At 34.8% G+C, this 57671-nt stretch carries 50 protein-coding genes and 1 other RNA gene; 32 read left to right on the top strand and 19 right to left on the bottom strand.

The window, feature by feature from the left end; translation table 11 throughout:
* Positions 1-213 precede the first annotated feature (213 nt).
* Positions 214-657, top strand: coding sequence for a DUF3597 domain-containing protein (locus ACGH46_RS00255; RefSeq protein ID WP_411603388.1), 444 nt, complete (start codon positions 214-216; stop codon positions 655-657).
* 91 nt (positions 658-748) lie between these two features.
* On the opposite strand, the gene pth is transcribed toward ACGH46_RS00255, so the two are convergent.
* Complete coding sequence (gene pth, locus ACGH46_RS00250; protein ID WP_324100926.1) at positions 749-1333, bottom strand: aminoacyl-tRNA hydrolase; 585 nt, start codon at positions 1331-1333, stop codon at positions 749-751.
* A gap of 86 nt (positions 1334-1419) precedes the next feature.
* Entirely contained in the window at positions 1420-2367 is a 948-nt protein-coding gene (locus ACGH46_RS00245) for a ribose-phosphate pyrophosphokinase (RefSeq protein ID WP_065558808.1), read from the bottom strand.
* Positions 2368-2638: 271 nt separating this feature from the next.
* Between ACGH46_RS00245 and trmB the strand changes: the two genes are divergently transcribed.
* The 11 genes from trmB (at position 2639) to relA (ending at position 15713) form a co-directional block, all read left to right on the top strand.
* Positions 2639-3340: a tRNA (guanosine(46)-N7)-methyltransferase TrmB gene (gene trmB / locus ACGH46_RS00240; protein WP_411599005.1), complete on the top strand. Its 702-nt coding sequence runs from the start codon at positions 2639-2641 to the stop codon at positions 3338-3340.
* Positions 3341-3358: 18 nt separating this feature from the next.
* Positions 3359-4084 carry an oxygen-insensitive NADPH nitroreductase gene (gene nfsA, locus ACGH46_RS00235; RefSeq protein WP_220215615.1) on the top strand — a complete coding sequence of 242 codons (726 nt, stop codon included), beginning with the start codon at positions 3359-3361 and terminating at the stop codon, positions 4082-4084.
* Complete coding sequence (locus ACGH46_RS00230; protein ID WP_411590294.1) at positions 4084-5244, top strand: histidine-type phosphatase; 1161 nt, start codon at positions 4084-4086, stop codon at positions 5242-5244. The genes nfsA and ACGH46_RS00230 overlap by 1 nt, the downstream gene beginning before the upstream one ends.
* A 538-nt stretch (positions 5245-5782) precedes the next feature.
* Positions 5783-7063, top strand: coding sequence for an MFS transporter (locus ACGH46_RS00225; protein WP_267349776.1), 1281 nt, complete (start codon positions 5783-5785; stop codon positions 7061-7063).
* A gap of 39 nt (positions 7064-7102) precedes the next feature.
* On the top strand, positions 7103-8122 hold the full coding sequence (gene galE, locus ACGH46_RS00220) for a UDP-glucose 4-epimerase GalE (RefSeq protein WP_411590292.1): 1020 nt from the start codon (positions 7103-7105) through the stop codon (positions 8120-8122).
* Positions 8123-8163: 41 nt separating this feature from the next.
* The gene (galT, locus tag ACGH46_RS00215) at positions 8164-9213 is read left to right on the top strand and encodes a galactose-1-phosphate uridylyltransferase (protein ID WP_411603385.1); all 1050 of its coding nucleotides are present in this window, start codon (positions 8164-8166) and stop codon (positions 9211-9213) included.
* Positions 9214-10371, top strand: a complete 1158-nt coding sequence (gene galK / locus ACGH46_RS00210; RefSeq protein WP_267349780.1) for a galactokinase — start codon at positions 9214-9216, stop codon at positions 10369-10371.
* A complete protein-coding gene (galM, locus tag ACGH46_RS00205; RefSeq protein WP_411603382.1) occupies positions 10362-11360 on the top strand; it encodes a galactose-1-epimerase in 999 nt (332 codons plus the stop codon). Before galK ends, galM begins: the two co-directional genes overlap by 10 nt.
* Before the next feature lie 253 nt (positions 11361-11613).
* A complete protein-coding gene (coaD, locus tag ACGH46_RS00200) occupies positions 11614-12102 on the top strand; it encodes a pantetheine-phosphate adenylyltransferase (RefSeq protein ID WP_267359378.1) in 489 nt (162 codons plus the stop codon).
* Between the two features lie 12 nt (positions 12103-12114).
* Positions 12115-13452 carry a 23S rRNA (uracil(1939)-C(5))-methyltransferase RlmD gene (gene rlmD, locus ACGH46_RS00195; protein WP_411603380.1) on the top strand — a complete coding sequence of 446 codons (1338 nt, stop codon included), beginning with the start codon at positions 12115-12117 and terminating at the stop codon, positions 13450-13452.
* A gap of 2 nt (positions 13453-13454) precedes the next feature.
* Positions 13455-15713, top strand: a complete 2259-nt coding sequence (relA, locus tag ACGH46_RS00190; RefSeq protein WP_411603377.1) for a GTP diphosphokinase — start codon at positions 13455-13457, stop codon at positions 15711-15713.
* Between the two features lie 63 nt (positions 15714-15776).
* Here relA and folA read toward each other — a convergent pair whose 3' ends face one another.
* Together folA and ACGH46_RS00180 are read right to left on the bottom strand one after the other, a co-directional pair.
* Positions 15777-16283 (bottom strand): type 3 dihydrofolate reductase, encoded by a 507-nt coding sequence (folA, locus tag ACGH46_RS00185; protein WP_411603778.1) that lies wholly within the window; start codon positions 16281-16283, stop codon positions 15777-15779.
* 10 nt (positions 16284-16293) lie between these two features.
* Complete coding sequence (locus tag ACGH46_RS00180; protein ID WP_411596516.1) at positions 16294-17358, bottom strand: MJ1255/VC2487 family glycosyltransferase; 1065 nt, start codon at positions 17356-17358, stop codon at positions 16294-16296.
* 319 nt (positions 17359-17677) lie between these two features.
* On the opposite strand from ACGH46_RS00180, the gene ACGH46_RS00175 reads away from it, so the two are divergent.
* From ACGH46_RS00175 to mutT, 5 genes are all read left to right on the top strand, one after another.
* Positions 17678-18040, top strand: coding sequence for a hypothetical protein (locus tag ACGH46_RS00175; RefSeq protein WP_411603374.1), 363 nt, complete (start codon positions 17678-17680; stop codon positions 18038-18040).
* 130 nt (positions 18041-18170) lie between these two features.
* Positions 18171-19721, top strand: a complete 1551-nt coding sequence (locus tag ACGH46_RS00170; RefSeq protein WP_267359368.1) for a multicopper oxidase family protein — start codon at positions 18171-18173, stop codon at positions 19719-19721.
* A 147-nt stretch (positions 19722-19868) separates the two neighbouring features.
* Complete coding sequence (locus tag ACGH46_RS00165) at positions 19869-20207, top strand: hypothetical protein (RefSeq protein WP_411603372.1); 339 nt, start codon at positions 19869-19871, stop codon at positions 20205-20207.
* 83 nt (positions 20208-20290) lie between these two features.
* The gene (gene secA / locus ACGH46_RS00160; RefSeq protein ID WP_411603370.1) at positions 20291-23017 is read left to right on the top strand and encodes a preprotein translocase subunit SecA; all 2727 of its coding nucleotides are present in this window, start codon (positions 20291-20293) and stop codon (positions 23015-23017) included.
* Positions 23018-23134: 117 nt separating this feature from the next.
* Positions 23135-23539, top strand: coding sequence for an 8-oxo-dGTP diphosphatase MutT (gene mutT, locus ACGH46_RS00155; RefSeq protein ID WP_267349800.1), 405 nt, complete (start codon positions 23135-23137; stop codon positions 23537-23539).
* Between the two features lie 42 nt (positions 23540-23581).
* Here the strand turns inward: mutT and ACGH46_RS00150 are convergent, their stop codons facing one another.
* The 5 genes from ACGH46_RS00150 to ACGH46_RS00130 are packed head-to-tail and all read right to left on the bottom strand — an operon-like array spanning position 23582 to position 25484.
* Complete coding sequence (locus ACGH46_RS00150) at positions 23582-23980, bottom strand: EamA family transporter (RefSeq protein ID WP_267349802.1); 399 nt, start codon at positions 23978-23980, stop codon at positions 23582-23584.
* A complete protein-coding gene (locus ACGH46_RS00145) occupies positions 23977-24336 on the bottom strand; it encodes an EamA family transporter (RefSeq protein WP_267349804.1) in 360 nt (119 codons plus the stop codon). Before ACGH46_RS00145 ends, ACGH46_RS00150 begins: the two co-directional genes overlap by 4 nt.
* Positions 24324-24758: a zinc uptake transcriptional repressor Zur gene (gene zur, locus ACGH46_RS00140; protein ID WP_065558826.1), complete on the bottom strand. Its 435-nt coding sequence runs from the start codon at positions 24756-24758 to the stop codon at positions 24324-24326. Before zur ends, ACGH46_RS00145 begins: the two co-directional genes overlap by 13 nt.
* A gap of 23 nt (positions 24759-24781) precedes the next feature.
* Positions 24782-25054, bottom strand: a complete 273-nt coding sequence (locus tag ACGH46_RS00135; RefSeq protein ID WP_267349808.1) for an RnfH family protein — start codon at positions 25052-25054, stop codon at positions 24782-24784.
* A gap of 1 nt (position 25055) precedes the next feature.
* Positions 25056-25484 carry a type II toxin-antitoxin system RatA family toxin gene (locus ACGH46_RS00130; protein WP_267349810.1) on the bottom strand — a complete coding sequence of 143 codons (429 nt, stop codon included), beginning with the start codon at positions 25482-25484 and terminating at the stop codon, positions 25056-25058.
* 67 nt (positions 25485-25551) lie between these two features.
* On the opposite strand from ACGH46_RS00130, the gene smpB reads away from it, so the two are divergent.
* The gene (gene smpB / locus ACGH46_RS00125) at positions 25552-26034 is read left to right on the top strand and encodes an SsrA-binding protein SmpB (protein WP_065558829.1); all 483 of its coding nucleotides are present in this window, start codon (positions 25552-25554) and stop codon (positions 26032-26034) included.
* Between the two features lie 36 nt (positions 26035-26070).
* Here smpB and ACGH46_RS00120 read toward each other — a convergent pair whose 3' ends face one another.
* The 3 genes from ACGH46_RS00120 to ACGH46_RS00110 all read right to left on the bottom strand — a co-directional run bounded on the left by ACGH46_RS00120 (position 26071) and on the right by ACGH46_RS00110 (position 29505).
* Positions 26071-27069 (bottom strand): substrate-binding domain-containing protein, encoded by a 999-nt coding sequence (locus ACGH46_RS00120; RefSeq protein ID WP_411603367.1) that lies wholly within the window; start codon positions 27067-27069, stop codon positions 26071-26073.
* A 15-nt stretch (positions 27070-27084) separates the two neighbouring features.
* Positions 27085-28203 (bottom strand): glycoside hydrolase family 172 protein, encoded by a 1119-nt coding sequence (locus ACGH46_RS00115; protein ID WP_411599018.1) that lies wholly within the window; start codon positions 28201-28203, stop codon positions 27085-27087.
* Positions 28204-28278: 75 nt separating this feature from the next.
* On the bottom strand, positions 28279-29505 hold the full coding sequence (locus ACGH46_RS00110; protein ID WP_267380834.1) for an oligosaccharide MFS transporter: 1227 nt from the start codon (positions 29503-29505) through the stop codon (positions 28279-28281).
* A 687-nt stretch (positions 29506-30192) separates the two neighbouring features.
* Between ACGH46_RS00110 and ACGH46_RS00105 the strand changes: the two genes are divergently transcribed.
* Complete coding sequence (locus ACGH46_RS00105) at positions 30193-30972, top strand: GntR family transcriptional regulator (RefSeq protein WP_267349820.1); 780 nt, start codon at positions 30193-30195, stop codon at positions 30970-30972.
* Between the two features lie 145 nt (positions 30973-31117).
* On the opposite strand, the gene lolA is transcribed toward ACGH46_RS00105, so the two are convergent.
* Entirely contained in the window at positions 31118-31711 is a 594-nt protein-coding gene (gene lolA / locus ACGH46_RS00100) for an outer membrane lipoprotein chaperone LolA (protein WP_065558834.1), read from the bottom strand.
* Positions 31712-31887: 176 nt separating this feature from the next.
* Here lolA and ACGH46_RS00095 point away from each other — a divergent pair, with 176 nt between their 5' ends.
* From ACGH46_RS00095 to ACGH46_RS00065, 7 genes are all read left to right on the top strand, one after another.
* A complete protein-coding gene (locus ACGH46_RS00095; RefSeq protein WP_411603365.1) occupies positions 31888-33225 on the top strand; it encodes a replication-associated recombination protein A in 1338 nt (445 codons plus the stop codon).
* A 209-nt stretch (positions 33226-33434) separates the two neighbouring features.
* On the top strand, positions 33435-35720 hold the full coding sequence (nrdA, locus tag ACGH46_RS00090) for a class 1a ribonucleoside-diphosphate reductase subunit alpha (RefSeq protein WP_267380837.1): 2286 nt from the start codon (positions 33435-33437) through the stop codon (positions 35718-35720).
* Positions 35721-35858: 138 nt separating this feature from the next.
* Positions 35859-36989 carry a class Ia ribonucleoside-diphosphate reductase subunit beta gene (gene nrdB / locus ACGH46_RS00085; protein ID WP_363317376.1) on the top strand — a complete coding sequence of 377 codons (1131 nt, stop codon included), beginning with the start codon at positions 35859-35861 and terminating at the stop codon, positions 36987-36989.
* Positions 36990-37206: 217 nt separating this feature from the next.
* Positions 37207-37851, top strand: a complete 645-nt coding sequence (locus ACGH46_RS00080) for a hypothetical protein (RefSeq protein WP_267359350.1) — start codon at positions 37207-37209, stop codon at positions 37849-37851.
* Between the two features lie 290 nt (positions 37852-38141).
* Positions 38142-38582, top strand: a complete 441-nt coding sequence (locus ACGH46_RS00075; RefSeq protein ID WP_411590275.1) for a hypothetical protein — start codon at positions 38142-38144, stop codon at positions 38580-38582.
* 69 nt (positions 38583-38651) lie between these two features.
* Complete coding sequence (gene glnD / locus ACGH46_RS00070) at positions 38652-41330, top strand: bifunctional uridylyltransferase/uridylyl-removing protein GlnD (protein WP_411603362.1); 2679 nt, start codon at positions 38652-38654, stop codon at positions 41328-41330.
* Positions 41331-41354: 24 nt separating this feature from the next.
* Positions 41355-42278 (top strand): AEC family transporter, encoded by a 924-nt coding sequence (locus tag ACGH46_RS00065; protein ID WP_267349837.1) that lies wholly within the window; start codon positions 41355-41357, stop codon positions 42276-42278.
* Between the two features lie 39 nt (positions 42279-42317).
* Here ACGH46_RS00065 and ACGH46_RS00060 read toward each other — a convergent pair whose 3' ends face one another.
* From ACGH46_RS00060 to ACGH46_RS00050, 3 genes are all read right to left on the bottom strand, one after another.
* Positions 42318-43160, bottom strand: coding sequence for an aldo/keto reductase (locus ACGH46_RS00060; protein ID WP_411603359.1), 843 nt, complete (start codon positions 43158-43160; stop codon positions 42318-42320).
* Between the two features lie 68 nt (positions 43161-43228).
* A complete protein-coding gene (locus tag ACGH46_RS00055; RefSeq protein ID WP_267349841.1) occupies positions 43229-43918 on the bottom strand; it encodes an HD domain-containing protein in 690 nt (229 codons plus the stop codon).
* Between the two features lie 176 nt (positions 43919-44094).
* Entirely contained in the window at positions 44095-44988 is an 894-nt protein-coding gene (locus ACGH46_RS00050) for a DMT family transporter (RefSeq protein ID WP_267349843.1), read from the bottom strand.
* A 653-nt stretch (positions 44989-45641) separates the two neighbouring features.
* Between ACGH46_RS00050 and ssrA the strand changes: the two genes are divergently transcribed.
* The 4 genes from ssrA to ACGH46_RS00030 all read left to right on the top strand — a co-directional run bounded on the left by ssrA (position 45642) and on the right by ACGH46_RS00030 (position 52434).
* Positions 45642-46006, top strand: a transfer-messenger RNA (tmRNA) gene (gene ssrA, locus ACGH46_RS00045).
* Between the two features lie 509 nt (positions 46007-46515).
* Entirely contained in the window at positions 46516-49620 is a 3105-nt protein-coding gene (locus ACGH46_RS00040) for a type I restriction endonuclease subunit R (protein WP_411603356.1), read from the top strand.
* The gene (locus ACGH46_RS00035) at positions 49614-51266 is read left to right on the top strand and encodes a class I SAM-dependent DNA methyltransferase (protein WP_267359336.1); all 1653 of its coding nucleotides are present in this window, start codon (positions 49614-49616) and stop codon (positions 51264-51266) included. The genes ACGH46_RS00040 and ACGH46_RS00035 overlap by 7 nt, the downstream gene beginning before the upstream one ends.
* A complete protein-coding gene (locus ACGH46_RS00030) occupies positions 51259-52434 on the top strand; it encodes a restriction endonuclease subunit S (RefSeq protein ID WP_411603352.1) in 1176 nt (391 codons plus the stop codon). Before ACGH46_RS00035 ends, ACGH46_RS00030 begins: the two co-directional genes overlap by 8 nt.
* 708 nt (positions 52435-53142) lie before the next feature.
* Here ACGH46_RS00030 and ACGH46_RS00025 read toward each other — a convergent pair.
* Positions 53143-54000, bottom strand: a complete 858-nt coding sequence (locus tag ACGH46_RS00025; protein ID WP_267359332.1) for a hypothetical protein — start codon at positions 53998-54000, stop codon at positions 53143-53145.
* 415 nt (positions 54001-54415) lie between these two features.
* Here ACGH46_RS00025 and ACGH46_RS00020 point away from each other — a divergent pair, with 415 nt between their 5' ends.
* Positions 54416-54790: a hypothetical protein gene (locus tag ACGH46_RS00020; RefSeq protein WP_411603350.1), complete on the top strand. Its 375-nt coding sequence runs from the start codon at positions 54416-54418 to the stop codon at positions 54788-54790.
* Between the two features lie 182 nt (positions 54791-54972).
* Here ACGH46_RS00020 and ACGH46_RS00015 read toward each other — a convergent pair whose 3' ends face one another.
* Entirely contained in the window at positions 54973-55881 is a 909-nt protein-coding gene (locus ACGH46_RS00015) for a DUF5655 domain-containing protein (RefSeq protein ID WP_411603347.1), read from the bottom strand.
* Positions 55882-56724: 843 nt separating this feature from the next.
* Between ACGH46_RS00015 and ACGH46_RS00010 the strand changes: the two genes are divergently transcribed.
* Positions 56725-57024 (top strand): hypothetical protein, encoded by a 300-nt coding sequence (locus ACGH46_RS00010; protein WP_267349863.1) that lies wholly within the window; start codon positions 56725-56727, stop codon positions 57022-57024.
* A gap of 149 nt (positions 57025-57173) precedes the next feature.
* Here the strand turns inward: ACGH46_RS00010 and ACGH46_RS00005 are convergent.
* Positions 57174-57671: hypothetical protein (locus ACGH46_RS00005; protein ID WP_411603345.1), on the bottom strand; the 498-nt coding region annotated here is incomplete at its 5' end.

Below are 57671 nucleotides of genomic sequence, written 5' to 3'. Positions count from 1 at the left end.
TCATAATTTGAAACGCCAAGATAGTTTTTTATTGAAAAACTTTATTCGTGGCTTTAAGTTATTTACTCTCTGAATTAACAACAAAAAATGCTATAAATCCAGAACTTCTTTGACACTATTGCTTGTTAAACGTTATACTAAAGGTGATATTTTGTACATCTGAATAGTTAAGCACTTTTTTTCAAAAGCAGTTTAAACATAGGGGGGTGTAATTTGGGTATCTTAAATAATATTTTTTCTAAAATCTTTCCAAGTGCTCAAGCGGCTGTCGGTAATGTCGCTGATGCCGTTAAAAATCAAGTCAACAACATTACCGGTCATGATAAAGATACCGCGTCAAATAATCAGAATCAAGACCAAAATCAAAATCAACAACATTCAGACAACCAAACGCCCATTTCGGACGTGGATGTTATGTCAATTCTTAATAATTTAGCGAGCAAATTTCCTGAAAAACTTAATTGGAAAACATCGATTGTTGATCTTTTAAAATTATTAGGAATAGACAATAGTCTAGATGCTCGTAAAAGATTGGCAAAAGAACTTAATTACACGGGTAGTACAGATGATACCGCTGCAATGAATACTTGGTTAATTAAAGAAGTATTTAAACGAATTGCCGAAAAAGGCGGTAATATTACCCATCTATTTTCTTAATCAAAGATTGTTACGTGATTTGTTATCCACCTGGTCTTCGGGTGGATTTTTTATATAGCATATTGTAATTCGTTCGACTCAATCAACGGCATTACGCTTTAAACGAGTGTAATCGATTCATTGCGGCTTCAAAGCTTTGTGATAATAAAATATCCGTGCAACGTGCAGATTCATCAATCGCTTTATCTATTAGTTCTTGCTCGGGCTTAGAAGGTTTATTTAACACAAAACCGACCACTTTATTTTTATCACCCGGATGCCCGATACCGATTCTTAATCGATAAAAATTTGGATTATTGCCTAATTTGCTAGCAATATCTTTTAAACCATTGTGACCACCATGACTTCCGCCAAATTTAAATTTCGCAATACCCGGATTTAAATCAAGTTCATCATGAGCAACTAAAATTTCTTCGGGTTTTATCTGATAAAATGAAGCCATCGCTTGAACAGCTTTACCACTTAAATTCATAAACGTGGTAGGCACTAATAAACGTATGTCATGTCCTGCGATATTGATACGTGAACTATAACCAAAAAATTTAGGATCATTTTTTAACGGTTGTTGATAACGTTGTGCAAGCAAATCAACATACCATGCCCCTGCATTATGTCGAGTTTGGGCATATTCATTTCCAGGATTGGCCAGTCCTACAATAAGTTTTATGGTTGTCATGATGTTTTAATTGTTAGCTGTTGTTACTTGAAGATGTTAAATTAAAAAGCCCCAAAAAACGGGGCATCTTTATCATTAAAAATCAATTATTGATGGAACATTGCAGAAATCGATTCTTCGTTGCTTATGCGACGAATTGCTTCTGCTAGCATTCCTGATAATGTTAATTGACGTACATTTTTCAATGCTTTAACTTCCGCTGTTAATGGAATAGTATCACAAACGACTATTTCATCAATGGCTGAGTTTTTAATATTACTGACGGCCTTACCCGAGAAAATCGGATGCGTTGCGTAGGCAAATACTCTTTTAGCACCACGTGCTTTTAATGCATCAGCGGCTTTGCAAAGCGTTCCTGCTGTATCAATCATATCATCGACTAAAATACAATCTCTATCAGCAACATCACCAATAATATTCATCACTTCAGCTTCATTCGCTCGTTGACGACGTTTATCGATGATCGCCATATCGGTGTCATTTAACAGTTTTGCAATAGCACGAGCTCGCACCACCCCACCAATATCCGGAGAGACAACAATTGGGCGTTCAAAATCACGTTGAAGCATATCTTCTAAAATCACAGGGCTACCAAATACATTATCCACTGGCACATCAAAAAAACCTTGGATCTGTTCAGCATGAAGATCAACCGTTAATACTCTATCAACACCGACAGTTGATAAAAAGTCAGCAACCACTTTAGCTGTGATCGGAACCCGTGCAGAACGCACTCGACGATCTTGTCTAGCATAACCAAAATAAGGAATAACAGCGGTAATACGACCTGCAGATGCTCGACGCATTGCATCAATCATAACAAGCAATTCCATTAAATTATCATTGGTTGGTGCACAAGTTGATTGAATGATAAAAACATCCTCACCACGGACATTTTCATTAATTTGAACGTTCACTTCTCCATCGCTAAAACGACCAACAACAATATCACCAAGAGAAGTATAAAGACGATTAGCTATACGCTTTGCTAGCTCAGGTGTAGCATTGCCAGCAAAAAGCTTCATATCAGGCACGAGAAATCCTCAAGCATGTAATCATGATTACGTATCCGTAATCGGTTAAATCGGAGTGACAATTATATAATCATTTGGTGATCATGCTCAACCACATTATAAAAAATTATCAAAATAATTTAACCTGCCTAGCAAAATAGTGTAAGAGTCCATGGGTAATCAATATGTTTTTTGACGTCAACTTAAAATCGAGTAAACTAAGTAATCATCGCTATTTTAGAGTAGCTTTCAATTAGTTTAAATCAATTTTACAACACAAGTAGATAATCTAATGGCAGAACAATTACATACAGATATTGAAGAACAAAAACCGAAACGAACAATACGCAGTTTTGTGCTACGACAAGGTCGTTTGACCAAAGGTCAAGAACAAGCATTACAAAATTTATGGCCCGTCTTTGGTGTCGAATATAATGCGGGATCGCCCATTCACTTTGAACCTAATCAACACGTCGTTTTAGAGATTGGATTTGGTATGGGCGCATCACTCATCGAAATGGCAAAAAATGCCCCCGAGAAATCTTTTTTAGGTATTGAAGTACATAAACCGGGTGTCGGAGCTTGTTTAATGGCGATCGAAGAAAATCAATTATCAAACTTAAATGTGATGTGCCATGATGCAGTCGAAGTTTTAGAAAACATGATTGCAGATAATTCATTAGATAAGGTGCAAATATTCTTCCCTGACCCTTGGCATAAAGCAAGGCACAACAAGCGTCGAATTATTCAGCCTGCTTTTGTCGAACTTATCAGACGTAAATTAAAAGTTAATGGTATTTTACATCTAGCAACAGATTGGCAACATTATGCCGAACATATGCTTGAGGTGTTAAATCAAGCGACAGGTTATAAAAATTTATCATCAACAGGAGATTATATTCCAAGACCAGCAGACCGACCTATTACCAAGTTTGAAAAAAGAGGTCAAAATCTTGGTCATGGTGTTTGGGATTTACAGTATCAAAAACAATAACGTTATTAAGGAGCCGTTATGGAAAATCAAACTCTTGATTTCATTTATCATCGTCGTTCAATTCGTGCTTATAAACCCACCCCATTGACGCAAAAGCAAATAGCATCGATGATTCAAGCAGCACAATCGGCTCCGAGTTCTAACTTTCTTCAATGTTCAACCATTATTCGTATCACAGACAGTGATAAGCGAAAAAAATTAGCTCACTATTCAGGTGATCAAAATTATATTTATCAAGCTCCCGAATTTTGGGTGTTTTGTGCCGATTTTAATCGACATTTTCAAATTGATGCAACGATTCCTCTTGAACGAGCCGAACAACTTTTAGTCGGTTGTATTGATACCGCCTTGATGGCGCAAAATACGGTTATTGCAGCGCAATCGTTAGGATTAGGTACAGTCTATATTGGTGGTTTACGTAATAATATATCTGAAGTGACACAATTACTAGCCTTGCCAAAATATGTTATCCCCCTTTTTGGTCTCTGTATTGGGTATCCAGATCAAGAACCCGAAATGAAACCAAGATTACCGAGTGAATTAATCTTTTTCGAAAATCAATATCAACCAATCAATCAGACATTATTGGCACAGTATGATGAGCAAATAGAGGATTATTATCAAACTCGTAGTTCTAATCAAAAAGAAGGCGGATGGAGTAACAAAATAGCTGAAACGATCTACAAAGGACAACGAGAATTTATTCTCAACTATTTACATCAACAAGGCTGGGTGAAACAATAATGAACAATCACTATCAATTGGATAAAGTCGTCATATTAAGCCGACATGGAATCCGTACACCATTACAAAATACACTTGAATTTTTAGAACAAGCCACGCCGTTTAAATGGCCTAAATGGGATCATCCTTATGGCTATCTAACTACCCGAGGCGGTGCGCTAGAAGTTTATTTTGGACGATACTTAGCGACATGGCTTGAAAATCAACATATTCAATACCAAGCAACTTCTTCTGATGTGTTTGTGTATGCAAATAGTTTACAAAGAACCGTTGCTACAGCTCAATTTTTGACAGCTGGTGCTTTTGCCGGATATGACATCCCCATCAATCATAAATACCCCATTGAAAAAATGGATTCCATGTTTGATCCTAGTTTACGTAACGATTCTGACGAATTTAAACAAGCTGTTATTAAGGACATTGATGAAACTGTTACAGCAGAATCAATTTATAAAAATTTAGCGCCTGCTTATGAAATTTTAGCCGATATTTTAGACTATAAACATTCCAAATTTTATGCACAATATCAATGTGATTTAGCCGATATTCCTGTTGAAGTTTATTTGAAAAAGCATGAAGAACCTGCTCTGTTAGGTGCATTAGCGATTGGTGTTAGTGCAGTAGATGCATTTTTATTACAATATTATTCGGGCTTTCCCAAAGAACAGATTGCGTGGGGAACAATCAACAGCCAAGCACAATGGCAACAACTTATTCAGATACGTAATCAATATCTAAACTTAGTCTGTCGAACTAAAACGCTTGCCAAACATTCTGCTACCGAATTGATTAATATGATAAACAATCTTATGCATCATGATGATCGAAAAATTCATTTACTTGTGGGACATGATAGTACCATTGCTTCATTATTCGGCGCATTAGACTTTGAACATTATCAGTTACCGAATCAATATGAAACAACACCAATCGGTGGTAAGGTAATTTTACAACGTTTTCGTCATTTAGAGTCTGGAACATACTATTTTAAAGCCGAATATGTTTATCAAAGCTTTGAACAACTATTTACTGGTGCTCAAATCAGTATGAATAACCCACCACAACATTTTACGTTGCAGCTTAAAAATGCCATGCAAAATCAAGATGGATTTTATGACTGGCATGATTTTGAGCAGCGTTTAAACATGTTTAAAGGATGATTTAATCAATTCACTTCTCACGTCAGCATTTATCCTACATGGCGTGAGATGATTTTAACATTTAGCTCCCTGTTATGGTTAAATACCTCTGTTATATTATCTCACCTAATCACTATTCCCTACCTTATCTTCTAGGAGTGGATAGAATAGATAAAAACGGCTTATTGTTTATTAATGTAACCGATACCATAAAAGTTATCTTATTTTCGCTCAACATATAAACTGCATATTAACGCTATATTTCATTTCATTGTAAGCAGAATCGCCTCATCAATAAATTGATAATATTAAATAGAATAGAGTTATCTTCTTGAATTCTTTGAGTTGAATTAAAACATCGTCATCAACAAAACATCTTACTCATAAACAACAAAAATAATGTAATCGATTTCATAAAGTGTTATCTAGATCACTTTTTTCATCATTTTATGGTGATACTATCCACCATAAAAGAGAAGCAAGTTCATCCATAAAAAAATATGTAAACGATTTCCTAATGAATGCATGTTCATTCAAATTCGATTAAAGGAAGTAAATTATGAATCAAAATACTAAGTCAGCAAGGCATAATAAGAATTATTGGATTTTCAGTTTTTATTTCTTTCTCTACTTTTTCATCATGGGTGCCTATTGCCCATTCTTTCCCGTTTGGCTGAAAATGAACGGGCTTGATGAAGCAAAAACTGGCTATGTTTTTTCGTTTATTTCATTTTTTGCACTACTCTTCCAACCTTTATTCGGTTTAATTTCAGATAAATTAGGACTGAAAAAACATCTCCTTTGGCTTATTACTCTACTGTTAGTCTTGTTTGGGCCATTTTTTATTTATGTGTTAGGGCCACTTCTACAATTTAATGTTACTGTCGGTGCGATAGCTGGAGGGTTTTATCTTGGCATGGTTTTTAGTGGTGGTGCGCCTGCTATTGAAGCCTTGGTTGAAAAAATAAGCAGACGCAGTGGATTTGAATTTGGGCGTTGCCGTATGTTTGGCTGTTTTGGTTGGGCAATTTGTGCATCATTTGTTGGAATTATGATTTCGAAGAACATTAATGCGGTTTTTTGGCTCTGTTCTGGTTTTGCATTATTTCTACTTATTTTAGTGAAATTAGCCGATCCCGCTAAAACTTCCACCACCGATATCGTTGAACAAATGGGATTAAATAAGCCTGAATCCTTTAATTTTAAACTCGCAGTCGATTTATTAAAAATGCCGAAACTTTGGTGTTTTATGCTTTATATAATTGGCGTCGCCTGTACTTATGATGTTTTTGATCAGCAGTTTGCAAACTTTTTTACGTCGTTTTTTTCCAGTGAACAAGTCGGTCAAGAAGCCTTTGGTTATGTCACAACTCTCGGTGAAATTTTAAATGCAACCGTCATGTTTTTTGCTCCATGGATTGTGAAAAAAATTGGTAGCAAAAATACGTTATTAGTTGCCGGTGCTATTATGTCAATTCGTATAACTGGCTCAGCATTTGCCAGCAATGCAGTTGAAGTTATTATTCTAAAAACCTTACACATGTTTGAAGCGCCACTATTACTTGTCGGGGCATTTAAATATATTACAAAACACTTCCCTCTACGATTATCGGCAACCGTTTATTTGATTGCATTTTGTTTTGCTAAACAACTTTCAACGATGTTTATGTCCACACTTGCAGGTCTAATGTATGTCGAAATTGGATTTACAGGAGCCTATCTGGTGCTTGGTTTGATTGCATTTAGTTTTACATTTATTTCATCTTTCACTTTATCCGGACGAGGACCTTGGGATCTATTCATACCTAAAAATAAACACCCGTCTGAAATACAACAATAACCAAATTTTTAACAATTTAAGATAAATTGAGGTTTCTATATGAAAGTATTCGTTACTGGTGGTTGTGGATATATAGGAAGTCATACCTGTGTTCAATTGATTAAAGCAGGTTATACGCCAATTGTGATAGATAATTTATTCAATAGTAAAGCATCGGTATTAAAAAGAATCCAACAAATTACGCATCAGCCAATCAATTTTTATCAAGGTGATGTACGAGATGCCAATTTATTAGCGCAAATTTTTAATGAACATGATATTCAAGCAGTGATCCATTTTGCGGGTTTAAAAGCCGTCGGTGAGTCGGTATATAAACCACTTGAGTATTATGAAAATAATGTCTATGGCAGCATTGTGTTAATGAAGGCAATGCGTGATGCAGGCGTCAAACAATTAGTTTTTAGTTCATCCGCAACCGTTTACGGTGAATCAGCCCCCGTACCTTATGTTGAAACCTTGCCACAAGGTTTACCAACCAGCCCTTATGGAAAAAGTAAGTTAATGGTCGAACAATGTATTATGGATTTGGCTATTGCCGAACCTGATTGGTCATTGACCCTACTACGCTACTTTAATCCTGTGGGGGCTCATCCTAGTGGATTAATAGGCGAAGATCCTCTTGGAATTCCTAATAATCTTATGCCATTTATTACCCAAGTTGCTGTAGGAAAAAGAGAATCATTGGCGGTGTTTGGAAATGATTATCCAACGCAAGATGGAACGTGTGTTCGTGATTTTATTCATGTTGTTGACTTAGCTGATGGTCATATCGCCGCATTAAAAGCTGATCATAATCAACCCGGTGTCCATATTTACAATCTAGGATCAGGTGTTGGGTATAGTGTTTTACAAGTCATCGAAGCATTTGAGAAAGCGTCAGGAAAACCGTTAAAGTGGCATTACGCACCCCGACGTGCGGGCGACCTACCCGCATTTTGGGCAGATGCAAAAAAAGCAGAACAGATACTCGGGTGGAAAACCCAATTAACGCTTGATGATATGGTCAGAGATTCTTGGAATTGGCAATCGAATAACCCACAAGGTTATCCTCAAGATTAATGAAAAAGATGAATACCAGCAATATGTTAAAAGAGGCAAACATGCAAATATTTAATCCTGTTGATCATCCCCACCGTCGTTATAACCCATTAACGGCTCAGTGGGTCTTAGTATCACCGCATAGAGCCAAGCGACCTTGGCAAGGTCAACAAGAAACACTAAATCAAGAACAAAAACCCAGTTACGATCCTAACTGTTTTTTGTGCCCCAGCAATAAACGGGTCACGGGTGATAAAAATCCGGACTATACAGGTACTTTTGTATTTACTAATGATTTTGCCGCATTAATGGATGATACCCCTGATTCGCCGCCAGCTGATGATCCTCTTTTTCAAATGCAAAGCGCCAAAGGAACCAGTCGAGTAATCTGTTTTTCCCCCGATCATAGTAAAACCTTGCCAGAATTAGACTTAACGGCAATTGAGGGAGTAATTAAAACTTGGATATCACAGCAAAAAGAACTAAGCCAAAATTATCCTTGGGTGCAAATATTTGAAAACAAAGGTGCTGTAATGGGATGCTCTAATCCTCATCCACACGGACAAATTTGGGCAAATAGCTTTATCCCAAATGAAATCGCTCGTGAAGACCTGAATATGCATCAATATTTTGAAACCTATCACCGCAATTTATTAGTTGATTATGCCCAAAAAGAATTGATCTATCGTGAGCGAATAGTTGTTGAAACAGAGCATTGGCTTGCTGTCGTGCCTTTCTGGGCAACATGGCCATTTGAAACGTTATTATTACCCAAAACACATATTGCACAATTAACCTTATTAACCGACAGCCAACAGATTGATTTAGCGGTGGCGCTGAAAAAATTAACAAGTCGTTATGATAATTTGTTTAATTGCTCTTTCCCCTACTCTATGGGTTGGCATGGCGCACCATTTATGCAAGGTACCACTGACTATTGGCAAGTTCATGCTCACTTTTATCCTCCTTTGCTTCGTTCAGCGACAGTCAAAAAATTTATGGTAGGTTACGAAATGTTAGCTGAAGTACAACGGGATTTAACGCCTGAACAGGCAGCTGAAAGACTGCGCAATGTCAGTGATGTTCATTATAAAGATAAAAAGGATAAATAGATGAAAGCATTAATCGATAAAACTAAACAAGCTTTTGCAACCCTATTTGGTTATCAACCCGATATCACTGTGCAAGCACCAGGACGAGTCAACTTGATTGGTGAGCATACCGATTATAACGATGGTTTTGTATTACCTTGTGCGATTAATTATGGCACAGTAATAAGCTGCCATAAACGTACCGATAAATTAATACGTGTAATTGCCGTTGACTATGATAATCAACAAGATGAATTTTGGCTAGATTCCCCTATTGAGAAACATTCACAATATCAATGGGCTAATTATGTTCGAGGTGTAGTAAAACATTTAAAAAACTATGCAAATACACTTTATGGTGTTGATTTAGCAATTAGCGGTAATGTCCCCCAAGGTGCAGGATTGAGTTCATCGGCTTCGCTTGAGGTGGCTATCGGCAAAATGTTTCAAGTTCTAAATAATTTACCTTTAGATGGCACTAAATTAGCATTAATCGGTCAGGAAGCGGAAAATCAATTTGTTGGTTGCAATTGTGGAATTATGGATCAATTAATATCGGCACTTGGACAAGATCATCATGCTTTACTTATTGACTGCCGTACGCTCTCTGTTCATCCAGTTTCAATACCCGATGATTTAGCTGTTGTTATTATTAACTCAAATATTAAACGTGGATTAGTCGATAGCGAATATAATACTCGTCGTAGGCAATGTGAAGCAGCAGCAACAGCGCTGGGCGTAAAAGCATTACGAGACGCCACATTATCAGATTTATTGAAAATTAAACCAACGCTTGATCCTACCGTTTTTAAACGTGCACATCATGTCATTACCGAAAATGAACGGACTTTACTGGCATCTCATGCACTTGCACGTCGTGATTACAAATTACTATCGACATTAATGGCGCAAAGTCACAATTCAATGCGTGATGACTTTGAAATTACAGTACCTGCTATCGATTATCTGGTGAACATTATCAACAAGGTTATTGGTGAACAAGGTGGAGTTCGTATGACAGGTGGCGGTTTTGGCGGCTGTGTTGTTGCACTGATAAATAAAAATAAAGTTGATGCAGTAAAAACCGTTGTAAGCAATAATTATCAGAATAAATTTGGTATTAAAGAAGATATATATATCTGTCAACCAAGTGAAGGAGCGCACGCCATATGTCTTTAACAACGATCATTACGCTATCTAATAAGCAAGGGATGCAGATTAAATTATCTAACTGGGGAGCGACTTGGCTTTCTTGCTTAATACCGGTTGATAATAAAAATCGTGAAGTACTTCTTGGTTGTAGTTCGTTAGCGCAATATCAACAACAACAGGCTTATTTAGGTGCAACTATTGGGCGTTATGCTAACCGTATTGCTCATGCATCTATTGAATTAGGCGATAAACGCTATCCGCTTGTGGCCAATGAAGGTAAAAATCAGCTTCATGGCGGAAAGTTAGGCTTTGATAAGCAATTATGGCAAATTGATGATCAATCTAATCAACAAGTCATTTTCAGTTTAATTTCTTGCGATGGTGATCAAGGTTATCCCGGTGAACTGAAAGTTGAAGTGACCTATCAACTTACCGATAATAATCAAGTTATCATCATGTTCAACGCCTCTACCACGCAAACCACTGTGGTAAATTTAACCAATCATGCTTATTTTAATTTAGATGGCGAAACAAGTAACACTATCCTCAATCACACTTTACAAGTCAATGCTAACCAATTTTTGCCCGTTGATAATCATGGCATACCTGATGACAATTTAGCTAGTGTCGCTGAATTTGATATGGACTTACGCCAAGCAAAACGATTATCAGACCGATTACTTGAAAGTTCTGAACGACAAAAAACAGGTGGCTATGATCATGCGTATTTACTGGACAAAACCCAGCCAATTGCCGCACAATTAATCTCATCCGATAATAAAGTGACCATGAATGTCATAACGACCAAACCAGCGTTACAAGTTTATACCGGTAATTTTCTGCAACATACACCTAACCGTCATAATGGGGAATATGGCAATTATGCAGGTATTGCGCTAGAAGCACAATTTCTACCAGATAGCCCACATCACCCCAAATGGCCACAACCTAGTTGTTGGTTAACACCTGATGAAACCTATCAATATCAAACGATCTATCAATTTTTAATTGAATAATATTATATCAATTGAGTATGTAAACGGAAAAATGAACACTTAATGCTATATGAGCTAACACCAATGGAGTTAAGTCCAACTGGATTTAATGGGACTTACTACCACGGTAACACCTCAATTTTATTCAATGCGCGTTTATAACCAACGATGAATATTCCGATAAAACCATCAAAGCTTTTTGTCAAGTTACCCTAACAATTTTGATAAGAATTCGGTATGATAGAGCTATCATGGCAAATGGACATTATGATTGATGAAAAGTAAAAGTTTAACTGCAATTTTTCCGGGAACGTTCGATCCAATTACTAACGGGCACATCGATTTGATTACTCGAGCTTCGCTGTTGTTTCCTCGATTAATTGTTGCAATTGCGGAAAATCCGAATAAAAAAACGTTATTTAGTTTGAAAGAACGGGTCAATTTAGCATCCAGTTCAGTTGAACACTTACTTAATGTACAAGTGATTGGATTTGATAATTTAATGGCAGATTTTGCACAAACTCATAATGCAACGGTCATTGTTCGAGGTGTTCGAACCACTCAAGATTTTGAATACGAAAGACAATTAGCCGAAATGAATCGCGCATTAAAACCGGATTTAGATACTTTATTTTTAATGCCATCAATGACTATTGGTTTTATTTCTTCAACCATTGTGAAAGATGTTGCTTATCATGGTGGCAATATTACCAATTTAGTTCCTTTACATGTCAAAACAGAATTGTTAAAACGGTTAACATAACGTTGAATTTATATGGTTATTTTTTATACTCCACCTTCAAAAAAACAAGCTCCACAAAAATTAACGGTCACCATCTCAGCGATAGATGCCTTCGGACAAGGAATTGCAAATCACAAAGGCAAAACTATTTTTGTTAAATCAGCCTTACCCGATGAAACTGTTGATATCCAGTTGACAGAAAATAAAAAAAATTATGCTAAAGCGAAGGTCATCAAATACCACAATCAAAGTGCCCAACGGGTAAAACCATTATGCGGCTATTATCAAAAATGTGGTGGCTGTGAATTGCAGCATATTTCAACGGATTTGCAGCAAAGTGCAAAGTATAATGCGCTTATTAATCTCATACAAAAAGAAAGTGGGCAATCGTTAACTCATATCACTGACTCAGCACCGCTTATTATTGCTGATCAACCTTATCATTATCGCCGACGAGCCCGACTTTCAATAAATATTGTAAAAGGTGAATTATTTATTGGTTTTCGTCAGGCGGAATCAAATCAAATTATCAATATAGAATACTGTCCTGTATTGGTCGAAAGCTTGGATCAGTTACTCGCTCCTTTGCAAAAAATATTACGTCAAATTAAATCAAAAAAATCGCTTGGGCATATTGAATTGGTTGCTGTTGATAGTGGCATTATCATGGTATTAAGGCATACTTTGCCTATGACCAATGAAGACACTCAGTTACTAACAAACTTCGCTGAAAAAAATGGTATTTCACTCTACTTTCATGGCATAGATTTACAGCACATTACCGGCCATACGGAACATTATTATCTAATCAATCAGTTAAAGCTTACTTTTAGTCCTTTGGATTTCATTCAAGTCAATAGCAACGTTAATCAAAAAATGATTGAACAAGCGCTTGATTGGCTAACATTAACATCAACCGATAAAGTGTTAGATCTCTTTTGTGGTATGGGTAATTTTTCATTACCTATGGCTACCTATTGTCAATCATTAACGGGCGTTGAAGGCGTAGAAGAACTAGTTGAAAAAGCGAAATTAAACGTTATATTAAATAGCAACAAGGTTTGTGCCGAAACTCATTTTTTAACGAGTAATTTAGAGGATAATCAACAATTTTTTACATGGAATCAATCACAATTTGATAAAGTTTTATTAGATCCTGCCAGAGCTGGGGCATTTAATGCAACGACAGAAATTGTTAAAATGGCTCCGTCAAAAATTGTTTATATCTCATGTAATCCCGCAACATTAGCGAGAGATAGCAAAGTGTTAACTCAAGCGGGTTATAACATTGCTCAAGTAGCAATTTTAGATATGTTTCCACAAACTAAACATATTGAATCAATGTTGTTGTTAACCAAATCAGGATCATAATTATGGTATCAATTAGAGGAGCACACCAACATAGTGAAGAGCATTACTCTCTTGCACAGTTTGATGTCGAACAATGGGCAAAACAAGAATTACAACTGACTAACGCGGATAGTTATCAGACGTTTAAACAAGTCTGGGATTTTTGCTTTGAAAGCAGTGCCGGTGCAGCTGAGCAAGTCTACTGTTTTCAAAATGCCGTTGAAATGGTTGAAATATTATCCACACTTAATATGGATATCAACAGTTTATGTGCGGCTTTGTTGCTCCCTTTCCTTGAAACTAAGATTATACGTCGAGAAGATATTCCTGAAGATTTTGATCGTGAAATGATGCACATTATTTCTAGCATTGTTCGAATGAAAGAAATTCGTCAACTTCGCGCCATCCGCAATGGCAGTGCAACGTCTGAACAGATTGATAGCATCCGCCGTATGTTATTGGCAATGGTTAATGATTTTCGCAGTGTAGTGATAAAAATTGCCGAACGCATCACTTATTTACGTAATTTGTTAAATGCTCCACAAGAAGAACAAGTACTGGCTGCTAAGGAGTGTTTTAACATTTATGCACCGCTTGCCAACCGTTTAGGAATTGGTCAATTAAAATGGGAGCTGGAAGATTTTTGTTTCCGTTATCTCTATCCGAATGAATATCGCTTTATTGCTAAAAAATTACACGAAAAACGCCTTGATCGTGAATCCTATATCAATCATTTTGTTAAGCATCTACAAGCGTTAATGAATAAAGATCATATTCGTGCAGAAGTTTATGGACGCCCGAAACATATTTACAGTATCTGGCGAAAAATGGAACGCAAACACCTTGAATTTGAAGATCTTTATGATATTCGTGCTGTACGGATTATTTGTGATCGTATTGAAGATTGTTATAACGCATTAGGTATTGTCCATAGTCATTATAAACATATTGCTAAAGAATTTGATGATTATGTTGCCAACCCCAAACCAAATGGTTATCAATCAATTCATACTGTCGTGTATGGCCCCGAAAATAAAACGATTGAAATTCAAATTCGAACTGAGCAAATGCACAATGATGCTGAATTAGGCATTGCTGCGCACTGGAAATATAAAGAAGGCAGTACTGATAAAATGACTGCTTATGATCAGCGAATTACTTGGCTACGAAAATTATTAACATGGCAACAAGAGATGTCTGAAAGCGGTGAAATACAAGAAGCCGTACGTAGCCAGATTTTTGATGATAGAGTCTATGTCTTTACGCCTAAAGGTGATGTGGTTGATTTGCCTACTGGCTCAACACCGCTTGATTTTGCCTATCATATTCACAGTGATGTAGGTCATCGTTGTATTGGTGCAAAAGTTGGAGGACGAATTGTACCATTTACTTATAACCTAAAAATGGGCGATCAAGTTGAAGTAATCACTCAAAAACAACCTAATCCGAGCCGAGATTGGTTGAATCCAAATACCGGATTTGTAAATAGTAGTCGGGCACGAGCTAAAATTCAGGCATGGTTTAAAAAACAAGATCGACATAAAAATATAGCAGCTGGTCAACAAATTTTAGAAGATGAGCTGGAACCTTTAAATATCAGTTTGAAAAGCGTTGAAAAAATGCTGATTGATAAATATAACGCCCATTCCTTTAATGAAGTTCTTGCCGGTATTGGTAGTGGTGATGTCAGAATAAATCAATTGGTCAATTTTGTTAATGCCCAAGTCAATAAACCTACCGCTGAAGAAGAAGACGAAGCGGCATTAAAACAAATTGTTCAAAAATCCAATTCACAAACGAAAAATACCAATAAAATCGGTAATAAAAAAGGAAGTGAAATTATTATTGAAGGTGTCGGTAATTTAATGTGCACTATTGCAAATTGCTGTCGCCCTATTCCCGGTGATCCAATTGTCGGTTTTGTAACTCAAGGGCGAGGCATTTCCATTCATCGGGCGGATTGTGAACAGTTACAGGATTTAAAAAATCACGCTCCTGAACGAATCACTAGTGCGGTTTGGAGTAATGAAACCAATTCAAGTTATACCATGGTGATACAGATCATCGCTAACGATCGGAGTGGCTTATTACGTGATATCACCACCATTTTAGCTAACGAAAAAGTCAATGTGCTTGGATTAATAAGTCGAAGTGATATGAAGCAACAATTGGCTAATATTGATGTCGACATGGAAATCTTTGATCAAGACTCGTTAAATCGTATACTCAATAAAATAAAACAGCTACCCGATGTCATTGAAGCAAGACGCCAGCAAGGTTGAGCTATTTTTTAAGCCACCCTCACCCCCTTAAGTTTTGCTCAGACAATCATTTCGTAATGTGATTTAGTTACGTTCTAACACTTCAAAGTTATAATCGTAAGGATTTTTATCATCAGCTTGATGATGTTCTTGAAAAACTGATTGCCAAGTTTCGGGGGCATAATTAGGGAAATAAGTATCACCTTGTAAATCAGCATCAATATGCGTTAAGTAAAGTCTATTGATAAACGGTAAAACTTGCTGATAAATATTTCCACCACCAATGATAAAGACTTCCTGACATTGTTGACTATTGGCCACTACCAGTGCCTCATCAATAGATGTGACCCAACTTATATTAGGGTTTATATTTGATTCGGCTTCGGTTTTTGCTTGCCTTGAGATAACAATATTATGTCGATTGGGTAACGCTTTGCCGATAGATTCAAACGTTTTCCTGCCCATAATAACAGGTTTATTAAGCGTATTTTTTTTAAACCATGCCAAATCAGCAGGTAAATGCCAAGGCATCTGATTGTTAAAACCAATAACACGATTATGTGCCATGGCAACAATGATACTAAGTGTCATGTGAGTTTGTTTATACATAACCTAAAGCTTTAATTCGTTGATTTACATTTTCGGGAAAAACAGTTTGCGCCCAAAGTCGTTGACTTAAAGAAAGCAAAGACTCTTTTTGCCCATTAACAATCCAATTAGCAAGTTCAGTTGCAACATCAGGATAGACCGTTGGTTTTGGCGAAGGTAAATCTAACCAATACTTAAGTTTAATGCTATTTAAGGTTTCCATCACCGTTGCCATATCTAATGTATGTAAACATTGAGCATTATAGATTTGTTCAAACTGACCCGAGACAGGTTTAGTCAAAATCTTTTTACCCAAAACTAATGCTTCAGATATTAGTGCAAATCCCGTGTTAGAAATAATCCCCGAACAGCTTATTACCGCATCCATAAAACCGTCACGACAAAGAGGGTGCAAAGTAACATTATCGTTTTGTGATAATTGCTTTATATTTGGATGAAAACAGATAAATTGATGTTTAGGAAATTGTTTAAGTAATTCAACAATTTCAGTCATATTTTCAAATGGCAAATAAACAACAATGGAACCATTTTCGGTAGGCGCTACTTGAAATGAATCAATCATGGGTGGCAATAATTTATGTCCAAAATGAAACCAGTGTAAACCAATTGGCTTGGTTACTGGCGCATAATACTTCATGATCACATTTGCAATCAGTCCATATTCTTTGGGTTTTAAATACTGACAAACCGCCTGATTACTGATACCTAAGCATTCTCGATGCTGATGATGAGCAGCCCAAGCGCTTACCGGCTCAAAATCACTAATAATACAATCATACTTTGATAAGTCCAGTTCGCGAACATCTTTAATTAACCGAAAAGCACGGATGCGTTGAACCGTTTTACGAAAATTTATCTTTCCATTGACTGTTGCAAAGGTAACACCCCGAAAAGTCTTATAATGACCAAAAACGTCCATATCAAAATAATCTTTTGGATCACGCCCACTAAAAATATACTCAACATCAGCGCCTGCCTTTTTTAGCGCTTTGGCTAAAGTTCGACATCGGCTAATATGACCATTTCCTGTTCCTTGAACACCAAAAAGAATTTTCATATTGTAATGATTAGTCAATTAAAATTACTGCATATCATACCAGAAGCCTAAACAATTATCTTGCTTATTTTAAACAATAAAGGGGAATTTTGAGACAAATTTGAAAATGAGTTTAAGGGTCAATCGCAATACGAATTTCATTAATTCGCCAAACTTAAAAAAAGTCTATAGTTGATTTTTATAATTAATATAGTTATTCAATCTGTTAGCTTTCAATTATACTGTTTAAAAATAAGAAATGTTTAAAAAACGTGCTATATCGTGACGTTTGAAGTACAATATTGCTTATTAGCGATTTGATGCGTTGTGAGATTGTAATATGTCAGTAAGGATCCTCAATATACAATTTAAAGGCATCGTTGTGTTAACAGCGGTTTTGTTGCTGTTTGGTTATTCTGTACTACCATTATCAAAAATGGGAAAGTCTTTTGACTCGACTTGTTTTTCAACGACTCATTCCATTTTAACATTCGATCAAAGCTCGGATCCTCATCACGCTAATTCTTTATCATCAAAAATAAATTGTTCATTAATCAATCATTGTGCTGTATGTGGTGCAATCGTTTCAAACTATGCCATTAACCTCGATAGGCAAATCAACTTTACACATTTTTTATCACTTAAATTCATTACAAATGATAATGAATTTATTCCTGAATTAAGACCACCACGAATTGCTTAATAAGTTATCGCTATTAGATAGTAGTTGTTAATCACTATCAGTTATGAATAAACGTTATCTATCGTTATGTTTACTCACATCACGATTTTCAACGTTATTGTTAAATCAGTTAATTTATTATGGGAATATTATGAAACGTCGACATTTTTTAATGAATTTTACGGCTGCTGTAGGTGGATTAGTTGCAACCAAAGCCATTGCTAAAATGGAACATACCAAGATGACGGGTATGACCTGCGAACTCAATTCTGATGATTGTAACAAGGGGGATAATATGCACGAACATATGAATATGAACATGAATATGAATCACGATCAAAAACCACAAAAGCTTTTGCCTACTTCCTCACTAAAACAGAACGACAATTTACCCAGCTTGATCAATTTAAAAAATGAAAGTAATCAACCGGGAGTATTTGAAGCGACCTTACACCTCAAACCCGTCAAAATTGCCTTAACACCTGAAATTACGACGGAATTTTGGGCATATAACGGTATGATTCCCGGCCCTAAAATTGAAGTTAACGAGGGTGATCACGTTAAAATCACAGTAAAAAATGATCTGCCACAAGCCACGACCGTGCATTGGCATGGTTTACTTATTCCATCGAATCAAGACGGTAACCCTCAAGATGCCATTCCAGCGGGAAAAAGTCGTGTTTATGAATTTGACGTTCCTAAAGGAAATGCAGGCACATTTTGGTATCACCCTCATGGACATGAAACAGTAGCTGAACAAGTTTATCGAGGTTTAGCTGGAACATTCATTGTTCGAAGTAAAGATGATCCTTTAAATTCTCTTCCTGAACAACACTGGTTCTTTTCAGATTTAAAATTAACGGATAAAGGTGAAATTGCCGATAATACCATGGTTGATTGGATGAACGGTCGTGAAGGTCAATTTGTATTAATTAACGGGAGTTATCGACCTAAAATTAAAGTTGATTCAGCGACACGTGTAAGAATCTGGAACGCTTGTTCAGGTAGATACCTTAACTTATCCATTCCTGATTGTGATGTCTTTTTAGTGGGGACTGACGGTGGATTATTGTCTGAACCTGTATCACTAAATAAACCATTACTGTTATCCCCTGCTGAACGGGCAGAAATTGTTATTCTACCTAAAAAAACGGGGACGGTTTATTTGCAATCTATCGGTTACGATCGAGGCAAAATGGGCAATGTACCACCTGAACAAGATATGTTACTTGCAGAATTAGATTTAACGCAGTCAAACTCAATCACCTTGCCATCAACACTTCGTACCTTACCAAAACTTGGACAAGCCACCGCACACAAAAAACTGGAATATACCGAAGTAATGGACATGAAAGAGCCGCGTGGCGGAATGTTATTTTTAATCAATGGCAAACGCCATGATATGAATCGTATCGATCTTGAAAGCAAAATTCATGAGGTTGAAGAGTGGACTATTCATAATAACTCTCATATGGATCATAACTTTCACATTCATGGCGCACAATTTATGGTCGTTTCACATGAATTTAATGGTACAAAAACACCACCTCCATACGTGGCATTAAAAGATACAGTGAATCTTCGACCCCATGAAACAATCACGATAAAGATTCAACAAAATATGCCCGGATTACGCATGTATCATTGTCATATCATTGAACATGAAACACTGGGTATGATGGGTCAATTGATGGTAAAATAGTTATTTATCTTTATCTATCTTGTCATTAAACGTTCGACAAGATAGATAAATTTCCTTTTTAACTGAATCTTCATTTTCTTGATAACAATACAAGTAATAAATGTTTTTCATTTTGGCAAATAATGCTAACATATTGCCACTATGATCATGACTAATTTCTGGCAAATACTCAGTAAACGCTTAACAATCAAAACAGCTTTATCGCACTTATTATTAGGTGTAATTGCTACTGGGTTTAGTTTATGCCAGCAAGAAGCAATCCCCAATGAATCAACGGTTTCTCACGTTGGGATTATGGCGAACAATGAAATCGTTCAAGATCAACAAATGTCAGCCCGAAAGGTGTCACCATCGTTAACCAATCCCCAAAAATTCAGTACCAATACTGTCTTTATGGCGACTAATGACGATATTTTATCCACCAATAAACCCATTCAAATAACTTCACATAATGCGATAAGAGCAGGCCCTAAAAACACTATTTAATTTAAGAGTTTATTACTTAATTTTTATGTTGTTATCTAAGGTGTCGACCTTACATTCCCTATTAAAAGAAGAAAGAGAAATTTATGTTATTAAAATTATTAACTAAAGTTTTTGGTAGCCGTAATGAACGTGTGCTAAAAACCCTGCGTAAGCGTGTTGAAAGAATTAATGCATTAGAACCTGCAATGGAAGCATTAACTGATGATGAACTTAAAGCAAAAACAGTTGAATTTAAACAAAAATTAGCATCAGGTACCCGTTTAGATGATATTTTAGAAGAAGCTTTTGCCGTTGTCCGTGAAGCCAGTAAACGTGTTTTTGGTATGCGTCATTTTGATGTTCAGTTAATTGGTGGTATGGTTTTAAATGAGCGCTGTATAGCCGAAATGCGTACAGGTGAAGGTAAAACGTTAACCGCAACATTACCCGCTTATTTAAACGCATTAACAGGCAAAGGTGTGCATGTCGTCACGGTCAATGATTATTTAGCACAACGTGATGCTGAAAATAATCGTCCTTTATTTGAATTTTTAGGTTTAACCGTTGGTATTAACCTGCCCAATATGCCGCCAGCAATAAAACGAGAAGCTTACAGCGCTGATATCACTTATGGTACCAACAACGAATATGGATTTGACTACTTACGTGACAATATGGTGTTTAGTAAAGATGCGCGTGTTCAACGACCATTACATTATGCTTTAGTCGATGAGGTTGACTCAATTTTAATTGATGAAGCAAGAACACCGTTGATTATTTCTGGGCAAGCCGAAGACAGCTCAGATAAATATGTGAGTGTTGATAAAATTATCCCTCATCTTATTCGCCAAGAAAAAGAAGACTCAGATCAGTTTCAAGGAGACGGTGACTTTTCAATTGATGAAAAATCACGTCAAGTTAATCTAACTGAACGAGGATTAATTAAGGTAGAAGAACTACTAATTAAACAAGGTATCATGAAAAATGATGAGTCGCTTTATGCGCCAAGTAATATTGTGTTAATGCATCATGTCAATGCGGCACTACGAGCCCATCATTTATTTCATCGTGATGTCGACTACATCGTTAAAAATAACGAAATTATTATTGTCGATGAGCATACTGGACGAACAATGGAAGGACGTCGTTGGTCTGACGGCTTACATCAAGCGGTTGAAGCAAAAGAACATGTTAAAATTCAGAATGAAAACCAGACGTTAGCTTCAATCACTTTCCAAAACTATTTCCGTCTATATGAAAAATTAGCCGGTATGACGGGTACTGCCGATACTGAAGCCTTCGAATTCCATCAGATTTATGGTTTGGATACCATTGTTATACCAACTAACCGCCCAATGCAGCGTAAAGACCAATCCGATTTAGTCTATATGACTGAAAAAGAGAAGATTGCAGCCATTGTCGCTGACGTACAAGATTGTGTAAAACGAGGACAACCAGTACTAGTGGGGACTGCATCGATTGAAAAATCAGAATTGGTATCCAATGCATTTAAAAAAGTTGGCATTAAGCACAACGTATTAAATGCCAAGTTCCATGCCCAAGAAGCAGAAATTATTGCTAATGCAGGGAGTAAAGGCGCTGTCACTATTGCAACCAATATGGCGGGTCGAGGTACCGATATTATGCTTGGCGGTAACTGGCAAAGCGATTTAGCAAAACTTGAAAATCCAACTCAAGAAGATATCGAAAAAGCTAAACAAGCATGGCAAGTTAAACATGAAGAAGTTATTGCACTGGGCGGGCTTTACATTTTAGGTACAGAACGACATGAATCCCGTCGTATTGATAATCAGTTACGCGGTCGTGCTGGTCGTCAAGGAGATCCGGGCGGTTCACGTTTTTATTTATCGCTTGAAGATCCGCTGATGAGAATCTTTGCGTCAGAACGTGTTGGTAATATGATGCGTAAATTGGGTATGAAAGAAGGCGAAGCGATCGAACACCCATGGGTCAATAAAGCGATTGCGAATGCTCAAAAGAAAGTTGAAAGTCGTAACTTTGATATTCGTAAACAATTGCTTGAATATGATGATGTTGCCAATGAGCAACGTAAAGCAATTTATCGTCAACGAAATGAGATACTGGATAATACTGAAATTAAAGATACCATTACCGTAATCCGTGTTGATGTATTTAATGCGCTCATCGATCGTTATATTCCACGGGAATCAATCGAAGATATGTGGGATGTACCAGGACTTGAATTAGCGCTAAAACGTGATTTTGATTTGGATCTTCCAATTGCTAAATGGTTGGATGAAGAACAAAATCTTTATGAAGAGTCACTTCGAGAACGTATTATTCAAATTACTCAACAAGCTTATGAAGAAAAAGAGCAAGCAGCAGGTTCAGAAGCATTTAGACATTTTGAAAAAACAGTTATGTTACAGACGCTTGATAACTTGTGGAAAGAACACTTGGCTGCGATGGATTATCTACGTCAAGGTATTCATCTACGAGGTTATGCGCAAAAAGATCCTAAACAAGAATATAAACGTGAATCCTTTAACATGTTTGAAGACATGTTGGAATCACTAAAATATGAAGTTATTGGGATATTAAGTCGTGTTGTTATTCGTTCACAAGAAGAAGTGGAAGAAGCAGAACGTCAACGCATTGCTGAAATGGAAAAACTATCAGCTAAGCAACATGCAAGTCATGAATCAGCTTCTAATATCGAAGGTGAAAGCGAAAACAATACAAGCTCAACTCAACCTAGAGTTCGCACTGAAGCCAAAGTGGGACGAAATGATCCATGTCCTTGTGGTTCAGGTAAGAAGTATAAACATTGTCATGGTGCTGTTCAATAAGCAAAAAATTTAGTATCATCAAACATTATTGATGATTTAATCAGCGATTATCATCGTCGTTTAAATTCAAGGGAAAGTGTTCACTTTCCCTAATTTTACGGATAGATAAACAGAATTATGAGAAAACATACTGAAATAGCAATAGGAATTATACGTTCGGAAAATTGTCAAATTTTTATTACCCAACGTGGAGAAGACTCTCATTTGGCGGGTTTTTGGGAGTTTCCCGGAGGAAAAATAGAAGTAGGTGAAACACCTTATCAAACTTTGCAACGCGAGATTGCTGAAGAAGTTGATATCCAAATCCATGATGCTCAATTTTTAAAAGTAGTGAAACACAGCTACGATGATCGTGATATTACCATTCACGCTTATTTAGTGGAAGAATGGGACGGCGTTCCATTTGCTAAAGAAGGACAACCCAGCCGATGGGTAGATCAAGAAGAATTGAATGCGGATGAATTTCCTGATGCAAATCGACCTATAATCGAAATGTTAAAGAATCTCGATAAACAAATTTAAGAAGTAATTGCCATAAATTGTTAAAATCACATCATTTTCAAATTAGCTATGCGCTTTTTTAGACTTTTGGTGAATTCTTTGTTCAGCTAACGCTAAAAAAATAATCCCGATGATTATACTTATTGCGCCTATAAAGCGTGTTAATGTAATCTTTTCATTAAACACCATTACCGACACTAACATTACCGTAACAACTTGTAAATGCGAGGCGGCAAAAGCAGGGCCAACCGGTGCTTTTTTTAACAGTACCATCCAGGTCACGAACGCACCAGTATAACCTATCATGACTAAATAAGCCCAACAGTGGCTAAAAATACGTAATAACCAATCGACACTCAATTCGAAAGGTAAAGCCGATATTGCTGTCAGCTTAAAACTGGTTTGACCAAAAGTATCAAAAAAAAGCAGTAATATAAAGCCAATTAAATAGAATTTTTTCATTCCGTGAGTCCTACTAAAACTACTCCTGCTGTAATAAAAAATATCCCTAACAACCGAAAACACGTTAGGTGCTCTTTAAATAAGATCCGTCCTGCTAACATGACCGTTATCATATTAAACGAACCCAATAAAATACCTTGTGACAAAGGCACTTCGCTTAAAAAAGCTAACCAGAAAATAAAACCAACAAAATAAGATCCAAAACCAATCCAAAGCCAAAAATTACCAAATAGTTTATGCCAATAATCCAAACCTTGATTATGCTTTGAGGTAATCGCTGCATATTTAAAGGCGATTTGACCGACCGTGTCACAGCCGATATTCAATAGCCAAAGAAAAATAATTAAGGTTGACACGACTGACACACTCCATGAATTTCCAACACGCTGTGTTTAATCAAAAATTGACTTTGTTGTGCCAGTTGTTTTAGTTGTTGTTCAATATTTGCTGAGTGTTTTTCAAAAATTTGCCGGCATTTATCACAAATAAAGAGAATTGAAAGATGATCGGGGTCTTGAAAATGTGGGCAAACAATATAACTATTGCTTGATTCAACTTTATGTATAAAGCCTTGCTCAAGCAGAAATTCAAGGGCACGATAAATAGTCGGTGGTTTGGCTTGGGGTTCACTGACTTTTAATAAATCTAAAAGATCGTATGCACTCATAGCCTTATTTGCCGTTAACATGATATCTAAAACTGTACGACGTTGGGTTGTCAATTTAATACCGCGTTTTTTGCATAAGGTTTCAATCTTTTCAATTATCAGATTATGCATCGTGTTTCCCTTGCCAGTAATCATTATTTATTTAATGCTGCTCTTCTTCGTCTTATTTCTTTAGGATCGTTGATTAAAGGGCGATAAATTTCAATACGATCACCCTCTTTCACTAGTTCATCAAGCGAACAACGTTTTCCATAAATACCAATTAGATGATCATCTAATTGAATGCGACAAATAGATAAGATATTGGATTTTACTATTGCTTGCAAGATATTCGTCGATTCTTCAACCTGACAATCAATTATTGTCGGATTATTCGGTAACGCATACACAACTTGAACCGTTATCATATTAATAAATCTGCCTTGCTCGATTGGAAAACGCTTTAACCATATTTATCATCACATCTTTAAACATTGGGGTAAAAGTCATGTCTAATAATTTATTTTGAAATTCAAAATCTAAACTAAAACTGATTTTACTTTGGTTGTCAGAAAGTGTAGTAAACTGCCATTTGCCCGAAAGGTGCTTGAATGGGCCTTCTAAAAGGGTTAAATCGATTGAATTAGGTTCATTAATTTGATTTAATGTGGTAAATGATTTTTTGAAACCAAATTTTTCAACTTCAATAAATGCAGCAATAATATTATCCTGTTTTCTAATAATTCCCGTTGCGATACAATCGGGAACAAATTCAGGATATCGCTCAATGTCATTGACTAATGAAAACATTTGTTCAATTGAATACGGTTCAATAACTTCGTGAAATATATGTGCCATAACATTAATTAATTAAAAATAAAATTTGTGGCATATATTAACACGTAACTCTATAATAACGCACATTATGACTAAGAAAAAATCACACAAACCCGGTTCGGCAACCATTGCATTAAATAAACGCGCACGCCATGAGTACTTTATTGAAGAGGAAATTGAGGCGGGATTATCCCTACAAGGTTGGGAAGTTAAATCCCTGCGTGCAGGAAAAGTAAATATTAGCGATAGCTATGTACTGCTTAAAGACGGGGAAGCATGGTTATTTGGTGCAACCATTACACCATTAAATGTGGCTTCAACACATGTTGTCTGCGATCCCATGCGTAACCGTAAATTGCTTTTGAATGAACGTGAATTAAATTCGCTATTTGGTCAAATCAATCAAAAAGGTTACACAGTTGTTGCGCTTTCATTATATTGGAAAAATGCTTGGGCAAAAGTCAAAATTGGTGTGGCTAAAGGTAAGAAAGAGTACGATAAACGAACGGATATCAAAGAACGGCAATGGCAGGTTGATAAAGCGCGTATCATGAAAAACGCTAATCGCTAATCATCTTATTATTACTTTTGTCTCTCATCGTAAAAGCTATGGATGGCGTTTAATTTGTGGTTTGATGAAAATCGCGTTATGCTTTAGCGCTTTAAAATTAAGCAGATCATCTATAGTGTTTACACACGTCAGTGCCATAGTTTGAAAATCTTGTGCAATAGCATCAATCGGATAATAAGAGTAATCCAGATAAATATTATAATCATACGAACATAAGCAAATTTGGTCTGGATTAACTTTAACCTCGACTAAATAGCTCAACACTTCCTGCAATAAATTACCGGACGGAGTAAAAATAGCTTTCGGTAAACGCCCTAATTTTTGATGCAATCGTTTGAGTAAGTCATAACCTTTATTTGGGCAATAACTATCACAAATGATCCAGTCAGAAGCTGGCGTTAAGCCTGCATTCGTTAAACCTTGTTTAAATCCTTGTAACCGAGCACGAATTGAAGTGAGTTGTGCATCACAACCAATAAAATAAAACTCATTTAATTTTTTTGCATAAGGTTCGATTAATTCAGCTACCGATCCTATTGCCTCACTTGTAATAAATGGAAGTGGGGTATGCTCAATATAACGATCAAAAAATAATACCGGAGTATGTTGATTAATACTCATGTAAAACTCATCGCTATCTAGTGATGTGACCACTATCATTGCATCCACTTTTCGTTCAACCAAATTTTGCGCTACATTAATTTCAACCTCTTTATTATAGTGGCTACAAGTAATTAAAAGCTGAACATTTTTTTCCCGAAATGATGCTTCTAAATGGTGTAAAAACATCGAAAAAAACGAGTTCGACATATCAGGAACAATGACACCAATTGTATTGGTACTCTTCGCCTTGACTAAGTATCGACGAATATGCGATTGCTCTTTATACTGCTCAGCTATTGCAAGCACTTTTTGGCGTGTAAGAGATGAGATTCGATATTTTTTATCTCGTTTATTAAAAATATGGCTGACGGTCGTTGCCGAAACGCCAGCCAAACGAGCAATATCATTGATTCTTAATTTATTACTCGCCATATTTCACCTTCCAGACTATCGTGGTGTGCGTTGTTGTTTATTGGGAAAAGTCGGGTTGTGATTTTCCGACGGATTTTGATACCAATACGCCACGCTGGCAATATCATCACAACGTTCATACAATCTTATATCATCATTTCCGATCTGTTGAAAAGCTAACTTAATATTTTTATGGAAAGCAACCGGATCAGGTAAATGCCAACGGTATAAACCATGCATCGGAAGTGCATCATCGCCAAAGCCATGTACCGGATTTGAATCACCTGTTTGAAAAAAATCCCGTGTAGCATCTCGATTAGTTTGATAAGGATAGCCCATAAACAGTGTTTGAAAACATTTTGCTTTAGGCTTACCTTGACTGTCACGATTATGAAATGCCCATGCCCCACCAAAATAGTCTTCTGAGCCAGTTGAATGTTGTGTTGGATACGCACTATCATCATCCAGATAAAATTTGAACTCGCCTTCTCCCCACCAATACCGTTCTAAAGCGGTTAAGGCTAAATACGTCCCCACATAATAGCCATGACCTTGTACGTTATCTAATATGACATAATCTTGTGCACACTGAGTTACACGCTGACGACGCCATTGTGCATGAAAATAGAGAGGCTGTTCGAACGGTTTTGGCATGATGGCATAATTAATAGTGAAAAAGAAATGTTGTAAATCTGCTTCATGCTCGTTGTGAATTTCTATTCTGGCTTTTTTATTGAATGGCATTCTAAAATAACAGTTAAATCCCCCTGTTGGATTAACCACAATCGGTAATGAATTGATATCACATCTTGCTCCAAATCCATTACAGAAAAAATCACCAATTGGGCTTTCAACTGACGGTATTGTTTCGTCATCCCAGTAGATACGAATAACCACATCACGCAAGACAAAACTACCACGATGTGTTCTATCGGTTAAGGTAAACCACATATGTCTAATTTCAGCAGGCCCGCTAATTTCTGCAATAGTTATTTTTTCCCCTGCGGGAATCGAGATACACCCTTGTCCTTTACGGCTAGGGCCTAAAGCACTCGCTTTCATACAAGACTTACCCTTTTCGCCTGTCATATTTTCAGGTGAAATAGTTCGAGTTTGTTCAAAGTTAAATTGTGTCACTGAATTGAATATATTCATTTTTAATCCTTAATATGTCTTAATAAATTCTTATTATTACCGTCTAAAAGATATGTGTTTTTATTAATCTTTTTTTTATGTGTTCCCTTTTTGGTCTCGACTTAAGAAGAAAATAGCAAAAATCATAAAACCTAAAACCACCAAACCTAAATTATTAAACGTCGTTGCGGCGCCAGCGGTATCATAAATGTCGCCAACATAAGTTGAGAACAAAATAACCCCAACTGAACCTGCGACTTGATAACCAATCAGAAAAACAGTGGCAGAAAGACGAGCATTAAAATTGTTATCAATATACTTAAATACTGAGACTAAAATGGTTGAAATTTCTAAACAATGCATTAGCTTAATAATGGATATAATGACAATGCTATCAACATGAGCAGTTAAAAATATTCGTGATGCCGATATAAATGCAGCAAAAATAAGTGCATTTTTTGCGCCAACTCGATTAACAACAAAAGGAACACAAAACATGACTGCAGCTTCTAAAAACACTTGAAAAGAATTTAATAAACCATATAAATGATAACCATCATTTACATCGGTAAATTGTTGTGTGAAATAGACAGGAAACAGTTGCTGATCATAAATATTATAAAGGCTATAAGTGCCTAATACATAAATAACAAATATCCAAAACTTTTTGAGCGCAAACACAGAAAGGATTTCATTAAAGGTCAATTTTTCTTTCTTTTGAAATACCACACTTGAGGATTGAGTTAAGTCAGGTTTGAAATTGAGATTTAAAATCATAAAACAGAGACCGACAATCGACGCTGCCCAAAAATTAAGATGGGGATTAATACTTATTAAAATTCCGGCGATAAAAGTCCCTACTGCATAAGCAATACAGCCCCAAGTTCGACATTGTCCAAATTCAAATCCAAATGCCCGACTAATCTTTTCACAATATGAATCAATCAGTCCCATACCTGCCACCCAACCAAATCCTAAAAAGAAACTGCCAAAAATCACACCAACATAAAAGTTATGCTTTAAAAGTGGTTCATAAATATAAATTAATGCAGGTGCTGCGCAGGTGATAATAATACTTTGAAACCAAATAAGGTGTTTTTTTAAGACTAATTTATCTTGATAAACACCATATATAATCATGATAATTAACGAAATAAAGTAGTTAAATGAATAAATGATACCCGTTTGTTTCGCTGTTAAACCAATCTCTTTACTAAGCCAAATTGAGTAAAAAGAGAAAACAAAACTGCCTGCTGCGTAATACATAAAGCTATAACAGGAAGCAAACCAATAAGTTGGTTTTTTATAAAATTCACTTGTCATAATTTATCCTATGAAGAGTTAACCACTGATAAGGAATATAAAGAGCTAAAAATTTAGCTTTAATGGGTTTATTGGATAAATGTGATCCACATCAAAAATTATTTCTAAGACTTGCAATAAACAGCAAAATTCATCATGGTGTTTTGTTAACAATAGGTAAATCTAAAAGTAAGATAATCATTATGCTGATAAATTCAAAAAAATTTGAACGTTGAACTTTAAAACAAGATATCAGACAACTTTTTAATTCATAAATCGCAACAAGATGAGTTTACCCATTGAATGATTAAAAATGTTTTAATTAGACGCCATTAACTGTGTTTTAAATGATCAAAAAATGAGGAATGTCGATTCAGCAACTTGCGTGAGATGATAAAATGTAACACGGTTAAGTATCCCTAAAAAATCTAACTTATAACTGCAAGATAGTTAACCTATATTAGATATATAAATTTAGTGAAAAAGACATCAAATTTAACTCAAACATATATGACAATCTAAAAAGTTGACACACATGATATAGCTAAAATATAACAACAATTTAAGATGGTTTATCGACTTGTCAGTTATGTAAGAATTGATAAAAATAGTATAAAAAAAATTAGAGTTACATTATTTAACTCTAATCAATTAGATGTTATTTTAAGGTTATATTTAAACGACTTAGGTATTTTAAAAAAATAAATTATGACCGAAAAACAAAATGAATATCACAGGCTTTATCAAGTCATCGCATCAGAATTAAAAAATCGGATTATTAGCGGTATTTACCCAATAGGAAGCAAATTACCTTCAGAAAGATTGGTGTGCGAAGAGTTAAAAGTTAGTCGTTCTGTCGTAAGAGAAGCAATAATCATGTTAGAAGTTGAAGGTTTTGTTGAAGCACGTAAAGGATCGGGTATCCACGTTATTGGCAATAGCTCGCTTAAAAACCTTTCATCAACTTCAGGAGGATTAAATTTTGTAAAAAGTGGGCCTTTTGAACTGTTGCAAGCACGCCAACTTATTGAGAGTAATATTGCTGAATTTGCTGCCACACAAATCACCAAGGGAGATATTGTTAAATTATTAGAAATTCAACATAATGCTCAAAAAGAAGATCATCATCGCGATCCCTATTGGGATATTAAATTCCATACTCAGATTGCCATGATTACTCGTAACAGTGCTTTAACTATCATTGTTGAAGAGACATGGCAACAGCGCACGTTAAATCCTTTATGGAAAAAACTTCATGAAAATATGCCAGAACAAACCATTAATAATTGGGCAGATGAACATAACCAAATTTTGGAAGCTTTAATTAATCGAGATCCTAAAGCAGCAAAATTAGCGATGTGGCAGCATTTAGAAAACACTAAAAAAGCACTTTTTGATGCTGCAAATAAAGATTTTGAAACAAGACGTGATCACTATTTATTTTCTGATAATCCCGTCATTAGTATCAATAACAATGAATTAGACTAAACTAAACAAATCATCAAGCTTTAACTCACTCGTAGCTATCAACTAATTAAAAATAAATTTAGCAAAATTAATTGACGCTATCTTGTGTTTAAGGCTCAAAATGATAATCGATAATGACTTTTATTACTTTAAATGCATTGATCACTTATCGTTGATCGTCAATTTGAATGCCTAAAGGCGGTTCAAAATGAAACTTACTGAGTTCTACTTTTCCAAGTTTTTGGTGCGATAGATCATAAAAACTGCGTTGTCCATCTTCCTCAATAATCGTAAAATTGGAAATCATTCCGCTTGGTAACACTGAAATGATAAAATTCTGACTTGAACTGTCTGTTGGCTTTAAAGTGAATGAATCTTGTTTACGTGTAACTTGATAGTGGTTCCAAATAGGATTATGACTATCGGTAATTAAAAGCATTAAACGATTATCAACGGCTTTTTTTAAATCCATCACCGTGACTTGTTCGACTGTTGGCGTATAGACCCACATATTACTTCCATCCGAAATAATAGTTGTTTCCTCTGGCTCTGTCATTTTCCAATTGAAATAGTAAGGTCTTGTTACCCAAAGATCCCCCTTTCCTTCCTGAACTTGCTGATTATCTGCTGTTTTTACATCTTGTGAAAAGCGTGCATAAAATCCGTCAACTTTGTCTAAACGCTGTTGTAAGACCTCTTTATCACCTGCCCAAGCGGATACGCTAACTAATAATCCCATTAATACTAAAAATTGTTTCATAACGAATCCTTACTTTTTTTATCTATAACAAAGCGTTAAATAGTGTTCGTAAATCTGATTAGGTCAAAATATTACCGTTTTTCGTTAAGTTCGAAAAGTTATTTTCTTTTCTTTTTCACTTATCAATTAACAAGTATATAATATAATGAATTTTTCAAACTTGGATACCACCTGTTATGCCTAGCATGTCATTTGATTTTACGACTGATGAATTTCAGCCTTTAGCGGCAAAAATGCGTCCACGTAATTTATCAGAATACATTGGACAAACTCAGCTACTAGGAGCAGGAAAACCATTACCAAAAGCAATTGAAGCCGGAAACCTCCATTCAATGATCTTATGGGGGCCTCCGGGAACTGGGAAAACCACATTAGCTGAAATTATAGCGCATCATGCTCATGCTAAAGTTGAAAGAGTTTCGGCAGTCACATCCGGAATCAAAGATATTCGTGAAGCCATTGAGCGAGCAAAAATCAATCAGCAAGCGGGTATCCGTACGATCTTATTTGTTGATGAAGTTCATCGTTTTAATAAAAGCCAACAAGATGCATTTTTGCCTTATGTTGAAAATGGTACAGTTACTTTTATTGGGGCGACAACTGAAAATCCGTCATTCGAACTCAATTCAGCGCTGTTATCACGAGCTAGGGTTTATTTACTCAAATCATTAACCAATGCCGATATCGAAAATATTTTACAACAAGCCATTGATGATCCGGTTCGAGGTTATGGCAATAAACATGTCGTGTTACCACCAGAAACAAAAAAACAGATTGCTGAATTTGTCGGGGGGGATGCCAGACGTGCACTGAATACACTTGAATTATTAGTGGATATGTCCGGTGGCAATGAACTAACACCAGCGTTACTCAAAGAAGTCATGGGTGAGCGTAGTGCCAGATTCGATAATCAAGGTGACCGATATTATGATTTGATTTCTGCCGTCCATAAATCAATTCGTGGTTCTGCGCCTGACGCTGCATTATACTGGTATGCAAGAATCATTACTGCTGGTGGTGATCCCCTCTATGTTGCTCGTCGATTACTGGCAATTGCCTCTGAAGATGTCGGGAACGCCGATCCAAGAGCAATGCAAGTTGCATTGGCGGCGTGGGATTGTTTTACGCGTGTTGGCCCCGCCGAGGGAGAACGCGCCATTGCGCAAGCTATAGTTTATTTGGCTTGTGCACCGAAAAGTAACGCCGTCTATCTTGCTTTCAAACAAGCTATGAGTGACGCGCAGTCTAAGCCAGACTATGATGTACCTGAACATTTACGTAATGCACCAACCAGTCTAATGAAAAATTTGGGCTATGGAGCACAATACCGTTATGCACATGATGAACCTAATGCTTTTGCAGCAGGTGAAAATTATTTTCCGCCTGAAATGGCTGATAGTAAATATTATCAACCAACTGATCGTGGTGCAGAAAAAAATTATGCCGATAAACTTGCATGGTTAGAAGCCCAAAATATAGCAAGCGCAATTCAACGTTATAAAAACCAAAAATGATTCATAAGTAAAACCTTTCTAAACCATTTTATTTTATTACAGAAAAAAACGTTTACTAACCGATAGTTAACAAAATAAAAAAATGTTAACTGACTAATAAATACACTATATATAGTAATAAAATGATTAATAGGCACTATATATTGTATATTTTGACAAATATCAATTATGATAAGCTCCACAAAAAACGGGATAAAACTGGATGGAAAATGAATAAATCAATATTTGTGACCAAGCGAGATGGTAAGAAAGAACCTATCAATCTTGATAAAATTCACAAGGTAATTACATGGGCAGCAGAAGGATTAGAAAATGTTTCGGTATCTCAAGTTGAATTACGTTCACATATTCAATTTTATGATGGGATCCGAACATCTGATATTCATGAAACAATTATTCGAGCTGCCGCCGATCTTATATCGCAAGATTCACCAGATTATCAATATTTGGCTGCACGTTTAGCCATTTTTCATTTACGTAAAAAAGCGTATAACCAATTTACTCCTCCACCACTTTATGAACATGTAAAAAAACTAGTGGCAAGTGACCGTTATGACAAACACTTACTTGAAGATTATACGCAAGAAGAGTTTGAACAAATGGATAAAATTATCGATCATTGGCGTGATATGTCTTTTTCATATGCGGCAGTAAAACAGCTTGAAGGAAAATACTTAGTTCAAAATCGGGTAACAGGCGAGATTTATGAAAGCGCACAGTTTTTATACATTTTAGTCGCAGCTTGTCTTTTTGCTAATTACCCTAAAGATACGCGTCTTAGCTACATCAAACGCTTTTATGATGCAGTCTCAACTTTTAAAATTTCATTACCAACGCCAATTATGGCCGGTGTTCGCACCCCAACACGCCAATTTAGTTCATGTGTACTTATCGAATGTGATGACAGCTTAGATTCTATTAATGCGACGGCAAGCGCAATTGTCAAATATGTGTCACAACGTGCAGGCATTGGGGTTAATGCGGGCAAAATTCGAGCGCTTGGTAGTTCAATTCGTGGTGGTGAAGCTTTCCACACCGGTTGTATCCCATTCTATAAATATTTTCAAACAGCGGTAAAATCCTGTTCACAAGGCGGTGTTCGTGGTGGTGCTGCAACGGTATTTTACCCGCTTTGGCATTTAGAAGTCGAAAGTCTATTGGTTTTACGTAACAATCGAGGTGTTGAAGAAAACCGTGTTCGACATTTGGATTATGGTGTTCAGATTAATAAATTAATGTATCAACGCTTAATCCAAAACGAAAACATTACCCTTTTTAGCCCGTCAGATGTTCCGGGTCTATACGAGGCGTTTTTTGCCGATCAAGCAAAATTCGATGCGTTGTATCATCAATATGAACAAGATGTAAACATTCGAAAACGTGTAGTGAAAGCGGTAGAACTCTTTGCCCTGTTAATGCAAGAACGTGCATCAACTGGACGTATTTATATTCAAAATGTTGACCACTGTAATACTCACAGTCCATTCAATGCTCAGCTTGCGCCTGTACATCAATCTAATTTATGTATGGAAATTGCGTTACCAACTAAACCGCTGAACAATGTCAACGATGAAAAGGGTGAAATAGCACTATGTACACTGTCCGCCTTTAATTTAGGTGAAATTCAATCGTTAGATGATTTTGAAGAGCTTGCCGATTTAACGGTTCGTGCCCTTGATTCACTGCTTGATTATCAGGATTACCCTGTTCCTGCTGCTCGCAATTCATCTATTAATCGCCGTACATTAGGCATTGGTGTCATTAACTATGCCTATTATTTAGCAAAACATGGGGTAAAATATTCAGACGGCAGCGCTAATAATTTAACCCACCGCACGTTTGAAGCGATGCAATATTATCTTTTAAAAGCATCAAATAACCTAGCGAAAGAAAAAGGTGCATGTAACTTATTTAACGAAACGACCTATTCACAAGGGATATTACCGATAGATACCTATAAAAAGGATCTTGATACCATTACAAAAGAGCCATTACATTATGATTGGGAAGCACTGCGTGAATCAATTAAAACTCATGGTCTACGTAATTCAACCTTATCGGCGTTAATGCCTTCTGAAACGTCTTCGCAAATATCTAATGCGACTAATGGTATTGAGCCACCTCGAGGATATGTCAGCGTTAAAGCATCGAAAGATGGCATCTTAAAGCAGGTAGTACCTGACTATAAAGATTTAAAAAACTTCTATGAACTACTTTGGCAAATTCCTAATAACACGGGTTATTTACAATTAGTTGGTATTATGCAGAAATTTATCGATCAATCAATTTCGGCTAACACCAATTATGATCCGACAAAATTCCCGAATGACAAAGTACCGATGAAACAGCTACTTGCTGATTTATTAACCGCATATAAATTTGGTGTCAAAACACTCTACTACCATAACACACGTGATGGGGCGGAAGATATTCAAGGGGATATTGCACTAACTGAAAGTGATGACGGTTGTGAAGGCGGGGCTTGTAAAATTTAATTGCCCTTTTAGACAAAAACAAAGCATCACTTTAAAAACATTCAATGGGGGATTTTGATCCCCCAATATTGCCCCTTTTCCGCTGTCGACAGGTAGTGGTAAAAGTAACTAAATTCAGTTAGGAGTACGATTATGAATATGAATTACAGTACCTTTTCGCATGTACATAACGATCAGCTTAAAGAACCCATGTTTCTTGGTCAACCGGTTAATGTGGCGCGTTATGACCAACAAAAATATGAAATGTTCGAAAAATTAATCGAAAAACAACTTTCGTTTTTTTGGCGTCCGGAAGAAGTCGATATATCTCAAGACCGCATTGACTATGCGGCACTACCCGAGCATGAAAAACATATTTTCATTAGTAATTTAAAGTACCAAACATTATTGGATTCGATTCAAGGTCGTAGTCCAAACGTTGCTTTACTCCCTTTAATTTCAATTCCTGAACTTGAAACTTGGGTAGAAACGTGGTCGTTTTCAGAAACAATTCACTCTCGTTCTTACACACACATCATACGTAACATTGTCAATGATCCCTCGGTGGTATTTGATGACATTGTGACAAATAAAGAGATCCAAAAACGTGCGGGTGACATTGCGGGTTATTATGATGATCTAATTAGCTATGCGAGTTATTACAACTTATTAGGTGAAGGTAAACACACAGTTAACAATAAAACCATTACCATAAGTTTACGTGAATTGAAAAAGAAACTGTACCTTTGCTTAATGAGTGTTAATGCCCTTGAGGCCATTCGTTTTTATGTCAGCTTTGCTTGTTCTTTTGCTTTCGCTGAACGAGAACTAATGGAAGGAAATGCAAAAATCATCAAACTCATTGCCCGTGATGAAGCCCTTCACTTAACGGGAACTCAATTTATGATTAATACGCTTCGTAGTGGTGAAGATGATCCTGAAATGGCTGAAATCGCAAAAGAGTGTGAACAAGACTGCTATGACCTGTTTTTACAAGCAGCGAATCAAGAAAAAGAGTGGGCAGCATACTTATTTGAAGGCGGTTCAATGATTGGCTTAAATAAAGATATTTTATGTCAATATGTTGAATACATCACCAATATTCGTATGCAAGCGGTCGGATTGAAATTGCCTTACGAGGTAAAATCTAACCCGATTCCATGGATCAATAATTGGTTAGTATCCGACAATGTTCAAGTTGCGCCACAAGAAGCCGAAATGAGCTCTTATCTAGTCGGTCAAATTGATTCTGAAATCAATGAAGATGATTTGAGTGATTTTACTTTATAATTTACGCTGTCATTAAAACTTCCTATCCTGACTTGCACAGGTTTAGTACTAAAGCCTGTGCATGTTTTGTCTTTAGCGGTTAACCAAATCTAAGTAATTACAATCCAATTTCTTTTTTTAATTTATATTACATTTCTTAATGTTTGATTAATAATCTTTTTAATTGTATTATTTAACCGATATTAGTTAAATAAATCAAAAGGAAGTAAGAAGTAAAATGAATAAATTCATGGTAAGTTTAATTGCTATTACGTTACTATCAGGTTGTAAAGTTGAATTAGCACCGACAGTAAACCTTAGCGACGTGCAAAGTGAAACAGCAAAAACCGTACAGTCAAAAATATTGATTGAAGTTTCATCATGTACTGACTTTAAAGATTCACGACAAGAATCATCCACGTTAATAAAAGCAAAAAATGAAATTCAAAAAATTTTTGCGGATGCAAAATATATTGAATGTTATCGAGAAAAAATGGATTCTAAAGCAGTATTTGAAATACCGATTATGGTAGGAGGAAAAACGGGTAATGGTGATATCCAAATACGCAATAACGAGTCAGGTGGTATGGTTGTTGAAATGTCAAAAAAATTAGAACAAAAGATCAGTAATCACCAAAATTCGACATTTCGCAAAATCAATACATCAATCAGTATTAACGTCAATAATGATTTGAATCAAGCACAACAAATTATTGGTTATGCTATCTATCTTGATAACAATGCGATTCCTGTATCTAAGTATGATTTAAAACCAGGTCAGCATACGATAAAATTATCTGATGTTTCGGTATCTGCAATATTAACTAAGGGTTCCGCTTTAGTTTATGAAAATGCTAATGATTCAATCGATACAAAAAATTAGCTATAACTAAAATAAAAGCCTATCAACGCTTTTATTTAGTTTATGATATTTAAAATGTAAGGTAAAAACTATCGAATTGCTATTTAGCTTGACGAAATTATGTTGTTTTTTTGGGGTATAAATCATAATAGATAACAGTAAATGTTTTCGTGTTAATTACTATCAATATTTGAAGCATAATTAAATAAAACTGTGTTATATTGTAGTTGCACTAACGTTTGAAACAGTACTATTCATCGATCTTGAAAAAACTTACTTCATTTTTACTTACATTAATTATAGGTTTTAATATGAAAAAACTTTTATTGAGTAGTCTTGTCGGTTTAGTTTTGGTTGGTTGTGGTGAAAAAAAAGTAACTGAAGAAATGCTTATTGGTGAGTGGGATTGCACATTTTCAGGGCAAGAGGCAAAATGGGAAAATGGTAAATTTTCTGACTATGCACCACTCAAACAAGATAAAGGGATGATTAAGTATTTTATGAAGGACAATACCTTATTTTTCAATTTTGGTACAGATACATCTTATCCATATAATTTAAAAGCTTATTATAATGATTCAATGGATATAAAATCCAATAATGGTGTTACATCAAAAACGCAAAAGACCATGAACTATTTATCACCGGACAAATTCAAAACAACGGAATTAACTGAAATTCTTATCGATAATGCTCCAAACGCAAATCGAAAAATGAATGTAGAAATAAATTGTGACCGTGTAAAAAATTAAAACAAAAGTTCAAGCAACAAACTAAACTGTTGCTTGACAGTCTGTGAAAATCAGGTGACGATATGATTATTGAATGGTCTTAATTTTATTCCCATGACGCAAGTGCATTTAATTTATCCTATTTCACCACTTGATTTTAGTGATGCTGAGATAAATATTAACTTTCTCAAACAACACCTTGACCAATTTCAACAATGGTCGATGAAGCAATTTAAACAAAATGCAGATATTGATGAATTAGTGCATCTACGCAGTCAATTTATCGATAAATTACTTGCACGATTATGGTGCTATTTTCAAATTCCCGATCAAACTTCATCAGCTTTAAAAAATAATCGTATTGCATTAATCGCTGTCGGGGGGTATGGGCGAGCAGAGCTGCACCCTTTGTCAGATATTGATATTTTGATATTAAGTGATTACCCGCTTAATCATGATATCGAAAAACAAATCGGCGAGTTAGTACGGCTGCTTTGGGATCTTCATTTGGATATAGGTCATAGTGTCAGAACGCTAAAAACGTGTTTGCAAGAAGCTAAAAACGATATTACTATCATGACCAATCTAATTGAATCAAGATGGGTTGCGGGTAATAATCCATTATTACAAACCCTTCGACAACATATTTTTAGTGATAAAATTTGGCCTTCTCCTGCTTTTTATCGTGCTAAAATTGCCGAACAACAAGCCCGACATCAGCAATATCACAGTACAACTTATAATCTTGAACCTGATTTAAAAAATAGTCCGGGCGGTCTACGGGATATGCAAATTATTCAATGGATTGCGATTCGTCACTTTGGCGATGAATTTTTGCAAAAAATTGCTGATTTTCATTACCTCACTCCCGAAGAGGTAGACGAATTTAGAACTTGTCGTAAATTTTTATGGCGTATTCGTTTTGCCCTCCACAGTGTCATTACTCGCTATGACAACCGATTGCTTTTTGATCGTCAATTAAGTATCGCTAAGCTTTTAGGCTATCAAGGTCAAGGAAATGCACCTGTTGAACAAATGATGCATGATTACTACCGAATTGCGCACAACGTTACTGAACTCAATCAAATGTTACTGCAATTATTTGATGAGTCTATTCTTGAAGTTAATCCAAGCAATAAACCCTATGCTATCGATGAGCACTTTCAAATCCGAGAAAAATTAATTGATGTAAAAGATGATAGTATCTTTAAAAAAGATCCGACAATGATACTGCAACTGTTTTACACCATTTTGCTCAATCCTCAAATCATCGGTCTCTATTCTAATACCATTCGTCAGTTACGCTCTGCAAGGCGAAAACTCACCACATTATTATGTGAACACCCTAAAGCCAGAACACTATTTATGTTAATCATTAAGCATCCGGATGCCATTGCAAAAGCAATTTTACCCATGCATCGTTATGGTATTTTAGCGGTCTATATACCTGGTTGGAAACATATCGCTGGTATGATGCAATTTGATCTATTTCATACCTATACAGTTGATGAACATACGGTACGATTATTAATAGAGCTTGATAGTTTAAAATCAGAACAAGGGAAACAAAAGCATCCTAATAGCTCAAACGTTTTTGCTAAATTATCCAAACCTGAACTGTTAATTATTACGGGTTTATTTCATGATATCGGTAAAGGTCGACATGGTGATCATTCTGAAATTGGTGCTAAATTAGTTGAAAAATTTTGTCAATTACATGAGCTTGAAACAAAAGATACTGATCTGATTATTTGGTTAGTACGCTATCATTTATTGATGTCAGTCACGGCACAAAATCGAGACTTACAAGATCCTGCTGTGATTCAAGAATTTGTTCAACAAGTTAAAAGTCGGCGTCGCCTTCAATATTTACTCTGCTTAACCGTTGCTGATGTGTGTGCGACAAACGAAACACTTTGGAACAGTTGGAAACAAAGCTTAATACGTCAACTGTATTTTAATGCCGAACACTTATTTGATATTGGAATACACCAAATACCGGAACAGCGGAGTATTGCTCGTCAACACAAGCAAGAAGCACTATCCATCTTAATCGCTCAAAATTATGATGAGCAACACATCAAAAACCTTTGGCTAAACTATCGGGTTGATTACTTTTTGCGCTACACTACCGAACAGATTGTGTGGCATGCTCAAAATTTGTTAAACCACGACTTAACGCAAACACTAGTTATGATCAATCCGACGCCGTATCATGGTGGTACAGAAATCGTTATTTACTCACCAGACCGACCTTATTTGTTTGCTACCGTCTGCAACAACTTAAGTATGCACAATTTAAATATACTTGAAGCGCTTATCATCACCAATAAACAAGGATTTGCGCTTGATACCTTTATTGTACTGGAACCTAACGGCAATACCGTTCAATCTGATCGCTATGAAGGTATAATAAATGCACTTGAAAAAACATTACAACAACCGACTTATAAAGGTGTTACGGTAAAACCGCCTAAACAACGATTACGCTATTTTTCAGTGCCGACACAAATTAACTTTTTATCATCCTTTAACGAAAGTCAAACCTATATGAAATTGATTGCTTTAGACAGACCAGGACTTTTAGCTTGTGTTGGAGAAGTTTTTGCTAACTTAGAGATATCTTTAAGGAGTGCCAAAATTGCCACTATCGGCGAACATATCGAGGATCTGTTTATTTTGACCGACAAACATAACCATGCCCTTGATGATGATACTTGTCATAAACTAAAACAATCCATCATTGTTGCGCTCGATGCAATGAATTAATCACATAAATTAAAGATAATAACTATGCAATTTTTTACTATTTTGTTTCCTATTTTTTGTATTTTCGTGGTGGGATTTATTGCGCAGAAAAAATTACATTTTGATGTGGCAAACCTGTCCAAAATGTCACTGTATGTGCTTTCACCCTTTTTGGCATTTAAAACATTTTATACACATACCTTAACAACAGAATACTTATTCTATATTTGCTATATTTTTGGTCTCTGTTTTGCTCTAGTCATCATTATTTCGATTTGGTCTATTTTGATGAAATATTCCAGCAAAGAACGCTGTGCAATGATTTTAAGCGCTTGCTTTATGAACAATGGTAATTATGGCACACCCGTATTGCTTGTCTTTTTTGGCACAATAGGATTTGATCTGGGCGTAATTATGATGGTGCTACAACAATTTGTCATGAGTACTGTTGGTATCTATTATGCGGCAAAAGGTAGCGCACGAGATGATATCGTTACGCAAAAAGATGTCATTAACAAAGTTATTCGAATGCCTGTGGCGTATGGGGCGTTTTTAGGTATCCTTTTTCAACTTTGTAACATTCCCTTATCTAAATCGATTATGACGTCCATTGGGATGATTGGTGACGCATCCATCGTGGTGATTATGATTATATTAGGTATGCAATTAGCGAAAATAAAAATCACCCAACTGGATTATCCTAAATTATCTTTTGCACTCCTCACTCGGATGATTCTATCGCCAATTGTTGCTTGTGCCATGGTCTACTTCATGCCTATTGCACCGGTATATAAGCAAGTGCTAATAGTACTAGCGGCGATGCCAAGTGCAGCAAACACGACATTAATGTCGGTACAATTTGACACACACCCTGAACTTGTATCAAGTGCCACTTTTTTCAGTACTTTAATCAGTTTAATTACCCTACCGATTGTTCTATCTTTGGTTGGAGCACCTATCCCATATTGATTCATGATCTCTCGAGCTGAGAGATCTTATCTTTCACCATCAAAAACCATTTTTTTGATAAACGTTATCTGGATTCGGCCCTACGCGTTGATTTTGGTTAAGTCCATTAATCGCTTGTATTTCATCTGAAGTGAGTTCGAAATCAAAAATATTAGCATTCTGCATAATTCGATCCGGATGTGCTGATTTAGGGATCACAATGTAACCATTTTGAATATGCCAGCGTAATGTCACTTGTGATGCTGATTTCTGATATTTATTACCAATTTTAATAAGAAGCGGATCATTAATGACTTTGTTACGAGCCAACGGTGACCAAGCTTCAATAGCAATCTTTTGTTGTCGTAAATATTCCACTAATTCGATTTGAGTTAAATAAGGATGAATCTCGATTTGATTAAGCATGGGTTTAATATTTGCTTTGGTTGAGAGTAATTCTAAATGTGAGATTTGAAAATTACAAACGCCGATTGCCCGCACACGCTTTTCTTCATACAGTTTTTCGAATGCCTTCCATGTATCAAAAAAAGTGTCACTTAATGGCCAGTGAACTAAAAAAAGATCGAGGTAATCAAGCTGTAAATCTTTTAGCGACTGATCAAAACCCGCTAATGTTTTATCATAACCTTGATTGCTATTATTGATTTTAGTGGTAATAAACAATTTATCACGTGTGACATGGCAATCTTTAAGAATTTGCCCGAGTTGCTTTTCGTTCTGGTAAAGCTGAGCGGTATCAAACGCTCGATACCCCGCATTAATAGCCGCATTTACTGCACATGATAATTCATCAAAATCAGTTAATTGATAAGTGCCAAAACCGAGTTGCTGCATTGCTACATGATGACTAAGCATTACTTTACTGTTGATCGAAATCGTCATGATAACCCCTTATATTTTATTCAGATTATTGATCAATTATATCGATCATATCGATATTATCAATTAATTTAGAGTATTATCTCTTCTTCATCACCATCCCACTCTTTTTCGAATTGATTCACAAACTCAACCAATATAGCGTGACGTTTTAATGCGATTTTTTTTGCAATTTGTGTATTCATCCTATCTTTGAGTAAAAAGAGTTTTTCATAAAAATGGTTTATTACTGTATTAGGTTGTTTATAGTTTTCTTCATTTAATGATGTTCTGGGTAATATAGTGGGATCATACATAATATTGTGCTTGTTACCCCCATAGTAAAACGTCCGAGCGATACCAATAGCACCAATGGCATCTAATCGATCTGCATCTTGTACAATTTGCCCTTCTAACGACAATTCTTTTTTTTGAGTAAGATTTTTTCGATATGACATATTTTCAATAATGTCAAAAATATGTTTAATTTCGCTTTGACTGATCGTTTGTTGAATTAAAAAATCGTGTAACTCACTCATGGCGTGATTCACATCTGATACCACTTTTTCATCGATAACATCATGAAGATAGGCACTTAAAATCACGATAAAGTAATTGGCTGTTGGCTCATGTTTTAAAATTTGTTTTGCCAATTTAACTACTCTTTCAATATGCGCCATATCATGACCAGAAAAATCGTCAGCAAGTTTTTGTTTAACAAAAGTTTGAACATTATTGATAATTTTTTGTTGATCGACCATTTTCTTTGATTCCTGACTCATTCGATTTATCACTTCCTTAATGTGGGACACTATTTTGAGATATGATTAACATTTAGGTCAAATTATGCTTGATGCCATTGATAAGCGAATAAACTAAGATGACCTAAAATTTTAGTTAACAAAAAAGAGGCGATTTTTTTCTACTTTTTTGATTTGATAGAATGATATAAATCAAACTATCTTTTTAATTTAACTTTTCGCTCGGATAATAACACACCACAGAGCGTAAATAATGTGCCAAACGCAGCAAGCCAAGTAAACGGCTCATTCAATATAATTACCGCACCAATAATCGTTAACACAGGAACCAGATAGAGATAAATGCTAATCTTTACAGCCCCCACTAATTTCACCGCATAATTCCAAGATACAAAACAAATTGCAGATGCCCCTACGCCTAAAAACAGGATATTAAATAGATTGGTTGTATTGCTAAATCGAGCTAAATTTAGTTTAAAATCGAATAAATAAAGTGCTGGAAGCATGAGCAATAAACCATAAAAAAAGAATCGTCGGGTTAATAAAATCGTGTTATACCCTCGATGACTACTTTTTTTAGTTAAAATCGAATAACATGCCCAAAATAAACAGGCTAACATAGCGAGCAGATCACCAAGCGGATTCATGGCAAGCACATATTTGCCATTAAAGCAGATTAATCCAACGCCAATCGAGGCAAATAAACAACCAACGTAAAAACGCTTAGGTGGTGTTTCAGCCTTGAGAAAAAACATAGCTAATAGCGCAGTAAATATGGGGGCTAATGTTGTGATAATTCCTACATTTGAAGCAGTAGTATAGGTTAATGCAATATTTTCACATAAAAAATAACAGGTAATGCCACATAATCCAGCACATAAAAACATGAACTCTTGTTTTACTCCTTGCCAAACTAACAAACGAGGGCATAGAATCCAGAGCGTTACATAACCCAGTAAAAAACGAAAAAATAAAATCTCTATCGGTTTAAACTCAATTAATAATGTTTTGGTGGAAATAAACGTCGTTCCCCAAAAAAACACAGTCATTAATGCAATTAAATGCCCCTGTGTTCTTTTTGTTAATAACATAAAGACCTCAATCTTACAGCAATGTAGCCCTTTCTGAGTAAATTTTTACTCACTTTTCAAAGGCATTGATAAATATATTAGGAATAATACAAAAATTATGTCTAGTGCTTACTTGATTTTGTTAAAAATAATGCTATTTAAGAATATGCACTTATACTAACGCTATGCTCTTTTGTGTGCAAAAAATTTCAAGTCATTATAATGATAGGTAAATATGAAGTAGAAAGATGACAGATAAAAAAAATCCACCCGAAATTCGAGTGGAGGGCAAAAAATGAAAAAACGTAATCTGTTAATATAGACAAGCAAAAACCCAAAAAGTTCAATTTAATTTCAGATATTTTTGAAATTTTATTAAAATAACTTTTAATTATTTGATTTATTTTTATTTGTTTAATTAAATTTTTTTCAAAAAAAGTAAAATTTTTTACTTTTTCAACATCCACTAAGTAATCATGTCAGCTTTGTAACCCATCCCCTCTAACGCTAGTTATAAAGTCACATTTACAAATGAAACTATTTAACGCTTTTAATAAGAGCAAAACTATCATAAAACAAACATTTGATTGCCTAACCCAAACTAAGCTAACTTGTATTCATGCTTGATTTCACCTATAATGTCCCGATATTGTATTACGTTACTTATCACAATTGGGGCTGATTCTGGATTCGACGGGATTTGCGAAACCCAAGGTGCATGCCGAGGTGCGGTAGGCCTCGTAAATAAACCGCAAAAAAATAGTCGCAAACGACGAAAACTACGCACTAGCAGCTTAATAACCTGCATAGAGCCTTCTCTCCCTAGCCTCCGCTCGTAGGACGGGGATCAAGAGGAGTCAAACCCAAACGAGATCGTGTGGAAGCCTTGCTTGGGGCGGAAGCATTAAACTTAATCAAGCTAGTCTATCGGTAGCGTGTTTGTCCGCAGCAGGTAGGCGAAATATAAAGACAAACTACGCATGTAGTACCAAGGATGTAGAAATTTCGGACGCGGGTTCAACTCCCGCCAGCTCCACCACATACTGTTCCATAGCAGTTTATTAAAGCAATTAATTGATTGAAAAATTAATAATTAAAGGTTTGCTGTTTGTAACCCATCCAGATTAACGCAAGTGAATCCGCCCCAAATTGGTACATTTTTAGGACACAATTCTATATTACAAAATTTCGTGTAACAATTTCTTTGTGATCTATATAAGGAGTATTGATAGGAAGAGTAACTAAATCCCCTAAGCAATACCGAGATCCACAAGAAACATATCATTGATAAAGAAATCACCTTGCATGATGGGGATGGCTTATTTTAAACAATTACTATCATAACAAATACAGTTGACAGTATTTTTCAATCATAAAGTTAGGACTTTTTATTTCAGATGATTTAATTATGACAATCCGTTATGTCTATTATTAATTTTTTATCAATGATCAACTCTCCTATATTTGATTGAATTTTTCTATTTACCAAATTTTGTTATAATTACTGCTAGAGCTCTCCTTTTAAAGCGACCAACATTGGTAAAAATAATGAAATTTAATGAAGATACTCGTGTAAAGATTCCTGTTATTCTGCATTTAGTCCGTTTGGGATATCAATATCTATCACTTAAAACTCAGCAATGGGATAAAAATACCAACATATTTCCAATTCAATTTCATGAAGCCATGTCTCGAATTAATCCAGATCTAAGTCATGACGATATTAATCGTCTGTTACAAGATATTAGTTTGAGCCTTGACAATGAAGATCTTGGTAAAGCTTTTTATAAAATGCTAATTAATCGTTCTGGTATCAAACTGATTGATTTTGAAAATTTTAATAATAATAGCTTTCATGTTGTGACAGAGTTGACCTATCAAAACGAAGATGAAGAGTTTCGGCCCGATATTACTTTATTGATTAATGGTTTACCACTTATTTTTATTGAAGTAAAAAAACCGAACAATCGCAAGGGAATGCAAGATGAGTATAATCGCATCAATAGACGTTTTCAGAATAAAAAATTTAGGCGTTTCGTTAATATTACACAGTTCATGATTTTTTCTAATAATATGGAATATGATGAAAATGCATTGCAGCCAATTGATGGCGCATTTTATGCTAGCCCATCTTATCATAAACTGAGCTTTAACTACTTCCGAGAAGAAGAGAATTTAAACTTTTCAACGTTACTTAAGCCACTAAAAGAAGAACAAGAGCTGACCATTTTAAAAGACAACAACTTGGAAGTTATTCGTGCCAGTTCGGAATTTGATATTAATAAAGACCCCAATCGACCAACTAATCGAATTTGTACGTCCCTATTAAGTCGGCAACGCTTAACTTTCATCTTACAATATGCTTTAGCTTATGTTTCTGAACGAGATGGTTTGCAAAAACATATCATGCGTTATCCGCAGATCTTTGCTACTAAAGCTATTGAAGAGCGACTTAATAGCAATATTAAAAAGGGTATTGTTTGGCACACTCAAGGTAGTGGAAAAACCGCATTAACCTATTATAATGTACAATTTTTAACCGATTATTTTCAAAAAAAGCAAATTATTCCTAAGTTCTATTTTATTGTAGATAGGATTGATTTGCTGGAACAAGCTCAATGCGAATTTACTAACCGAGGATTAGTCGTCCATGTTATTAATTCTCGAGAACAGTTTAGCCAAGAAATTAAAAATCAAAAAGCGATTCATAATCATAGTGGTCGTCCTGAAATTACGGTTGTTAATATTCAGAAATTTAAAGACGATCCTGATGTTATTTTAAATAACGATTATAACCTTTCAATTCAGCGTATTTATTTTCTAGATGAAGTCCATCGCAGCTACAAACCCACGGGTAGTTTTTTAGCTAATCTTACTGAGTCTGATCGAGATGCCATTCATATTGGTCTAACCGGAACACCACTGTTAGGCGACAATAACTCACGTCGTTTATTTGGTAATTATATTCATAAATACTATTACAATGCCTCTATTTCTGATGGCTATACATTACGTTTAATTCGTGAAGACATTGCAACACGTTATAAATGTTCACTACAAAAAGCGATTGATGAAATTGAAGTTAAGCAAGGTGAAATTAACCGTTCTTTAGTGTATGCCGATCCCCATTTTGTCGAGCCAATGCTTGATTACATTATTACTGACTTTGAAACCAGTCGTCATGCCTATAATGACGCATCAATTGGAGGTATGGTAATTTGTGATAGTGCCGAACAAGCAAAGCAAATGTTTACGATTTTTAATGAAAAATACGCTGGGCAGTCAAGACAAGCACCACTCAAGGCGGCCAATGAAAGTATTTATTCTGTTTTAAAAATCGCGGAACCGAATAGTCATTATGAGACTAAAAAATGGCAAAATTGTCGGGTGAATTCTGCTGCACTAATTTTACATGATGTTGGAACCAAAGAAGATCGTAAAATATTGGTAGAAGAATTTAAAGCAGGAAATATTGATTTTCTATTTGTTTACAATATGTTACTTACTGGTTTTGATGCTAAACGGCTTAAAAAGCTCTATCTTGGACGTATTATTCGCCAACATAACTTGCTACAGGCACTCACACGAGTTAACCGACCTTATAAAGATTTTCGTTATGGCTATGTTGTCGATTTTGCAGATATACGTAAAGAATTCGATGCAACAAATCGCGCTTATTTTAATGAGCTACAAGAAGAGTTGGGTGATGAGATTGAGCATTATTCACACTTATTTAAGTCGTCTGAAGAAATTGCAGCAGAAATCGAGCATATCAAAGATGTATTATTCCGTTTTGATTGTGAAAACGCAGAAATTTTTAGTGATCAAATCAATCAAATTGATGATAAAAAAACGTTAAATATTTTAAAAAGAGCGTTAGAGGATGCCAGAAGCCTTTATAATATTATTCGTTTACAACAAGATCATGTTTTTTTAACTCACCTTGATTTCGAAAAGCTCAATCATCTTTATCGAATGACGGGCGATAGGTTAACTACTTTAAATTATAAAGAAAGCATTGAACAAGGCCGTGATGATCTCAACTTAATCAATATCGCTCTGGAAGATATTATTTTTGAATTTATCAAAGTCGGGGAAGAAGAACTAATACTTGCCGATGAATTTAAAGAAACACTTCGTAAAACGCGTGAAGCATTAAGTAACAATTTTGACCAAGAAGATACCAAATTTATCACGCTCAAAGAAGAATTAGAAAGGCTGTTCAAAAAGAAAAATTTACGTGAAATCACACAAGAAGAGATGAAACAAAATATACCAGTATTAAATCATATTTATCAGCGTATTAAAGAACTCAACCGCCAAAATGAACTACTTCGGAAAAAGTATCAAGATGATCGAAAGTACACCCGATTACATAAACGCCTATTAGAAAATCATCAAACTCAAGCATCGGAACGCAATATTTATGAAGCACTATTAGGTGTTAAACAAAATACGGATGATCTAGTTTTGTGTAACTTACAAATATTGGATAACGAAAGTTATTTTAAACGAATGGTTATGCCAAATATTATTGAACATTTTGTGGAACGCCAAAATATCAATCTTAGCATTAACGCATCTGACTATCTCAATCAATTGATTGTAAATGAATATTTAAAAGAATTTAATTATGGAGCCTATTCGTGGTAATAGAAACTAAGTTACAAACTAATACCCTAAAACTTATTGATGATTTAAAAAGCGTTTGTGCTAACTATGGGTTAGGCAACGATGGCAATGAATTTAAAATCATTACTCAAGCATTTTTATACAAATTTTTAAATGATCAATTTATTGCTGAGGCTAAAAAGAAAGATAAAAATCTTGCTAAAGTCAAAGATGCTGAAGAGTTTTATAAGTGTATATCAGCAATGAGTGCAGATGAGTTCGCTCGATTAGAGCGAAAAATGGATGGGAATATTGCTAAATTGGAGCCGATTCATTTTATCCGTTTTTTGTTTCAGCGGCAAAATGAAGGTGACTTTGCTAAATTAGTTGATGATACCTTGCTTAATATAGCGACATTGAATAATGATATTTTTGCAATCAAAACGGAAGGGGAAGCCAAGGTCGTTCTTTTTGATCGTATCAGCCAATTTATTGCTGATCCCGCAAAGCGTGATGAATTTTGTCGAGCCATTATTAATAAACTGGTGAACTTTCAATTTAGTTTTGAAGGTAGTTTTGCAAAAGGCTATGATTTTTATGCCACAATCTTTGAATATCTAATCAAAGACTATAATAGCAATAGTGGTGGTAAATATGCCGAATATTATACACCTCACTCAGTGGCACATATTATGGCAGCAATATTAGTACCTAAGGAGCAACAAAATACCTTAACCAATATAAGTTGTTATGACCCAGCGGCAGGATCAGGTACATTATTAATGAATCTTGCTCATGCGATTGGTGAAGATCGCTGTACTATTTATACGCAGGATATTTCGCAAAAATCATCTAACCTTCTACGCCTTAACTTAATTTTGAATAGTTTGGTTCTTTCTATTTCTAATGTGATTCAAGGCAATACACTACTACATCCCTATCATAAAGAAGGCAATCGATTAAAACGATTTGACTATATCGTCTCTAATCCACCGTTTAAGCTCGATTTTAGTGATTTTAGAAAGCAATTGGATTGTGATGAAAATCAACAACGTTTTTTTGCTGGCATTCCAAAAATCAAACCAAAAGACAAAAGTAAGATGGAAATTTATCAGCTCTTTTTGCAGCATATTATTTTTTCACTGAAGCCAGAAGGCAAAGCGGCTGTCGTGGTACCCACTGGATTTATTACCGCTCAATCGGGTATTGATAAAGCAATCCGCCAATATTTAGTCGAGAAGAAAATGCTAGCGGGTGTGGTTTCAATGCCTAGTAATATTTTTGCGACAACGGGAACCAACGTTTCAATTTTATTTATTGATGGCGCTAATAAAAGTGATGTTGTTTTAGTTGATGCCTCCAATTTAGGTGAAAAGATTAAAGATGGAAAGAATCAAAAAACCATTTTAACGACAGCTGAAGAACAACAAATTATTGACACTTTTAACCAAAAACAAGTAAAAGATGATTTTTCGGTAGTAGTGAGCTATGAGGAGATTGCTAATAAGAACTACTCATTAAGTGCTGGACAATATTTTGATGTCAAAATTGAATATGTTGACATTACCCCAGAAGAGTTTGCAGCAAAAATGAAGGGATTTAGTGATAATTTGGAAAGCTTATTTAGTGAATCTCGCCGGTTAGAAGAAGAGATTAAAAAGCAATTGGCGAAGGTGAAGTATGATTAAAACACAAATTGGTCAACGAGTTGTATTTGAATATGGTTATGCAGTAAGAGTAAAAGATGAACCTAAAGGTAAATATCCTGTATACGGGTCAAATGGTATTACTGGTTACATAGACTCATATAAAGTAAAGGGGCCAGGTGTTATTGTTGGGCGAAAAGGTAGTGTTGGTAGCGTTGTTTATTCGGAAAATAATTTTACACCAATTGATACATCATATTTTTTAAAAATATTGGATTTGAATAAAGATGACTTAAGATTTTGGTCTTATTTCCTTCAAACAATAGATTTAAAAAAATTAAATACTCATAGTGCAGTTCCTGGTTTGTCCAGAGAATTAGTCTATCTTTTAGAGGTAAATATACCTAGCAAAGATGCCCAAGGTAAAATATCCTATTTATTGTCTAAAATTGATAAAAAAATCGAGCTCAACAATCAAATCAACGCTGAACTTGAATCAATGGCTAAAACACTATATGACTATTGGTTTGTGCAGTTTGATTTCCCCAATGAAAATGGTAAACCCTATAAATCATCAGGTGGAAAGATGGTCTATAATTCGGTGCTTAAGCGTGAAATTCCTTATGGATGGAATGATAGTCAAATAGGAAAAATTGAAAATAAGATTATTACTGGAAAAACACCACCTAAGGGAAATTCAGACTATTTTTCTGGAGATGTTCCCTTCATTACCATCGGTGACATTAGAGGAAATACATTTATTGTTAACACAGAAGAAACTCTCTCTCGAGAAGGTGCTGATTTTCAAAAAAGTAAATATTTACCAGAAGATACAATTTGTGTTACATGTATTGCAACTCCTGGCTTAGTTGGTCTCACAACTACTTTATCTCAAACTAATCAGCAAATTAATTCGATCATTTGTTCAAAAGAATACCATAAATATTTTCTTTATTTTGCATTAAAGAGTTACTTTAATGCGAACTCAAAAGTAAAAATAGGAAATACTTTTGCTAATATCAATAAAAGAGATTTTTCAGAAATTAAAATTATTTATCCTTCGGAAAGCTTGCTGATTAATTTTCACAAAAAAGTTTCATCAATTTTTGAAAAAATAAAATCCAATACTAAAGAAAGTAGAAAAATATCTGAACTCCGAGATTTTCTTCTTCCAATGCTGATGAATGGTCAAGTAACCATAAAAGAGTGATTAATCCTATTAGGCCGTTTTTATGACGGCTTGTTCATTATTTTTTACTAAGCTTATTTTATGTTCTTCAAGTTGAAATCAAAATAGTAATATGTTTAGTTATATTTTAATTTTTAAAAATTAAAAAAAATTTATTAATTATAGTGATATTCAATAAATTCAACTGACGCCAGCTTTTGTTCTATAGTATTCCATTAAATCCCATAATTAACTTAAAAATAAACAATTACTGTTTTTCATATCCATCCCCTATCCAAATTAATCCCCGATGAAGTCTAACTCAAATTAGCATACATAATAGTGATTATACTTTATTAACGTCCTAACATTGGAGAAAGAACTGGTTTTGGATTAGAAAATTATCCTCAAATATCATTCGCCGATTCTCGTAGTATTCTTCATGAATTTCGGTCTTTATTAGCAAAAGGCATAGAGCTACAAGTCTAAATAGCTTAGCAAGAAAAGCAATAAAGTCATTTTCACACTGATTATCGACATAAACGACACTGACACTTATAAAAGAAAAGATTGATTAAAAAACACTCATAATAATTTTTATGATTATAATAATTATTGATGAATTACTAATGATTGTCGATTATTTTGCCATAGTTAAATATTAAATAGAAATGGCGACCGATATCATATATATCCTTGGGGTAATATATTCAATGTTTGATAAGCTCAGTGTGACCATTATTTTGTCATTTATGCTAGTTGAAACTTTTCTTTCAATCTTTTTAAAAGAAGGCTTTCAATGTAAAAATAAAAAGAAATCATTAACTGTTCGAGTGAAATATTATATTCTAATATAATAAAATCCCTTGCATTGAATACATCATTTATTTTTTGTACTACCTTCTCGCCATTACAATCTAAATTAAAAAATGTCTTGTATAAATTATATAAATCTTTTGCGTTTACTGATTCAATTGCAAACACTCTATCTGTATTCTGAGAAACATATGGTAAATTATGAGTTAAAAATAAATCATGTTTATGAGAATTATGTAATCGATTTAGTAATTTTAGAAACAGTGTATGCTCTATATGTTGGTCTTGAAAGTTAATAGTTTCTTCTTTATCTTTATTTTTTTCCCTTATACTTTGAGATTTTAATAACTGTCCTATCGATTCGATCTTAGTGTTGTTATTTCTAATATAACAGTCATACTGAATAATATTATCTATAATTCTTTTCATATTAAAAGTAAGACTCATTAATTCATAATTTAGTGTTTCATCACTAAAAAAGTCGGAAGATAAACTTAGTTGTTGTATATTAGTGTTTATAAACTTAGGATATTTTTCAAAAAATAAATATGAAAATGCATTATAAAATGAATAAAACTTTATAAATTCATAATCTAAATTTCTACTCATTGATAACGTAAATTTATTCTTTATTGAAATATATTCTTCCGTTCCCTTTTTTATTAATTCTAAGGAATAATTTTTTCCATAACCTGTTTGATAACTGACCTCTAAATCGGGGTTAGTTAAGACGGTATCATCACGAGGAAGTGTTAGAATAACGGCTTGAGGAACATCAGTATTTTTAGTCATTATTAAATTCCTTTTATTATTACTTTGAACTAAATTATATTATTTCTACAAAAAATATAAAGATTCTATTTTAAGTGAACTTATTGTTCGCTTTAGTTAAAAGCAATTAAGCGCTAAAGCTATGTATTTTTTAATTAAATCTACAAATTTCTTTCACTTTTTCTAAAAACAACTTACTTACATTTGATAAAACTTGATCTTTTTTCCAGATAATATTCAAACTAGGCCCAAGGTTTGTTGCAAATGGTTTAAAACATATTAGACTTTCATCGCTGGTATTGACTAGTTCATCAAGAGTCAATGCATAACCAACACCTTAACGCACCAAAATTGGATAACTCTTTATCCTAATAAAGATTCTATACTACTTTCCAAAGATGGTAGTGTCGGCATTGCTTATAAAGTTGAAGAAGATATGAAAATTATTACTTCAGGGGCATTATTGCATTTAAATATAATAGATGATGAGTTCTTACCTGATTATTTAACTTTAGTTTTGAATTCACCAATTGTTCAATTGCAAGCTGAACGAGATGCGGGTGGATCTATTATTCAGCATTGGAAACCATCCGAAATTGAAGAGGTTATTATTCCTAAATTACCATTAGATAGTCAGAAAAAGATATCTGATCTAGTTCTACAATCGTTTAAACTCAAAAAACAATCCGAACAACTTTTAGAGGTTGCTAAAAAAGCGGTAGAAATAGCGATTGAACAAAATGAAGCAACAGCGATTGATTATATCAACTCATACAGTGAGTTAATGCAAGAAGATGGAAATTGGTGCTAAACTATTTTTGCAATGTAAAAAGCTCAGCAGACTTGAATTTATCTGCTGAGTTTAATATTAGCATTAATAAGAATTGAAGCGTGCAGCCAGTGATTAATTCTGGTCATCAATAAAAAATTATTCAAGATAGTTTTGGCTGGTTTAAACGTATTATTAGGTATTTTGTACTTCAAGCAAAATACTTACAACACCTGCTTCACCAAACTCATAATATATTCTAAATTTTTAGTATCAGACACAGTTAATTCATAATCACCCGTCGCCCAATGACCAACATTAGAAACGTCTTTTGTTAATTTTTTAGGATCGTCAAGATTGCCTTTTTTAGCATTAATCCAAATTTTTAATGATTTATTTTGTAAATGTATAGAGACAATATTATTTTTACCTTGTTTAAATGCAATATAAAGTTTTTTAGGTGAGATTTCTAGATCTGTCGATAACGCTAAAATAGCATTCTTAAAGCTTTCATAAAGCTCTAGAACGTCATCTGATTTATCATTCAAATGGTAGTCTTCATCATATACAACTAACTCTTTGGTTACTTTATCTAATGCCGAATCTTTCGTATGTTGCACTTGTTTAATACTTGGTGCTGATTTAGAACGTTTAATAGGGTTAATCGAAATTAAGTCATTATCAAACCGTTTAATTTCCCATAGTTCTATGGCTAAATCTTTGAAGTTAGTCGATTGTTTTTGATAATCAGTAAATGCAGGAGAAACAAAAATAATTTTACTTTGCGACCAATCAATTTGATGACGTTTTAAATTTGCTTGGCAAGATTCATTATACTCGACAATAAAATCAGCTTGATAATCCAGCATAAGATTTAAGTAGGTTACACCCTGATCGATAACACTAAAATTACGTTCACGTTTATATTCAATAATGACAAATGCATTTGCTTCGGTATCATAAGCCAAGGTATCAATGCGGTAATCTTTGATTTTGAATTCAGATTTTACAAAGGTTAAATTACCAATAATATCTAAATTATGTTCGAATAATGACTGGATCTCTTTTTCTAGTTTGAACGGCTTTTCTTTTAAGATAGTCAATTTTTGATTTTTATTTCCGAAAATTTGCATTATTACTTCCTAATCAATCACATCACTTTTCATAGAATAAACGATTTCGTGTTTTTTTGCATTATTTATAAAAAAATAAAGATATTATGAATATCAATCCAATGATCCCCCTAAATTGGACCACGAAAAAATGAAACTATATCTAATTTCATTAACCAGATAACTATGAAATAGTTCAACGTTCACCAGCTCATCAATGCATCATTTATTGATATTCAATCAACAAAAGAAAAGTGGTAATATCTTTATGATTTTATATTAATCAAGCGTTTTAGTTATATAATTGATATTACACAAATGTATAATTAAATATTGTACTCTCCTCTTCTCTCGGATACCAAAATCAAAACAGTCAAACCACTAGAGAAAGCATATGCCTAACAAGTTGGCATAAGATTATCTTCTGCTCATTAAACCTACTGGTACAAAGATCTGAAAGATTAACTGTTAATGGCTCGTTTCAGAAAAAACGAGCTTTTGTTAGTTTTCCCGAATTAAATTTAGCTCAATATCGTATAAAACGCATTACAAAAGAAGTTATTATCTAAAGGTAATAATCCTCAAACCTATAAAAATTTGAACAACGTCATTCATTAGAATGAACAATAGAATACTTTTGAGAAGGTCGCCATATCTGCATTAAAAGATGGAAGAAGAATTTGATCCTAATGCTATTGAAGCAGCATTAGCTGATATTGTAGTTAATAAAATAAGACGCAAATATCATCGATCAACTTATCTAAAACAAAATTATAAACAAATCTAACTTTTTGTAAAATTTAGTATTTATTTATAAACGATAACCAATTATAATGTCAAGATTATACAATTAAGGAGATAATGATGGTTAAAAATTCAGACTTAAAAAAAATTATAAACATGGTTGCTGAAGAGCAAAATTATAACGTTAAGGAGGTTAATACAAAAACCCAATTATACTTAGATGGTTGGCATACTGTTGCATTTGAAATTAGAGAAAATAGCACAGGATACTTACAGGCACATCCATGGGAATCTGTTGATGAAAATGGTGATGGTCGATATGGAAGGGCTGTGTATTCGCTACGCTCAGTTAGTGATGTTATTCAATTTTGTTCCATTTTAATTTCTAGTTCAAAAATTCGAGCTAAAAGAAAGGAATAAATTTACTAACTATTTCTTACATCGCATACTTATAAGGTTTAATTAGTAGATTGTTAGAGCAATTTGTATCACACTCTATTAACCAAAACAAATAGTCCATTGAATTACATTTTCTAATACTGGTTAAAAGGTGAATTTAGTTAATGTTTTCATTCCGTGCTTCTTGGTTTCATCAAATAATAAGCTAAGGGTTCATGATATAATTCACCGTCATCGCCTTTGATAAAGGTTATCGTAGCAGGGTAAGTTTTATTGGGTAGAAATACAGAACTTCTACCATATAATTTATTAATCTTATCTTGCCCATTTAATACCCAATCAGGCGTATCTAATACCTGATAATCAATTTTTACATACACATTTGTCTGATTTTTTCGATATAACCCACTTTCATACGTTTTTTCTGTTATATCTTTTACTTTCACTATTTTTTTAGGGCCATAGCAAAATGAACTATTGTAAAAAGGTTTCCTTCCGCTATTCCCTCTATTATCAATAAATTGATGCCAGTATTCACGCCCCAAATCGGTTAAGTCATAGCGATAAATGCCCGATTGACCTTCTACCGGTGTTTGGCTTAATAAGCCTAATTCAGCAAACAGTGGTAAGGTTCGTGTCAGGTCTTCTTTATTCCAAACCGTCCATTG

This window comes from Gilliamella sp. CG22 (genome assembly GCF_046635725.1).
Lineage (GTDB): Bacteria > Pseudomonadota > Gammaproteobacteria > Enterobacterales > Orbaceae > Gilliamella > Gilliamella apicola_I.
This window is presented reverse-complemented; position numbering and strand designations above follow the sequence as displayed.

Coding starts and splice junctions, on each gene's coding strand:
- ACGH46_RS00025 (WP_267359332.1), bottom strand. CDS start 54,000: ATGACTAAAAATACTGATGTTCCTCAAGCCGTTATTCTAACACTTCCT.
- relA (WP_411603377.1), top strand. CDS start 13,455: ATGGTATCAATTAGAGGAGCACACCAACATAGTGAAGAGCATTACTCT.
- nrdB (WP_363317376.1), top strand. CDS start 35,859: ATGAATTACAGTACCTTTTCGCATGTACATAACGATCAGCTTAAAGAA.
- ACGH46_RS00115 (WP_411599018.1), bottom strand. CDS start 28,203: ATGAATATATTCAATTCAGTGACACAATTTAACTTTGAACAAACTCGA.
- pth (WP_324100926.1), bottom strand. CDS start 1,333: ATGACAACCATAAAACTTATTGTAGGACTGGCCAATCCTGGAAATGAA.
- ACGH46_RS00020 (WP_411603350.1), top strand. CDS start 54,416: ATGAAAATTATTACTTCAGGGGCATTATTGCATTTAAATATAATAGAT.
- secA (WP_411603370.1), top strand. CDS start 20,291: ATGTTATTAAAATTATTAACTAAAGTTTTTGGTAGCCGTAATGAACGT.
- galK (WP_267349780.1), top strand. CDS start 9,214: ATGAAAGCATTAATCGATAAAACTAAACAAGCTTTTGCAACCCTATTT.
- coaD (WP_267359378.1), top strand. CDS start 11,614: ATGAAAAGTAAAAGTTTAACTGCAATTTTTCCGGGAACGTTCGATCCA.
- ACGH46_RS00060 (WP_411603359.1), bottom strand. CDS start 43,160: ATGACGATTTCGATCAACAGTAAAGTAATGCTTAGTCATCATGTAGCA.
- ACGH46_RS00135 (WP_267349808.1), bottom strand. CDS start 25,054: ATGATAACGGTTCAAGTTGTGTATGCGTTACCGAATAATCCGACAATA.
- ACGH46_RS00175 (WP_411603374.1), top strand. CDS start 17,678: ATGTCAGTAAGGATCCTCAATATACAATTTAAAGGCATCGTTGTGTTA.
- ACGH46_RS00075 (WP_411590275.1), top strand. CDS start 38,142: ATGAAAAAACTTTTATTGAGTAGTCTTGTCGGTTTAGTTTTGGTTGGT.
- ACGH46_RS00130 (WP_267349810.1), bottom strand. CDS start 25,484: ATGGCACATATATTTCACGAAGTTATTGAACCGTATTCAATTGAACAA.
- ACGH46_RS00150 (WP_267349802.1), bottom strand. CDS start 23,980: ATGAAAAAATTCTATTTAATTGGCTTTATATTACTGCTTTTTTTTGAT.
- ACGH46_RS00055 (WP_267349841.1), bottom strand. CDS start 43,918: ATGAGTCAGGAATCAAAGAAAATGGTCGATCAACAAAAAATTATCAAT.
- ACGH46_RS00040 (WP_411603356.1), top strand. CDS start 46,516: ATGAAATTTAATGAAGATACTCGTGTAAAGATTCCTGTTATTCTGCAT.
- ACGH46_RS00105 (WP_267349820.1), top strand. CDS start 30,193: ATGACCGAAAAACAAAATGAATATCACAGGCTTTATCAAGTCATCGCA.
- nfsA (WP_220215615.1), top strand. CDS start 3,359: ATGGAAAATCAAACTCTTGATTTCATTTATCATCGTCGTTCAATTCGT.
- ACGH46_RS00095 (WP_411603365.1), top strand. CDS start 31,888: ATGCCTAGCATGTCATTTGATTTTACGACTGATGAATTTCAGCCTTTA.
- smpB (WP_065558829.1), top strand. CDS start 25,552: ATGACTAAGAAAAAATCACACAAACCCGGTTCGGCAACCATTGCATTA.
- ACGH46_RS00230 (WP_411590294.1), top strand. CDS start 4,084: ATGAACAATCACTATCAATTGGATAAAGTCGTCATATTAAGCCGACAT.
- zur (WP_065558826.1), bottom strand. CDS start 24,758: ATGCATAATCTGATAATTGAAAAGATTGAAACCTTATGCAAAAAACGC.
- folA (WP_411603778.1), bottom strand. CDS start 16,283: ATGACACTTAGTATCATTGTTGCCATGGCACATAATCGTGTTATTGGT.
- galT (WP_411603385.1), top strand. CDS start 8,164: ATGCAAATATTTAATCCTGTTGATCATCCCCACCGTCGTTATAACCCA.
- ACGH46_RS00050 (WP_267349843.1), bottom strand. CDS start 44,988: ATGTTATTAACAAAAAGAACACAGGGGCATTTAATTGCATTAATGACT.
- ACGH46_RS00225 (WP_267349776.1), top strand. CDS start 5,783: ATGAATCAAAATACTAAGTCAGCAAGGCATAATAAGAATTATTGGATT.
- galM (WP_411603382.1), top strand. CDS start 10,362: ATGTCTTTAACAACGATCATTACGCTATCTAATAAGCAAGGGATGCAG.
- lolA (WP_065558834.1), bottom strand. CDS start 31,711: ATGAAACAATTTTTAGTATTAATGGGATTATTAGTTAGCGTATCCGCT.
- ACGH46_RS00170 (WP_267359368.1), top strand. CDS start 18,171: ATGAAACGTCGACATTTTTTAATGAATTTTACGGCTGCTGTAGGTGGA.
- galE (WP_411590292.1), top strand. CDS start 7,103: ATGAAAGTATTCGTTACTGGTGGTTGTGGATATATAGGAAGTCATACC.
- ACGH46_RS00080 (WP_267359350.1), top strand. CDS start 37,207: ATGAATAAATTCATGGTAAGTTTAATTGCTATTACGTTACTATCAGGT.
- ACGH46_RS00165 (WP_411603372.1), top strand. CDS start 19,869: ATGACTAATTTCTGGCAAATACTCAGTAAACGCTTAACAATCAAAACA.
- rlmD (WP_411603380.1), top strand. CDS start 12,115: ATGGTTATTTTTTATACTCCACCTTCAAAAAAACAAGCTCCACAAAAA.
- ACGH46_RS00010 (WP_267349863.1), top strand. CDS start 56,725: ATGGTTAAAAATTCAGACTTAAAAAAAATTATAAACATGGTTGCTGAA.
- ACGH46_RS00180 (WP_411596516.1), bottom strand. CDS start 17,358: ATGAAAATTCTTTTTGGTGTTCAAGGAACAGGAAATGGTCATATTAGC.
- ACGH46_RS00030 (WP_411603352.1), top strand. CDS start 51,259: ATGATTAAAACACAAATTGGTCAACGAGTTGTATTTGAATATGGTTAT.
- nrdA (WP_267380837.1), top strand. CDS start 33,435: ATGAATAAATCAATATTTGTGACCAAGCGAGATGGTAAGAAAGAACCT.
- ACGH46_RS00110 (WP_267380834.1), bottom strand. CDS start 29,505: ATGACAAGTGAATTTTATAAAAAACCAACTTATTGGTTTGCTTCCTGT.
- trmB (WP_411599005.1), top strand. CDS start 2,639: ATGGCAGAACAATTACATACAGATATTGAAGAACAAAAACCGAAACGA.
- mutT (WP_267349800.1), top strand. CDS start 23,135: ATGAGAAAACATACTGAAATAGCAATAGGAATTATACGTTCGGAAAAT.
- ACGH46_RS00015 (WP_411603347.1), bottom strand. CDS start 55,881: ATGCAAATTTTCGGAAATAAAAATCAAAAATTGACTATCTTAAAAGAA.
- ACGH46_RS00065 (WP_267349837.1), top strand. CDS start 41,355: ATGCAATTTTTTACTATTTTGTTTCCTATTTTTTGTATTTTCGTGGTG.
- ACGH46_RS00120 (WP_411603367.1), bottom strand. CDS start 27,069: ATGGCGAGTAATAAATTAAGAATCAATGATATTGCTCGTTTGGCTGGC.